Origin of the sequence: Colwellia sp. BRX9-1, from assembly GCF_014077195.1 — a bacterium.
Classification (GTDB): domain Bacteria; phylum Pseudomonadota; class Gammaproteobacteria; order Enterobacterales; family Alteromonadaceae; genus Colwellia_A.
In genome coordinates this window covers 115,343-173,013 of record NZ_JACGVM010000007.1, presented here as the reverse complement: position 1 = coordinate 173,013, position 57,671 = coordinate 115,343, and the positions used below count along the sequence as shown (strand labels likewise).

Genomic DNA, 57,671 nt, shown 5'->3' with positions numbered 1-57,671 from the left:
ACCACATCATAGCGCCCAAAATACAGTAACTTCACTTGTGTTAGTTGGTCGCTAACGCCATAAAACCTACTGTCTTCTTTTACTTTTTTTAGCCATTTAGGGTAGCGTTTATCTGCTCCTTGAAAAGAAACCACATTCAACGAATCTAAATCTTTAGGCCTTTCCAGTAAAATATTTTTATTCTTTAAAGTAATAAATACATTGTCATAGATTACAGCTGCCTTGGCATAAAAACCGCCTTGTGATTTTAAGTTTACCCCCATATCTCCCATGACTGCATTAACTAAATTATTGGTGAAAGCATAAGGAATTCGTCCTAATGGAAAGTACATTGGCTTTAACGTATGCCCTTTATGAGCTAAGGCGGCTTTAATAATATCTATTTCGATTCCACTATTATCATCTTCAAAAATATAAGGAGGAATTTCTTTACTAAAAGCCATTGATACTTCTGTAGCTTGGCTAATAATAGGCCATAGGAGACTACAGATAATCAAGCTATATGTGAGTGGTATTATTTTTATCATGTCATTAATTTGTTGTAATATTGTTAACAGACTACATAAGAATATAAAATAAACTATTGATAATGTCATTTTATTTTTCAGTGGGTGTATTTACTGATATTCGATTTTAATTAGCATAGTAAATAAAATACTTTCTGTTTATAGTGGCAATTAATGTAATGGTAAATGAATTATTATCTAAACAACAGATGAAGTTTTTGCTGTTTGTAAATCATTACTTTTTATTAGCTAACAATACAAAACAGGTACAAAATGAAATTTTTACACACAATGGTTCGCGTACATGATTTAGATAAGTCACTCAATTTTTATATTAATCAGCTAGGGCTCATTGAAACAAAACGCGTCGATGTACCCAAAGGGAAGTTTTCGTTGATTTTTCTTGCGACAGAAGTTGGCGGCCCTGAAATAGAACTGACCCATAACTGGGATTCTGAAGAAGAATATATCGTTGGCAGAAACTTTGGTCATTTAGCATTTGAGGTTGCTGACATATATAAAACTTGTGCGGCGCTTATGGCATCAGGTGTTGTTATTAATCGTCCGCCTCGTGACGGCCATATGGCTTTCGTAAAATCTCCAGATGGCATATCTATTGAGTTATTGCAAAAAGATGACGCATTAGCCCCTCAAGAGCCTTGGTTGAGTATGGAAAATCAAGGAAGCTGGTAAAGTAACGGCTTAATTATCTTGTCGATGACATATCACTCGACAAGATATTTAATGTTTACTTGAGTACTGATAATAAATCACTGTGATCATCGGTCCATATTATACGACTCTTTTCGCCAATATTTGGCATTGGCCAAGCACTCGCGTATATTTTAATGCGCGCATCATTAAGAAAAAACTCATTATTTGTTACTAGCACCCACTGAACATTATGTTCATTTTCTTTATCCGCTAGCGTTTCCACATAAACAATTTCTTTATCTAATACATCGGCTAAACCACGCACTAAAGGTGTTAAATTAAGGTGTGAATTAGAAATGTGTATCGCTAATACGCCATCTTTTTTTAGGTGCTTAAAATAAAGCAGCAATGCTTCTTTTGTTAATAAATGCTGTGGGATGGAATCACCCGAGAAGGCGTCAATGACTAATGCATCAAACTGTTTGCTTCCTGAATCTTCAAATTGTTGCTTTAAACTAACCCGACCATCACCTAAAACCACTTCAATGTTGGCAGCAGAATCTTTTAAGTAACTAAAATAGTTATTAGCGGCAAAAATAACCGCAGGGTTTAATTCATAAAATATATAGTGGTCAGTTTTATTACCATAAGCAGCTAAGGTACCTGCGCCCAAGCCCACAAATCCGGCATTTATATTTTGAGCACTCCCCTCTTGTACTCTTTGTTTGGTCAGTTGCTCAAGTGTAAGAGCAACACCGGTATTTTTTCTATAGTAACTTAATGGCGTTTTTTCATTGCCTTTCTCTAATGATTGCGTACCGTGTGATGTTGTTCCATCAATCAAACGACGTTGCACTTTATTATTAACTTCTACATCTTTAACACTTAAAATTCCATAAAAATTGCGTTCACTTGCCACATTAGTTTTAACAAAAAGCGTATTAAGATAAAACAATCCCACGGTAAAACTGACCGCTAAAATAAGATTAGATGCTACCAACCAAGTTTGTGTTTTTATTGCCGTATTTCTTTGTGAATAAATACTCAAAGCTAAAAGAACAAAGACACTAATAATGGCTAAAGGAAACTCTAAAAATTGATCAAAGATATTTTGCGCAATAAAAGCAACAAAGGCACTACCTAAAAAGCCACCCAATGACATAAATAAGTAAAACAAAGTTAACTGCTGAACTTGCGGTTTTAAACGTGCTAATTCCCCATGACAAATCATACACGCACTAAATAATATACAAGCGTAAATAACTACTTGTGAAATAATGTCGAGTTGCGAGCCAATAAAGTACATCAACAAAGCTAAACAAGCCGTGAGTACAAATAGCGCAAACCAATATTCTCTGACATACCACTTAGAGCTATGAAAACTAATAATAAAAGTCAGTAGGTATAAACACAGCGGCACTATCCATAAAAAAGGCACAGGGGGAATATTTTGTGTCATCGCATTGGTGGACGCCACTAATAAAATAACACCAACCATGGCTAACGCTATCCATAAAACTTTATCCAATAATGTGGTTGTTACGACACTTTTATCCAACGCTTGCTGAGTACTTTGCTCAACAGAAGTAAAGCTTAATTTTGACATTTTTAATAATAACGTTACCAGTAGTAACGCATAACAACCATACCCGAACGTCCAATAATTTGATTGTTGAGTTGTGGTTAGCAGCGGTTCAAATAGAAAAGGAAAACTGATTAACGCCAGCAAAGAACCTACATTGGATAATGAATACAATTGATAAGGGAGTTTTCCTATTTCGATATAAGTTAACCATCGCTGTATTAACGGGCCCGTTGACGACAAAATAAAATAAGGTAACCCTATCGATACGGTTAATAACAGTAGGATATTTTGAAGTGGCGAACTTGTCTGTGATATATCACCCCAATCTTGAATGCCAATAGGAAGAAATAACACACTGACAAGTAGAAAGACCGAGTGAATAATTAATTGTTTTTTGACAGATTTAACTTGTGTTAAACAGTGAGCGTAAAAATATCCTAATAATAGAAAAGCTTGAAAAAACAATAAACATGCAGTCCAGACAGCTGAACCACCGCCAAAGTATGGCAAAATCAATTTAGCAATAAGGGGTTGTACTTGGAATAATAAAAAAGCACTTAAAAAAATAATCGCCAGATATAGCATTTAATATATTTCTCTTAATCGTCAATCTAACTAGCTAATTGCTGGTTACGCTTGTGTTACCTAATGTGGGCATTTTTTAATCCCCTTTATCATGAGCACGTCATTCTTTCACATCGAGATACATGGATGTATTAATGCCGCGATGTCAAAGAGCGGCCATGTGATCATGACATACTATTCATCCTGAACACGTCATTATTTCACCTCGACATACATGGATTTATTAATACTGTGATGACATGGCTGTCAAAAAGCGGCCATGTCATCATGCATACTGTTCATCCTGAACATAAAAAAAAGCGCTACATAGCGCTTTTTTTTATTTTAAGCTAAATATATATTATTCAGCTTTCGGTTTTGCCTTAGCTTTAGCTTTTGGCTTTGCTTTAGCCTTGGCTTTGGGTTTTACTTTTTTCTTTGCTTCTTCAACCCATTTACCCTCAACATACTTTGCATTCCAGCCCGTTGCTTTAGGTTTTGCGCCATCAGCTTCAGGTGCAAGTTCAGTCATGACATACTGTTCTTTGGTTTTACGACTATAGCGCACAACGGCTAAGTTTCCATCAGGATCCTTAATAGGCGCATCGGCTAAATAATAAAATTTACTCGATATTCTGTCTCTAAAACGCTGTAGCTCTTCAACTTTAGGTGCACGTGTTTCTCTTGAGCGCGGAAAAGTGTTCGCTGCCAAGAAAATACCCGCTGCGCCATCACGTAAAACAAAATGTGCTTCTGATTTTTCACAAAGCAATTCAGGTAGTTGCACAGGATCTTCTTTTGGAGGAGCCGCTTCACCACTTGCTAGTAACTTACGTGTGTTTTTACATTCTGCATTGGTACAATCAAAATATTTACCAAAACGGCCTGACTTAAGCTCCATTTCAGCCTCACAACGATCACATTCTAAAATGGGACCATCGTAACCTTTTATTTTAAACTCGCCGGTCTCAACTTCAATACCATCACAAACAGGGTTATTACCACAAACATGTAGCTTACGCGTTTCGTCAATTAAATAACTGTCCATCGCAGTACTACATTTATCACAGCGTCGCATGGCACGTAATGCATCAGTTTCTTGGTCTTCGACTAATACACTGACCGCTTCTTCGCCAGAAGTAAGGTTCATCGTTTGCGTACAGCGTTCTTTTGGCGGTAAAGCGTAACCAGAACAACCTAAGAAGACGCCAGTAGAAGCAGTACGAATACCCATTTTACGACCACAGGTCGGACAATCAATATCTGTTAATACCGGTTCATTATTACGCATGCCACCTTCTTCAGTAGGCATATCAGCTTGGCTTAACTGTTTAGTGAAATTTTTATAGAAACCGTTAAGGACATCTTTCCAATTAGCTTTACCCTCAGCAACTTCATCAAGCTCTTGCTCCATGTTGGCGGTAAAATCATAATTCATTAAGTCTTTAAAACTTTCAGATAAACTGTCAGTAACAATTTCGCCCATTTTCTCGGCGTAAAAACGTTTTTTATCTAAGCGAGCGTAACCACGGTCTTGAATAGTAGAAATAATTGACGCATACGTTGATGGGCGACCAATTGAACGCTTTTCTAATTCTTTTACTAGTGATGCTTCACCAAAACGAGCTGGTGGTTTAGTAAAGTGTTGCGCTGGATTTAACTGCTCTAGGGTTAATACTTCACCAACAGATAAATCAGGTAAATGCTTGTCATCACCTTTTGATAATTGCGGATGGACTCTTGTCCAACCGTCAAATTGCATGACGCGACCTTTGGCCTTTAAATCAAAGCCTGAAGCACCAACAGTAATGGTACTAACGGTATAGCGCGCAGCTGTCATTTGACAAGCAACAAACTGTCGCCAAATTAGGTCGTAAAGCTTCTTAGCATCGGCTTCAATGCCTTCCATAAATGCAGATTCTATTTTAACATTTGATGGACGAATCGCTTCATGGGCCTCTTGTGCACCCGACTTACTGCTGTAAATTTTCGCTTTTTCAGGTAAATAATTTTCACCAAAGTTTTTAGCAATATAACCACGACACATTTCAACCGCATCTTTACTTAGATTGGTTGAATCGGTACGCATATAAGTGATATGACCTGCTTCGTATAAACGCTGAGCTAAACCCATAGTACGCTTTACGCCAAAACCTAATTTAGTACTTGCTGCCTGTTGCAGTGTCGACGTAATAAAAGGAGCAGAGGGGGTACTTTTTGACGGTTTATCATCACGTTTATTTACGGTATAGGCTGATTTTTCTAAGCTTGCTAATGCTGTTTTCGCATCTTTTTCGTTGGTCGGCTTAAATGCTTTACCATTTTCGTGGGTAACATCTAATGGAAAATCTAAACCAGAAGCGGTTTTTGTGTCAGCGGTGATTTCCCAAAATTCTTTCGGGTCAAACGCTTTAATCTCACGTTCTTTTTCAACAACTAATTTAACAGCAACCGACTGTACGCGACCGGCAGATAAACCACGGGCAACTTTTTTCCACAATAATGGGCTAACCATAAAGCCAACAACACGGTCAAGAAAACGTCTTGCTTGTTGAGCATTAACACCTGGCATACTTAATTCACCGGGTGTAGAGAAAGCTTGCTGGATAGCGTTTTCAGTTATTTCATTAAAGACAACACGTTTAAATTTGCTGTCATCGCCGCCGATAATTTCTTTTAAGTGCCAAGCAATCGCCTCTCCCTCGCGATCCAAATCGGTTGCGAGATAGACAGTGTCGGCTGAACCGGCAAGTTTGATTAATTCAGCAACAACTTTTTCTTTGCCTTCGAGTATTTGATAATTTGCTTCCCAATCGTTTTCAGGATCAATACCCATGCGGTTAACAAGTGCTTGCTTATCTCGTTTAGCTTTATATTTAGCTTTTGCTGCAGGTGCCATTTTTCTGACTTCAGCAGGAGATTTCGCGGCAACTTTTTTACCAGTACTACTGTGAGGAAGATCACGTACATGACCGACACTAGATTTCACAATAAAGTCTTTACCAAGATATTTGTTAATTGTCTTCGCTTTGGCTGGTGATTCGACAATAACCAGAGATTTTGCCATATATATATACTTTCCTACGTCACTGGCTATTTTTTTTGCCAGTATAATTACATTTCGGTCAGAACTGTCTAAAAATTAGCCGAGCAACTCATTTTTAGCACAAAAAAACCATAAATCATTGAAATTAGAATTCCTATTAGATATATCGGTAAATAAGCAAGCTGACAAGTTATTATTTTTAATAACATCGCCTAATTGAGCTATTTTCGTTATAATGGCGTCAATATTTCGGTATGACTATTATAAAAACTTTCCTGCCAACGATAATTTAATTCTATCTTAAATTCAATTGTTGCCAGTCAAAAAGCCTATATCACCGTGTAAAACAATATTCATTTAATGCTTACTATCAATGTAAATTATTCGGATAAATAACAAGAGTACAAATATATGACAACATCATGGACTAACTTACAGGAAAAACTAACCAACTGTTTATGCCCAGCAGGTAACGGTGTTTTTACCGTCAATACCGCTAAAGAGCGTAAAGAGCAATTGCATCAAGCCTTGTTCGGTCAATCGACAGACATTGATAATATTTGGAAAGAGTCATTAAAAGGGCTTCCTGATGCGTCAAATGCCGTTATTTTAGGTGTTGCCTCTGATTGCGGTGGCGGAATTTTACGTGGAGCAAATTGGGGGCCATTATTTGTCCGTTCAACTTTACTTGAACAATACCCTGAGCTTGAAGCATTTGATATGGGAGATGTTCGCGTTATTCCACATTTACTTCATGATAAATATTTAAATGAAGCAACGCTTTCTAACTGTAGAAAAGCCCTTTATAAAGATGAAAACAGCCCTTATGCTGTTAGCCCATTAACCATTACTGAAGATGTATTACACGACTTTTATGCTGAGTTCCCACAAAAAGGTATTTTCGGCATTGGTGGCGATCACTCAGTAAGCTACCCGTTAACAAAAGCTTACTTGCAAGCAAAGAAAAAGCGCGGTATTCGTGCCGCTATTATTCATTTTGATGCTCACACTGATTTATTGGTTGAACGCCTTGGCATTGATTTATGCTTTGGCTCTTGGTGTACGCATATTTTAGATGATTTACATGAAAAACATCATTTGATTCAAGTGGGTATTCGCTCGAGCGGTCGTCCTAAGTCGCATTGGGAAAACACTTTTGGTGTAAGACAACATTGGGCTCATGAAGTGAAAGAGCTGGGCGTTGAAAAAATCATTGAAAATATTTTAGCGCAATTAAAAGATGAAAACATTGATGAATTGTATGTAAGCTTTGATATTGATGCACTTGATGAAACTGTCGCTGCTGCCACAGGCACACCAGAGCCAGATGGTTTATTTCAAAATGAAGCGATGGATATACTTCGCGCTTTAGCAGCAAAATACCGTATTACCGGTGCCGACATGATGGAAATTGCTCCTTTTACCGACAGTACAGGTTTAGGAAAAGAGAGTCGTGATAAAACGTTAGCGGCTGGCGCAGAGATCTCTGCCTTTTTAATAGCAGAGATGGCTAAATAAATTTTTAGTTTTATCTGTTTTCGATAAACAAAAATAAAAAAACCGCTTAACAAGCGGTTTTTTTTATAGGTGGAAAAGTTAATTATTATTGAATAATAATACTAACACCACTAAATACAGTTGTTACACCACCAGGGGTTTCAACTTTTATTTCTAATGGTCCACTGGTTGGTTCCGCTTCACCTTTAATCGCAACACTAAATTGACTACCGCCGTTACTAGAATCCCCTGGCCATGTATAACTAGGGGTACCAACGACAGATCCAACACTAGCTACAAATGACACAATAGTACCAGCCGGCATAGGTTGGTTATGTAAATCAGCGATAACAACACTGACTGTTCCGGTACTTTCGCCAGCAATATAGAGAGAAATATCGTTTCGGTCATAGTTTGGTGACGTATCGACAACGGCATCGTTTGTTGCTGTAACGGTTATATACGGTGATGTACCCGACATAATAATAACGGTAGAGCCACGTACATTGGTTGACACTTTTTGCGCTTTTTTGGTCGGATCAGGTTCATCATCTGGATTAGCACAATATTGATTGGCTACCTCAGTACCTGGATTTGTTATGTCATTTAAACCACATAAAATACCATTATATACACTGTTTTCTATATCGAAAACTCCATTGCTATTAAAGTCAACAAACTCTTCTAACTCGCCACCAGCTTGAGTGCTCACTTCTACTGGATTGTATAAATTGTCTTCATTATGGTCAACAAAGGCTTCTTTTAGGTCGTAAAGTCTATCGCCAACATCTTTTCCTTGAAACAAAGTGTACTCACTCTCATCAAAGCGACCATTACTATTTTTATCAGGAAATGACTCTTCGCCAATAGCAGTTGCTAATATTGTCACTCTTCCGCCATATTCCTGCCCAAGATAATTATTACCATTTGACAAAGGTTGACGAGCACAAAAGATCGTTGGATCATCATTTTCAGCCACTGTACAAAAACTACTGGTTAATACTTGTCCCGCTGGACGAGGGTTTTGACTGGTCCACGTAACAGAGCATGCACCATTAGTTGTTGTACATGAGGAACCTACAGAACCACCTTCAGTAGTAAAGTTAACAGCGGTTCCATCTGGTACTGGATTATTAAATGCATCAGCCATGCGAACAACAACAGGTACTTCTACACCATCAATGCCCCAAGCTTCAGGGTTTGCGACCCCCCGGGCCAAGCTAAAGCTATCTTGGTCCGGTAAACCCGTTGAAACGACGAGTTGACTAGATTGAGTAAATACAAAAGTGCCACCTAATGACTCTGTCGATGCTGTAACACGCACTGTAGTTGCAACAGAGCCTGAATTAACAACTGTTTGTACTAAACCTTGATCGTTAGTGGTCGCAAAATTTTGACTTAATTTTATACCACCCACATTGGTATTTAAGGAAAAATTCACTCGACGATTATTATAGGGGTTACCATCGGTATCTTTTACTTTGAACATCACCGTTGAACTTTCAGAGCCTCCAACAATACCAGCGCCTATTATACCAATATGCTCTGGCGATGCAGACACATACTCGATACTACCAATGTCAGCAGCTAAAACGCTAACAGATGCTGTTGCTGATAAATTAATGCCCCCAGCATTAGCAGTGACATTAATCGTGTCATCACCTACACACCCCTGTGCTAGATAAGTACTTGTCGCCGCACCATTAGAGGTAGTAATCGGTGTACTTAGTGTAGCGGTTGATTGTGCCGTACACCCAGATGAAAAATTAACATCTACAGGTTCAGTAAATAGATTACCTTGATCATCAACAATTGATACTGAAATAACACTCGTTCCGCCAGCAGAAATATTCGTTAAACTGACATCAGCAACACCTTCTATAAATGGGCTACCTGCTCCCATAATGACAGTTGAAGAACCAACAACAAAAATTGTTTGACCCGATTCTCCACTGGTAATTGATGCAGTAATAGTTCCTGCACCTAAGTTTTCACCCGCATATATATCAACAATCGCTTGATTATTTGCATTTGTGATAGCAGATGGAATAGGTATATCACCTACAGTAGAACTAAAAGTAACAATCAAAGGAGCACTAATACCATCAATTGTCGCAATTATTCTTGCCGGTTTTGATGACGTAACCGTGTCAGTGGCATTGCTATCACCATCTATGAGAGTGACGTTGATATTAATATCACCGACAACACCTATATCATCACCTTGTGTTTTAAAGCCTAATGGTACTAACGAGATCTCACCAGAAGAAAGAGAAGCGGATATCTCACCAGCACCACGAACACTACCTGCTGTGAGGGTAATCGTAGCGATACCATCTTCATTTGTTAAAGCAGAACCAGAAGATGGCGAAAGGGCTCCTAAATTTGTTGCGAAGGTTACCGCTCTGTTTGAAACAGGAGCACTGCCTTGCATTACTGTTGCTGTAACCGTTACCGGTGCAGCACCGGTCACCGTACTATCGGAAATATTGAGTGAAATAGTACTGGCAACAGATCCACCTGCAACCGGAGTTTCCACTCTAGATAAACCGCCATCACCACTACCACCACAACCACTTAGTGCGATAATTAAAATCCAAAAACTCAAACGTTGAAGCAGTGCCATACAAGCATCCCTTAGTATTTTTATTTACATCTCTATTTATAGTAACTTATATTCTAGAAATTTCATTAAAAATAGCGCTATAGTTGCTTTTTAATCAATAGCTTTTTTATCAATGAATTACCTGTTAATCTACTATTCATAATTTATAATAAAAAATAACGTTGCATTTCTTTATGACTGATAAAAAAAAAGCTAGTTTAACCGCTAGAATTGTTACTGGCATGCTTGCCGGTATCGCGGTAGGCGTATCCTTACAATTTCTTATGCCAGACAAATCAGACTTTGTTATCCCACTCTATTTCTTTGAACTTTCATTACGATCATTTTTGGTTGACGGGATTTTTGAAGTCATTGGACAAATTTTCATTTCAAGTTTAAAAATGTTGGTAGTACCACTGGTTTTTGTATCGCTGATTTGTGGGACTTGTTCCTTAAAAGATACCACAAAACTTGGACGTATTGGCGGTAAAGCCATTTCACTCTATTTAATTACAACAGCTATAGCGATTAGCTTTGCAATGTTTTTAGCGTTATTAATAAGCCCTGGCGAAGGGGTCAACATGGCCTCGGACACAACGTTCACTAGTCGTGAAGCGCCTTCTTTAGCGCAAGTCTTTATTCAAATGTTTCCGAGTAATCCGTTTGAAGCTTTTGCAAAAGGCAATATGCTTCAAGTCATTATATTTGCTTTGTTATTTGGTATTGCTATAGCGCTTTCAGGTAAAGCCGGCGAACGTATTGCTAGTTTATTTGAAGACATGAGTACCGTTATCATGCGCTTGGTAACTATATTAATGAACCTTGCTCCTTATGGTGTGTTTTGTTTATTAGCGAGTTTATTCACTGATATGTCACTTAAGGTATTCGGCAACCTAATTGTTTACTTCTTAGTCGTTTTCTTTGCACTAATTTTACATGCTACGGTAACTTATTCTACTATCTTAAAAGTAATGACGGGTTTAAACCCAATTACTTTTTTGAAAAAAATGCGTGATACCGTTATCTTTGCATTTTCAACAGCCAGCAGTAATGCAACCATCCCGGTAACACTTGAAACTGTTACCAAAAAAATGGGTGTTAAAAATTCAATCGCTTCGTTTACCGTACCTTTAGGTGCAACCATTAATATGGATGGCACGGCTATAATGCAAGGCGTAGCTACTGTATTTATTGCGCAAGTGTTTAATGTTGATTTAACATTTAGTCAATATTTAATGGTAATACTTACCGCGACCTTAGCTTCAATTGGCACAGCTGGTGTCCCAGGAGTAGGTTTAATTATGCTAGCCATGGTACTAGACCAAGTAGGTTTACCTGTAGAAGGCATAGGTTTAATTATAGGTGTTGACCGTTTACTTGATATGACACGAACCGCCGTTAATGTCACGGGTGACAGCATGGTCTCAATTGTTGTAGCTAAATCAGAAAATCAGTTTGATGAAGATATTTTTTATGATGAAAATGCAGGAAGTAAAATTGAGAATATTGATTTTCAAGACTTAGAAAAAAACCAAAGTGGCGATTAGCACTTACAAGACAGAATAATAAACAAAAAAAAGGTGCTTTAAAGCACCTTTTTTATGTTTTGGGTATTTAAAACATTAATACTTATAATACCTTGCTAAGCAAAAACAATATTGCAAGCGCCCTTATAAGCACTATCAAATTTGTACAGATATCACCTTATCAACGGATGTTTACCATACACTATTTGCAATGTCATAGTGGTAGTAAGCCGATCGCTGGTGCTAATATTCAAGTTAAATAATACTAATTTCTAGTAGCGTATCACGTTAAACTGAAGCTGGTTTTCGACAGAAAAATAGCTAAAGTTGATACCGACAGCTTAAAGTCGGCTCGATGTCGAGGTGATGTCACCGCCTTGTCGTCACGTATAATACAATGCGGCATTATCATAGAGAATAATCTTAACACATCAGTACAAGGAAAATTAATGGACATTAATAGTGTAAAACTCAGGGAGATGCGCCTTGAAAGGCATTGGTCACAAGAGCAACTCGCTACACTAAGCTCCTTAAACCTTCGGACAATCCAGCGACTTGAATCTGGTGCTAAAGTATCAACAGAGTCTTTGCGAGCGCTTGCCGCCGTATTTGAAGTACCTGCAGAGAGATTACTGCTAAACGCCGATAAACCCAGCGAATCTGCCCTCGCATCAATTCACGAAGGTATATTAAAAGGCCTAGAATTTAGTGGATTGACATCACGCGCAGATTTTTGGTGGCTCGCGCTCGCCATAACGATGCTACTCGCCTTCGCCAAATTGCTCGCCGAGGCGTTCGCTAGTCCGCTGCCAGTGCAAATTGCCTCATTACTAGTTTTACTGCCGTGGGTCGCTGCATGTACTCGACGTCTGCGTGACGCTGGGCTAAGTATTTGGTGGCAGCTCATAAGCTTAGCGCCAGTCGCCGGTATTATTATACTGCTCTACTTACTCACCTACAAAACTCAATCAAAAGAGCCCGATGAGGATCACCCTAAGTGATTTCAGCGCCATTTAGTATTGTTCCATACTCGTGCTAAGGACACCCCCGAATAACCACTATAAAAAAATACGACTAAGATGACTAAGCAAGATATTATATCAGCTATAAAAAAACCTGAGTAGCTACTCAGGTTTTTGTGTTTTAACGCCGCTTTTATTGTTACTAATCAGTCAATAATGGTTCAAATGATTTAACTAAATCGTCAATTGATTTCATTTGCTGTAAGTAAGGCTCAAGTTTATCAAGCGGCAACGCACAAGGGCCATCACATTTAGCGTTATCAGGATCAGGGTGTGATTCTATAAATAAACCTGCTAAACCTAATGCCATACCACTACGCGCTAATTGTGCAGCTTTAGCACGACGACCACCTGCAGAATCAGCTCGGCCGCCCGGCTGCTGTAAAGCATGAGTGGCATCGAATATGACTGGCGCATAATCTTTCATTTCATCCATGGCTAGCATATCAACAACAAGATTATTGTAACCATAACAACTTCCGCGCTCGCAAAGAATAACTTGCTCATTGCCTGCTTCGGCGAATTTATTAATAATATGGCGCATTTCATGTGCTGCTAAGAACTGTGGCTTTTTAACATTAATAATTGCATTGGTTTTTGCCATAGCAACCACTAGGTCTGTTTGGCGCGCTAAAAATGCGGGTAATTGAATAATATCAACCACCTCGGCTACAGGTTGCGCTTGATGTATTTCATGCACGTCGGTAATGATAGGTACGTTAAAGGTCGACTTTATTTCTTCAAATATTCTCAGACCTTCCTCTAAACCCGGTCCTCGGTATGAATGAACAGACGAACGGTTCGCTTTATCAAAAGATGCTTTGAATACGTAAGGAATATTGAGCTTTTGTGTCACTTCTACGTAGTGCTCTGCAATGCTCATCGCTAAATCACGTGACTCTAATACATTCATACCACCAAATAAAACAAACGGTTTATCGTTAGCGATTTCAATATCGTATTTAGTCAATTTAATTGAAGTTATTGTCATAATTTTTCCAAAATAAAGTCTGGAGCTAACAAACGATTAGCTACCAATAATTCTTAATAACTGGCCACATAACCAAGCCATATAAGTACCTAAAGCGTAACCTAACACCGCCAGTAGTACACCGACCGGCGCTAAAGAAGGATGAAATGCTGATGCGATAACGGGCGCAGAAGCAGCACCACCGATATTGGCTTTACTGCCAACAGCTAGATAGAAGATCGGTGCTTTAATCATTTTGCCAACAATAAGCAGTAAAGCAACGTGGACTAACATCCAGATAACTCCAATGGCTATGTATTTCGGTGACTCAACAATTTGAGTAACATCCATATGCAAACCTATTGTCGCGACTAATACATATAATAAGCTACTACCAACTTTCGAAGCTCCTACGGCTTCAAGTTTTCTTACTTTAGTAAACGACAATGCCAATCCTATCGTAGTCACTAAGACGATTATCCAGAATAGTTTTGAATGTAAGCTAAATTTTTCTAATTCAGGAAAGTTTGTCTGAAAATAAGGGACTAAAAAGTCAGCGGCAAAATGTGCTAAACCAGCAGCGCCAAAACCTACCGCTATAATCATCATAAAGTCTTTTAGTAACGGCAACTTGATATTTTCACGTTGAGCAGACTCTACTTTATCAATTAATCTATCAATTGCTGAAGTGTCAGCGCCACTCTTCGCATCAATACGCTTATGGTTTGCTGCTAAATAAAGTAATACCGCCATCCACAAGTTGGCTACAACAATATCAACAGTCACCATAATGGTGAATATTTTGCCATCAGCGCCATAAATTTCTTTCATCGCCAACATATTTGCGCCGCCACCAATCCAACTACCCGCAAGCGCAGCCATACCACGCCAAACAGCTTCAGGACCAGTTACACCAAGTAATTCAGGCCAAATAGCAGAAATAACTAAGAGCGCAATTGGGCCGCCAATAACCACACCAACCGTGCCGGTTAAAAACATAATAATCGCTTTATTACCAAGACCAACAATTGCTTTTATGTCGATGCTCAAAGTGAGTAAAACCAAACAAGCTGGCAATAAATAATACTTGGCGACTTCGTCTACTTGACTCAATTCTGCACTAACAATGCCAAAAGTGTTTAGCAAAGAGGGTAATAGGTAGCACATAAGTAATGCTGGCACGTATTTATAGAACTTCTTAAATGCGGGGTGTTCACTATTTGAAGTATAAAAAACGAATCCAAGTATTAGTGCGAGTAACCCCATAACCGTGGCGTCATTCGTGATAAAAGGTGTATTGTTGATAATTTGATCTTCCATTGATTAACCTTGTTATTTTTATTTGATTTATCGGTTTTATTTGTAAACTACAGCCTTATTTCTAAGGCTTATTAATGTAATACCGTATCAGCTATAGTGATTTTATCCAATTGCATTTTTAATAATTGCGCAGCAGGATCTTTTGGACATTTGTCGACAAAATATTGGTAATCATCGTAAGCGACTTTAAAACAATCGAGTTGATGTAACAAAAAACCTCGGTCGCGACGCTCAAACGGATCTTCTGGGCGTAACGCTATTAATATATCAACACACTTTAATGCTTGAGCAAACTGCCCTTCGCGGATCAAAGCATTTTTCAATGAGCTAACGTGCTTAACAATTAAGCTTAACCTTGAAATATCTTCAATTTGGTCGCTTTGTGGATCGCCATCAAGTTCATCCATACATAAATCAAGCTCCTGCCAATTTAAAGACTCTCCAGTAATGGGATCAAAAACAATCGCATAAACATCATCACAGACGACGCGAATCATATTTTTCTTTGGAACGTACACCACATCTGCTTCAAAACCACAAAGACGAAATATATGGCAAAGCACTATACTTTTTAGCGCCGGGGCCATTAACTTAAAATCGAGTCCACTTTGTAACTTATGAGCACTAACGGGCCAAAAGTCACGTTGATTATCAATAAAAAGTTGCCCAATGAAAAGTTCGTTGATTAATTGCTCAGCTTTTTCAAGATACTCTTCTGTATCAGAAATTAATTCTGAACATTGTTCAACTATTTGACTAAGGTTTGTTGGCTCAAAGTCACTATCACCAAAAACAACTTCTTCAATAAGTACAAAAGCTTCAATAAGTGATTTATCGTCATCATTGAGCTCGGAAAATAATAATTCATTCATGCTGTAATTTTTAATTGCTGACTCTATTTATAGTTATTGCTTATTTCAGGGTATATTTATTATAAAAATATCGTTTGTTTTGTTGTCGCTATTCGCACCACTAACATAATCCAGCCCATAGCTACTAAATAACCTATCACTTGCATCATTCGGTTACGAGCTAACTTCAACGTGTAATAGCCGGTAAAAATATAAAAAATAATGGCAAGTAACTTTTCGCCTAGCCATAAATATTCTATTGGATTTATCGCTAACTTAACAGCCAGACCAACACCTAATAGTAGTAAAAAAGTGTCAACGATATGAGGGCTGATTTTCAACCATTTTTTATCTAATTGTGCTGAATTCATCAAGGTTAATGCAAACCGGTAGGTGAACAATATAATGCTTATTGCCGCCAGAGTCATATGTAAATGTTTCATGCAAAAACCTTATATTTATCTTCATTCTTCTTTTTGTACATAAATACAGCAAGTAACTCGGTCATTTCCGCCGTAATCTTTAAATGTTTCAATCGACTGATAACCCAATTGCTTTAATATATCGCTAACGCCAGCCGCTTGTTCAAAGCCATGTTCAAAATAGAGTGCACCATTATTGGTTAAATAACCTTGTGCGTCTTTGGCAATTCGTTTGATATCTGCAAAACCATTATCCCGAGCAACCAGAGCAGATAGCGGTTCAAACCTGACATCGCCTGCAATTAAATGCTGATCGGCTTCATCGATATAAGGGGGGTTGCTAACGATAATATTAAACTTTTTATCTACAGCTACATTAGAGAACCAATCACTTTGATAAAGCTCTACCTGTGGTAACTGTAGCCGTTGAGCATTTTTTTTAGCTAAACTAATCGCAGCGTCACTAAAATCAATGCCGTGAACTTGCCACTGTTTTTGTTCTGAAGCAAGCGACAGAGCAATAGCTCCGGTACCCGTACCGAGATCCAAGCACGATAAATCACTTGCTAGATGGCGCGCTAAAATATGTTCGACCAGTAACTCTGTATCTGGACGAGGAATTAAGGTTGCTGGTGATACGTAAAAAGGCAGTGACCAGAATTCACGTTCTTGTGTAATATAAGCAATAGGCTCGCCTTGCAAACGGCGCTCAAACAAAGCTAAAAAAGCGTAGAATTCATGCTCTGCTAACTTTTTGTCAGGCCAAGTTAACAAATAACTTGTTTCTTTATTTAAAACAAAGGCAAGTAGGATTTTACAATCGAGTTTTGCGCTATCAGAAAAGGCAGCGAGTAACTGCTGCCCTTGATTAATTATTTCAGCAAAACTCTGCTGGCAATATGTTATTGACGGTTTTAAGGATTCGCTCAAACCAATAACTAGTTTTGCTCAGCAAGAGCCGCAAGTAAATCGGCTTGATTTTCTAACATAATAGGCTCTAGGACCAAATGCAAGTTACCTTCAAGAACTTCGTTCAAACGATATAAAGTCAAGTTAATACGGTGGTCCGTCATACGCCCTTGCGGATAGTTGTAAGTACGAATTCGTTCTGAACGATCACCACTTGCCACTAAATTACGACGCGAAGACTCTTCTTCACTGCGGCGTTTTTCATCTTCTGCTTGTTGTAAGCGAGCTTGTAATACCGACATCGCCTGCGCACGGTTTTTATGCTGAGAGCGTTGTTCTTGACACTCGACAACTACGCCTGTTGGAATATGGGTAATACGAATGGCAGAATCAGTTTTGTTAACGTGCTGTCCACCCGCACCTGATGCGCGAAAAGTGTCAACTTTTAAATCTGCTTTATTAATTTCAATCGCGTCAGCTTCTGGTATCTCAGGCATAACAACAACGGTACAAGCAGAAGTATGCACTCGACCTTGAGATTCAGTTTCAGGAACACGTTGCACACGATGACCACCAGACTCGAACTTCATTTGTCCGTAGACGCCTTCTCCAAGCACTTTGAAAATGACTTCTTTATAGCCACCTTGTTCACTTTCATTAGTGTTCATAACTTCAATACGCCAGCCTTTCTTTTCACAGTAACGGCTATACATGCGGTATAAGTCGCCAGCAAAAATTGCCGCTTCATCACCACCGGCTCCTGCACGTAATTCAACAAAACAGTTATTGTTGTCGTTTGGATCTTTAGGTAATAGTAAAATTTGTAATTGATCGGCTAATTCTTCAATGGTTTTCTTAGCTGATTTAAATTCTTCTTGCGCCATTTCACGCATTTCAGGGTCTTCATCTTTTAGCATTTCTTCAGCTAAAGCAAAGTCTTCTTCTGCGCTTTGGTAGTCATTAAACACACTAGTGACTGCTTCTAATTGAGAAAACTCTTTTGATAAGGCAATAAATTTTTCTTGATCTGAAAGTGTTCCAGGATCAGAAAGCAAGGCTTGAACTTCTTCAAAGCGCTCGACTAATATTTCAAGTTTTTGATAAACAGATTTATTCATTAAGAAATCTTATAATTAGGAAACAGCGGATAAAAATTGGTGATGTGCAGTTTAAAGGGTTAGTTGAGCACTTTCAATCAAAGGTGTAAAAAAGCTGTAAATACCCAGCTAAGCTCAAATGTTCATCAAAATACGGTTTGGGTGTGTTGTAAGGTCGAGACCGTTATTTAATGTTATAAATATCGCGTAAGTATACCAATTTATCTAATTCGCCACCTTGGGCCGCCGATTGAATAGCGCTAGTGGGTGCATGCATAAATTTATTGGTCAACTTAGTGGCTAACTCAGCCAAAATAGCTTCTGGTGACTTATTACCCTGCAGTTGTAACAATGCTTTATCAAGTAACAGATCGCGATGTTCTAAACACTGTTTACGGTAATCTATAACGGTATCTTGGGTATTTAAGCCACGAAGCCATGACATAAACACATCAGATTGAGTAGAAACTATTGCCTCAGCTTGAACAGCTTCTTTGCGACGATTAGCTAAATTTTTCGCGATAATGCCTTGTAAATCATCAACCGTATATAGAAAAACATCTTCTAGATCACCAACCTGTTCTTCGATATCACGAGGAACCGCTAAATCAACCATAAAAATAGGACGATGCTTACGCTTTCCTAATGCGTGTTCAACCATACCTTTACCTATAATGGGTAAAGTACTACCGGTTGAACTAATAACAATATCGGCGTCAGCCATTTTGTCAGGGATTTGCGCCAAGGTAATAACGTCAGCGCCAATAGCACCAGCCATTGCTTCTGCACGGGCAATTGTGCGGTTAGCAACAGTTATTTTACCCACTTTATTCTCGTATAAATGTTTAGCAACCAGTTCAATCGTTTCACCGGCCCCCACTAATAGTACTTTTACATTTTCAAGACTGGCAAAAATATGTTTTGCTAGATTTACCGATGCAAAAGCAACCGAAACCGCACTCGCGCCAATTTCAGTTTCAGTGCGAACTTGTTTAGCAACACCAAAAGTACGTTGAAATAAACGGTCCATGACTAAAGACATAGAACCAGCAGCTTTCGCTTGGCTATAGGCTTGCTTCATTTGACCTAAGATTTGCGGTTCGCCTAAAACTAAAGAGTCTAAGCCACAAGCAACCCGCATCATGTGGTTAACGGCCTGTTGATCAGTATGCCAATATAAACTTGGCGTAATAGTTGAAGCAGGAACATTGTGATGTTTTTCTAACCAGCGGACAACTTTTTCTTGGGTAACCCTTACATCGCCTTCTTGAACTAAATACAGCTCTGTACGATTACAAGTTGATAAAATAGCCGCTTCACGACATTCTACGTTTCCAAGTAATTCAGTTAATGCCACACTTAAATTGTCGGGATTAAAAGAGATTTTTTCTCTCACGGCAACAGGGGCAGTTTTGTGATTGATTCCAACAGCAACTATAGACATAACGGAACGATTCAGCCTTTTTAAGACGATTAATATAAGAAATAAAAATTATCGATAGCAATTTTTTTTCCATTAATCTTTTTATTAACGACATTATTAATCAAGTTTTATAAAAAACCTATGATCTATGATAAATAATGATGTTAATTTTACGAAAAATCGCAGAAAATTAAAAGCATCAAATACGCGATAACGCAATATTATGGCGATTAACTCAATAATAATGGTTTATATGAATAAAATTACCTTATCGCTGCCACTCTTTTTCAGTTTTTTACTGATATTTCTATCTGGTTGTAGTTCTTTAACGAATAACCATCAGCAAATTACTGAACATCAAAACATTACCGAGCGCACTAAAAAGCTCACAGCAATGTTGAATTGGAAAATAAAAGGGAAAATGGGCATAATCAGCCCTAAAGAGCGTCATAGCTTAACATTAAATTGGCATTACCAAGGAGATAAAAATCGCCAGATGCTAAATTTAACCACAGTGCTCGGTATTCAAGTTTTTACTTTAGAGTCGGTCAATAATATGCATGTTATTAATGTCGATGGTGAGCGCTACCAAAGCCCTGATTTAAACTCCCTGCTTGCTTCGTTAACAGGTTTTACATTACCGACACACGCGATGACTTTCTGGTTAAAAGGCTTACCTTATTTAGCTAGTGATAAAATAACCTATAACGAAACAACACAATTACCCCAAACATTGACCAGCTACTCTGGTGAAAAAAAATGGTTTATTAAGTATAGTGGCTATCAACAAGTAGACCAATATCAATTAGCAACGAAGTTCACCATAAAACAAGATAACATCACCATTAAAATTAATGTTCATCAATGGGACGTGACAAGTAATGACTAAGACTAACCAGCAATTTTATAGTTTTCCTGCACCGGCAAAGCTTAATTTATTCCTCCATATTATTGATCAACGCAACGACGGCTATCATCAGTTAGAAACTATTTTTCAATTTTTAGATCACAGCGACACCATAGAAATAAGAAAGACTCAGGGTAATAGTATTGAATTACTCACGCCGATTGATGGTGTATTACATGAAGATAACTTAATTGTAAAAGCAGCTCGGTTACTACAAAACTACCTATTAAAAAATCCGACTACTTTCAATAACGTATATTTAGGTGCACAAATAAAAATAACAAAAATTCTTCCTATGGGGGGTGGATTAGGTGGCGGGTCATCCAACGCCGCGACTATTTTATTGGCATTAAATACTTTGTGGCAGGCCAACTTGTCTACCACCGAGCTAGCAAAACTTGGCCTATCGCTAGGTGCTGACGTACCGATTTTTATTCATGGTTTTTCTGCTTTTGCTGAAGGTGTTGGTGAAGAACTCACTGCTGTTTATCCTCAAGAAAGCTGGTTTTTAGTCAGTAAACCTGATGTCAGTATTTCTACTGCCAGTATTTTTACTGATGCTGACTTAACTCGCAATACGGCAAAAGTTAATTTAAATGATGATATTAGTAAGTTAGACATAGACTTATGCCACAATGACTGCCAGACGTTAGTAATAAAAAAGTATCCCGAGGTTGCCAAGTTACTGGCTTGGTTGGTAGAATACGCCCCGTCTCGAATGACTGGTACCGGAGCGTGTATTTTTTCTCGTTTTGATACTGAGCAAGAGGCTTGTCGCATCCAGTCATTACTTCCTAATGGAATAATTTCTTTTGTGGCAAAAGGTGTCAATACATCTCCATTACGCAATGCCATTAACAACTTAGTAACATTGCAAGTAGAAAATGCAGAATATTAATACCATTGAGAATTTATTTTCATAAAAATGCCAAGAACCACTGGAAAAAATTTAATAATTTGCTGATAGTAAACTCAAGGTTTACTAATAGCGTAACTTAAAATGTCAATAGTTTCCGAGGAACTGACCGTGCCTGACATGAAAATATTTACGGGTAATGCCACCCCTGAACTGGCCAAGAAAGTAGCTGATCGTTTGTATATGACTTTAGGCGATGCCAAAGTCGGTAGTTTTAGCGACGGTGAAATCAGTGTTGAAATTAACGAAAACGTACGCGGTGCGGATGTTTTTATTATTCAATCAACTTGTGCGCCAACGAATAATAACCTAATGGAATTAATTGTGATGATTGACGCATTACGACGAGCATCTGCTGGTCGTATTACTGCAGTTATTCCATATTTTGGTTATGCTCGCCAAGATAGACGTGTACGTAGTGCTCGTGTACCAATTACTGCGAAAGTTGTCGCTGACTTTTTATCAAGTGTTGGTGTTGACCGAGTATTAACGGTTGACCTACACGCTGAGCAAATTCAGGGTTTCTTCGATGTACCGGTAGATAACGTATTTGGCACACCTATTTTACTTGAAGATATGCTTTCTCGTGATCTAGATAACCCGATTGTAGTTTCTCCTGATATTGGTGGTGTTGTTCGCGCTCGTGCCGTAGCTAAATTACTCAATGAAGCCGATCTTGCTATCATCGATAAGCGTCGTCCAAAAGCCAATGTTGCACAAGTTATGCACATCATTGGTGATGTTGCTGACCGCGACTGTATTATTGTCGACGACATGATAGATACTGGTGGCACATTAGCAAAAGCGGCTGAAGCATTAAAAGCACATGGCGCTAAACGCGTTATTGCTTATGCTACTCATCCAGTTCTTTCTGGTAATGCTGCGCAAAACCTAAGAGATTCTGTTATTGATGAGTTAGTGGTAACAGATTCAATACCACTTACCGACGAAATTAAAGCGCTTGGTATTGTTCGTCAACTTACTTTAAGCGGTATGTTGTCTGAAGCGATTCGCCGTGTGTGTAACGAAGAATCTATTTCAGCAATGTTTGACAGTTAAGCATTCCTGATAAAAGAACTTCATAAATAATAAAGCCCCGAGTCATATTTTGACTCGGGGCTTTTTTATTTAACACAACACTGGAGCTACGCTCGCTTAATTCTTTTGTCAGACGTTGACTATTTCTCTAAAACATCCGCTAAAGCCGCTAAACATAAAGTCACATTTTCAGTTCTTGCCGCATAGCCCATTAAACCAATGCGCCATGCTTTACCAGCAAAACCACCTAGGCCAGCGCCAATTTCTAAATTATATTCATTAAGTAAGGTTTGGCGAACAGCTGCATCATCAACGCCTTGAGGAATCAATACCGTATTTAATTGTGGTAAACGGTATTGCTCTTCAACAACAAACGCTATGCCTAGTTTTTCTAATCCCGTTTTTAATTTCAGGTGTTGGTTTTTATGGCGTTGCCACGCATTTTCTAAACCTTCATCTTGTAACATCACTAAAGATTCATGCAAAGCATAGAGAGAATTCACCGGTGCCGTATGATGATAACTACGTTTACCTGTACCGCCCCAATAGCCCATAACCAAAGATAAATCTAAAAACCAACTGGGCACTTTAGACTTTCTACTTGTTAATTTTTCAACGGCTTTAGTACTAAAGCTAATCGGTGATATGCCGGGCACACACGATAAACATTTTTGACTACCCGAATAAATAGCATCGATTCCCCAATCATCAACCTTTAGTTCAACACCACCTAATGAGGTCACGGCATCGACGATAGAAAGCGCTGAATTTTCTTGAGCTATGGCACATAAGGCTTTTGCATCAGACAATACACCAGTAGATGTTTCAGCATGAACAAAGGCTAAAAACTTAACATCACTATTGTCTTTAAAAGCTTGTTTTACTTTATTGACATCGACAGGCGTTCCCCACTCATCGTTTATAACGATGGCTTGAGCTCCTATGCGTTGAACATTTTCCACCATACGCGAACCAAAAACACCATTTACACAAACAATCACTTTTTCGCCTGGTTCAACTAAGTTAACAAAACAAGTTTCCATACCTGCCGAGCCTGGCGCTGAAACCGCCATCGTTAATTCATTCTTGGTTTGAAATGCGTATTGTAGTAATGATTTAATTTCGTCCATCATCTGCACAAACTCTGGATCTAAATGACCAATGGTCGGACGACCTAAAGCAGATAAAACACGGGGTGAAACATCACTAGGACCGGGGCCCATTAAAGTACGAGGAGTTGGATAGAAAGATGTAATTGTCATAGTTAATTCTCTTATCGACATTAGGCATTAGAAGTTATGAGGCACATATACCCGCTCAATTTCAGGACGCAGGTTGCTAGAGTGTATTTTGAATGGTAACGGGTCTAACACCTAAATTTCAATAAAAAATTATCTATAACGGTCATTTAGCCCAATGATACCCATAATAAGGAGCCATGATTAATAGTTTATTAATCATATTAACGTTGGATATGTTTAAGTTGAGGTGTTATTATGCCGCGCCTTTTATGATGATTGAATTATTTTTATTGTTGTAAAGGTTCATTGTTGTTTTTGGTCGCAAAAAACAACTCAACTAACTCTTTAATATTAGGTATTAAAAAATGACTGATTTATTTACTTTAGAAGCTGAAGTTCGTACTGACCTAGGGAAAGGTGCGAGCCGCCGCCTACGTCACGCAAACAAAGTTCCTGCAATTTTATACGGTGAAGGCCAAGAGCCGATTTCTTTAACGTTAGAGCACAAAAATGTTTACCGTGCACAACAAGAAGAAGCATTCTACTCTCACGTTTTAACTGTAAACATCGACGGTAAGCCAGTTGAGTGTCTTTTAAAAGACATGCAACGTCATCCGTTCAAGCAACTTGTAATGCATTTAGATTTTTTACGCATTGATGCATCTCATGCAGTTCACGTTAACGCTCCTATTCACTTCCTTAACGAAGAAGAAGCAGAGAAAAAAGGTGGCAACATTACTCACCAGATTAACGAAATTGCGATTAGCTGTTTACCTGCTGACATTCCAGAATTCATCGAAGTTGATGTTGCTGATTTAGAAGTTGGTCAAACATTGCATTTATCAGACGTTACTTTGCCTAAAGGCGTAACATCTGACGAATTAGCAAAAGGCGAAGATCATGATCAAGCTGTTGTTTCATTAAATGCACCGAAAGGCGTAACTGAAGAAACTGATGAAGCTGAAGAAACTGAAGCTACTGAATAATCATTAAGTATAAGCTTAAATGACTATTCAACTAGTTGTGGGCCTGGGTAATCCAGGCCCCGAATATACAAAAACTCGTCATAATGCCGGAGTTTGGTTCGTCGAAGAACTTGCTTCTCGCTACAACATCTCCCTCAGACCAGAAAAAAAATATTTCGGACTTTACGGCAAAGGCCTAATAGGTAACGAAGTTGTTCATTTGCTTGTTCCAACAACGTTTATGAATAGAAGTGGTCAGTCTGTAGCGCCTCTTGCAAATTTTTTCCGTATTCCCGTCGATAATATCCTTGTTGCTCATGATGAGTTAGACATGGAACCGGGCGTCTGTAAAATTAAAAAGGGTGGCGGGCACGGTGGACATAACGGCTTACGCGATATTATTTCGTGTCTGGCTAATAACAAAGAATTTTATCGGTTACGCATTGGTATAGGCCACCCAGGTCATAGAGATCGCGTTACCGGACATGTACTTGGCAAAGCACCAGCTATTGACCAAGACAAAATAGATCAAGCGATTGATGAAGCAAGCCGATGTATCGACATCTGGCAAACAGACGATTTAAAGAAAGCTCAAAATCGTTTGCATTCATTCAAACCGCTATAACTAAACTTTTAAAACAATTTTGCAAAACAATTAAGGTATTATCATGGGATTCAAATGCGGTATTGTTGGCTTGCCCAACGTAGGTAAATCAACACTTTTCAATGCATTAACAAAAGCAGGTATTGAAGCAGCTAATTTTCCATTTTGTACTATTGAGCCGAATACGGGTGTAGTACCCGTGCCCGACCCTCGTTTAGATGCATTAGCCAAAATTGTAAACCCTGAACGCGTTCTAGCAACTACTATGGAATTTGTTGATATTGCAGGTTTAGTGGCTGGCGCTTCAAAAGGTGAAGGTTTAGGAAATAAATTTCTTGCTAACATTCGTGAAACCGATGCAATTGGTCACGTTGTGCGTTGTTTTGATAATGACAACATTATTCATGTTGCCAATAAGGTTAGCCCTAGTGATGACATAGAAGTGATCAATACTGAGCTGGCTTTGTCTGATATGGACACAGCGGAACGAGCGATTTTCCGCTTAGCGAAGAAAGCCAAAGGTGGCGATGCAGACGCTAAATTTGAAATGCCGGTATTAGAAAAGATATTAAAGCATGTTGAAGAAGGACATATGATACGTTCTTTAACATTGTCTAAAGAAGAAAAAGCAGCGGTAGACTACTTAAACTTTTTAACACTAAAGCCGACCATGTATATCGCGAATGTGAATGATGATGGTTTTGAAAATAATCCTTACCTAGATCAAGTTCAAGCAATTGCTGATGCCGAAGGTGCTATCGTTGTTGCTGTTTGTGCTGAAATTGAAAGTGAATTGTCTGAAATGGATGATGAAGACCGTGTTGAATTTATGGCTGACCTTGGACTAGAAGAACCTGGGCTTAATCGTGTTATTAATGCTGGTTATTCTTTGCTTCACTTGCAAACTTATTTTACGGCAGGTGTAAAAGAAGTACGTGCATGGACAGTAAAGCAAAATGCTACTGCTCCACAAGCTGCGGGTGTTATTCATACCGATTTTGAAAAAGGCTTTATTCGCGCAGAAGTTATTGCCTATGATCACTTTATCGAATTTAATGGCGAGTCAGGGGCTAAAGAGGCCGGTAAATGGCGTTTAGAAGGTAAAGAGTACCGTGTTAAAGATGGTGATGTGGTTCACTTCAGATTTAACGTGTAATGTTTACGCTTTAACGCGAATAAATTAAATAGTAAAAGGAGCTTCGGCTCCTTTTTTGTCTCTAAAAATAAGTTATTACTCGTCATTAAAATTAAAAAAAATGACTGAAAAAGAAAAAGATATAAATAATAAACAATGAAAACAATAGACTACTTAATTTAAAAAATTTAAAAATATCTTGTTTTATTTCTAAAATATACCACAATTATCATAATACCAATCTGATATAAGTTAAAATCATCAACGTCAGACCAATAACCTATTACTTTAATAAACAATAAAAAGGCAGACCATGAAAAAAACACTCCTACTTGCTAGCTTAATTGCCGCTTCAGTAACTTTTGCCCCTGTGACTAAAGCCGATAATATATCTCTTCGTATTTGTGAATACGTTGCGGCTAATGATAAGAACCGCTTACGTTCATTTATGAAACAAAATAAATTAAAAATTCGTGCACTTTTTGGCAGTATCGAATGTAACGGCCAAAATTTATTAGTTTTTGCTGCATCTAATAGCGCTTTAGAAACAGGTGAATTTATTATTGGTAAAGTTCCTTCAAAAGAAGTTGCTAAACATATCGCCGATATTGGTAAATACTCAAAACATTTAGAAGAAGAAGCAAAAGAACGTGTAAAATAATCATAAGTTGATATCTACGCTTCTTTAAAATAAAGCAAGAACTTAGCGTTCTTGTTTTTATTTTAAAGAGATTGCGCTTTCCTAGAATATTAAACGCCCAATTTGTAGACTAAACAAGCAAACAGAAAGAAATTAGCATTTATTATAAAAAAACGGTTGACGTAGCCTAAGCAGATTTGCATAATACGCGCCACTTGCTGAGAGGCAATACGGAAAGGCTACATAGCTCAGCTGGTTAGAGCACATCACTCATAATGATGGGGTCCCAGGTTCAAATCCCGGTGTAGCCACCATTTAACTCTTAGTAGTGAAAGAAGTATTAGAAGAAATGCGGGTTTGGCGGAATTGGTAGACGCGCTGGATTTAGGTTCCAGTATCGAAAGATGTGAGAGTTCAAGTCTCTTGACCCGTACCATTCTAACTAACATTTATCATCATGATATTTGTTAGAAAGTAAGTAACATTGCAGGGGTATAGCCAAGCGGTAAGGCAGCTGGTTTTGATCCAGTCATTCAGAGGTTCAAATCCTCTTACCCCTGCCACTTTCTTGTTTAACATTCCTTTTTTAAAACTCAATCAGTCTTTATTAAAACTAATATTAAACATTATAAGTGTCATATTTACTTGTTATTTAGAATACCTACAGGGGTATAGCCAAGCGGTAAGGCAGCTGGTTTTGATCCAGTCATTCAGAGGTTCAAATCCTCTTACCCCTGCCACTTTATTGTTTAATATTCCTTTTTTAAAACGTAATTAGTTTTTATTAAAAAAATAGTAAACATTACTGAGTGACATAATAATTATTTGAAATATCTACAAGGCTATTAATGCTTAGTAGTATTAGAAGCAATGCGGGTTTGGCGGAATTGGTAGACGCGCTGGATTTAGGTTCCAGTATCGAAAGATGTGAGAGTTCAAGTCTCTTGACCCGTACCATTCTAACTAACAGTTATCATCATGATAGTTGTTAGAAAATAAGTAACATTACAGGGGTATAGCCAAGCGGTAAGGCAGCTGGTTTTGATCCAGTCATTCAGAGGTTCAAATCCTCTTACCCCTGCCATTCTTTTTGAATCTTACCTTAAACACCCAATAAATATTATCTTAAGACTTAATCTCTTACTGCATTGAAAAATTTCTTTTAAGATCCATTATCACTTCAACTTATACACCACAAGCGTAAGCTAAAGCCTTATTTTTCAAAAAAGGTATCTTATTTGCCATTGTCAGCCCTATGTTTCGAAAGAGTTTAATAGCTGGTGATGGGTGGCTAAACGTTGCATACAGTGAATCCATCGTTGTCATCATCAATAGATTGTCTATTCGTCGCTTAGATTCGTAACGTGATAAAACCTCAGGCAAGTGCCAACACTCATTATTACCAATGGCACTGGCTATGACGGTTTGTAAAGCCTTAACATCTTTAAAGCCAAGATTTACTCCCTGCCCTGCCATGGGGTTAATGGTGTGCGCTGCATCACCTAATAATAATACTCGACCTTTTTGATAAGTATTAGCATGTCGACGAGTCAGTGGAAATTCCCCTTTATTAATAACCTTTATTTGACCTATTCGTTGTGGAAATTTTTCAATGATTTCACTTTGCAGTTGTTCATTAGATAAAGCTGACAACCTTTTTATCTCGTTTTTTTGATGATACCAAACCAAGGAAGCATAACCACCTAATTGACTTTCTCCTGGCAGCGGTAAGAAAGCAATTGGGCCAGTCTGAAAAAATTGTTGCCAGGTAATATCTTGTTGTAAATGTTGAGTTTCAACATTAATAAGCATTGCTGATTGCTGATAATCCCAACCCGTTATACCTATATGAGCTAGTTTTCTTACCTGTGAATGAGCGCCATCAGCCGCAATTAATATTTGAGTGGTAATTTTTTCTATTTCACTACACTCTTTTTCAGCCGGTTTAATTGCCAAGCTTACTGCGATTTCATTTTGATGTTCAGTAAAGCTTTCTAAACTCGCTGGTGCAAATAAAGTCACCTTACTGTGAGTTTTAATTTGCTGCCATAAGGCAAGCTGAACTAAGCGATTTTCAATAATATGGCCAAGATGAGATTGCCCAATGTCATCGGCGTTAAACTCGGTATAACTTGTCTGATTTTCCCAAACACCTAATCGTTTATAAGGACACATTCGCCATTGTTTTAATTGTGGCCAAGCCCCCAATTGTGTTAACAAATGCTCAGAAGCAAGCGATATAGCTGAAACACGTAAATCTAGTGCTTGTGTTTCATTAAAACAGACGGGTTGCTTTGGTTCGACAATAGCCACAGTTAACCCTAAGTTTGCCAAAGATAACGCACTAGCAGCGCCGACCATACCACCACCGACCACGACACAATCAAAATTGCTCATAAAATTTACACTTTTTATTTAATGATTTTTCAAAGTTATTCTAACCAACCTATATCAGTTATACGAATATTATTAATGGTTGCGGTCAATAATTGAGATCAGATAGACCCGCGCCACTTAAAGTTGAATCGGGTACTGGCGTCAAGCGTCAAGAAGGAGTAAAATATGCATCCTTAAATTGAACTAACTGCGAAGCAATAAATTTCATGTTAGTTTGTCTAAATTTTTAAATATTTAATGAGTGGAAAGTTAATGAGTAAAAAGCTATATATCAAAACTTGGGGTTGCCAAATGAACGAGTATGACTCGCAGAAAATGGCCGAATTATTAGATTCAACGCATGGTTTTGTATTGGCTGACGAAGCTGAAGATGCTGATGTCATCTTATTAAACACTTGTTCTATACGCGAAAAGGCACAAGAAAAGGTTTTTCATCAGCTAGGGCGTTGGAAACATCTAAAAGACAATAAACCCGGTTTATTAATTGGTGTTGGTGGCTGTGTTGCTTCTCAAGAAGGTGATGCTATTCGCCAGCGTGCGCCTTATGTTGATATGGTTTTTGGCCCACAAACATTGCACCGCCTACCTGAAATGATCCAACAAGTTACTGGTGATCATAATCCTGTTGTTGATGTTAGCTTTCCTGAAATTGAAAAGTTTGATCGTCTTCCTGAACCTAAAGCTGATGGCGCTAGCGCTTTTGTGTCGATTATGGAAGGCTGTAGTAAATACTGTACCTTCTGTGTTGTACCTTACACTCGTGGTGAAGAAGTCAGTCGTCCACTTGACGATGTATTATATGAAATAGCTCAACTTGCTGCACAAGGTGTACGTGAAGTTAATTTATTAGGACAAAACGTTAATGGCTATCGTGGTATTACGCACGATGATGAAATTTGTCGCTTTTCAGAATTATTGCGTTTGGTTGCTACGGTTGACGGCATTGACCGTATTCGCTATACAACATCACATCCGATTGAATTTACCGATGATATCATTGAGGTCTACAAAGACGTTCCTGAATTAGTGAGTCACCTACATTTACCGGTACAAAGTGGCTCAGATAGAATTTTAACGCAAATGAAACGTGGTCATACTGCATTAGAATATAAATCACAAATTCGAAAATTAAAGAAAGCACGTCCAGATATTTGCATGAGTTCAGACTTCATTATTGGTTTTCCTGGTGAGTCGGATGCTGACTTCCAAGCAACAATGGATTTAATTAAAGCGGTAGATTTCGATTTAAGCTTTAGTTTTATTTACAGTGCGCGCCCTGGTACACCGGCAGCAGATATGATTGATGATATTTCTGATATCACTAAAAAAGAACGTTTAAAAGTGCTTCAAGACCAAATTACCCATCAAGCATTACGTATTGCACGTCAAATGTTGAATACAGAACAACGTATTCTTGTTGAAGGTCCTTCAAAGAAAAATCCGATGGAATTACGCGGTAAAACAGAAAATAACCGCACGGTTAATTTTGTTGCTCCTCACACGGTTATTGGTCAATTTGTTGATATTAAAATTACTGATGTTTATGCTAACTCGCTGCGCGGTGAATTAGTGCGCGAAGAAAGTGAAATGGGCTTGCGCATTGCGTATTCTCCACAAGACATCCTAGCGAACAGTCATCATACTAGCAAAAGTAGTAACATCGACGAGTTAGGTGTTGGTAGTTTTACGCCTTAATAATTAAAACCTTAGCCTATAAAAACGGATATAAATTTGACTACAAGTATTAGCAAACAATTTGACTTAACACCGCTTGATAATAATCGCCTAGCGAATTTATGTGGTTCAATGGACGATAACTTAAAAACCATTGAACGTCGCCTTGGTGTTAAAATAAGTTACAGCAGCAATGAATTTAAAGTGATGGGTGAACCCGCAAATTGTGAAGCCGTCATTGTCTTGCTTAAGAATTTATATATTGAAACAGCAACCGTAAAAAATGAACTAAAAGAAATCACAGAAAAAATGGTCCATCTTGCTATTTTAGACGCAAAAGTGCTTGAGCAAGAGCCCACTAAAGTTGATGTTGATTTCGACAAGTTAGTGACTATAAAAACCAAACGTGGTGTAGTCAAACCTCGTAATCCAAACCAGCAAAGTTATGTGCATAACATTATGAGTAATGACATTAGCTTTGGCGTTGGTGTTGCGGGTACAGGTAAAACCTATTTAGCCGTTGCTTGTGCTGTTGAAGCTTTAGAAAAACAAGAAGTTAGACGAATTCTGTTAACACGCCCAGCCGTTGAAGCGGGTGAAAAATTGGGATTCCTTCCAGGTGATTTATCACAAAAAGTGGATCCTTACCTGCGCCCATTATACGACGCACTCTTTGAAATGCTGGGTTTTGAAAAAGTTGAAAAGCTTATCGAGCGCAATGTCATTGAGATTGCTCCTCTTGCTTATATGCGTGGCAGAACATTAAATGATGCTTTTATAATTCTTGATGAAAGTCAAAATACGACCGTAGAACAAATGAAAATGTTTTTAACCCGTATTGGCTTTAATGCCCGTGCTGTTATCACCGGCGATATTACCCAAGTAGATTTACCACGTGGTGCTAAATCAGGCTTACGTCACGCGATTGAAGTACTTGACGATATTCCTGGCATTAGTTTCAACTACTTTGAATCAAAAGATATTGTCCGCCACCCGGTTGTGGCTAGAATTGTTGATGCATATGATGCTTTTGAACAAAAAGAAAAACGTTTAAAAGATGAAAAAAGAAATAAAGCGGCACTTGATGCTATGGATAATCAATAGTGGCAACACTACTCGATCTTCAACATGCTTGTGATGCCAAAAATTTACCCAGCAATGAACAGTTTCAATCTTGGGTAAATATCGCTTTAAATAATGATAAAACGGATTTTGAACTTACCATTCGTCTCGTTGACGTTAAAGAAAGCCAGTCTCTGAACTTACAGTATCGTGGAAAAGATAAACCGACCAATGTTTTATCATTTCCTTTTGAGGTACCAGCAGAAATTGAACTAGACTTACTCGGTGATTTAGTGATTTGTGCTGACATCGTCGCCCAAGAAGCCAATGAACAGCACAAAGACCTGCATAATCACTGGGCTCATATGGTGATTCATGGCTGCTTACACTTATTAGGTTACGATCATATTGATGAAGTTGAAGCCACAGAAATGGAAGCACTGGAAACAAAATTACTTAAAGCACTCGATATATCCGATCCTTATATTATAAATGAATAAATTTATCCTTTAGAATTCATAGATAAATAACCACTTACTACTTGAATTTACTTTCGATTGATTAGAAAATAAGCAACAAGTTAACCTTACAGGAAATAAATAAGCTCTATGAGCGATGACCACCCCCACTCTAGCAACGGCTCTGCAAATCGATCGATACTTGATAAAATAGTACAGGTCTTTACCGGAGAGCCCAAAAGTAAAGACGAATTGGTTGATGTATTAAATGACGCTGAAGACCGCGACTTAATTAAGCCAGAAACCAAGTTAATGATCCAAGGTGTATTAGAAGTTTCTGATATGCGAGTGCGTGATATTATGATCCCAAGATCGCAAATGGTCACGCTTGATATCAACGATCCGATTGAACATTCTTTACCGATCATCTTAGAGTCTGGTCACTCTAGATTTCCTGTTATTAACGACGACATTGATCACATTGAGGGAATTTTACTCGCTAAAGATCTGCTCGCTTACGGCTTTGGTCAACAAGAAGAATGCATCATAGCCAAAATAATTCGTCCATCGATTATTGTTCCAGAAAGTAAAAGAGTTGAACCGTTATTACAAGAGTTTCGTTCTCAGCGTTATCATATGGCAATTGTTGTTGATGAATATGGTGGCGTTTCTGGTGTTGTCACCATTGAAGATATTCTTGAATTAATTGTTGGTGAAATTGAAGATGAAACAGATGATGAAATTGAACTAGATATTAAGTATCTTGCCGGTAATGTTTATCAAGTTAAGGCATTAACAGAGCTCGATGACTTCAATGAATATTTTAATACTGAGTTTGATGGCAACGATGCCGATACTATTGGTGGCGTAGTTTTACATCAATTTGGCCATATGCCTAAAAAAGGTGAAATAATGACGATTGGTGATTTTGAATTTAAAGTCACCGCCGGCGATAATCGCCGTATCCAAAGCTTACATATTACGATTCCAAAAGACCATAAAATCAATGGAAAGATAGTCGACTAACCTCAATGGCGATCAAGACACTAGGCGCTCGCCTACTAAAACGACTACACGATAACTTATTTAATAAGCGTAACTGGCTCAGCTTCCTTGCTGGGCTCAGCTTAGTGCTCGCCTACGCTCCTTTTTCGCTATGGTGGCTGATGATTATTGTACTGCCGTTATTTCTCCATTCTATTAATGGTACTGATGTAAAGACAGCCACTAAACAAGGTTTCATCTTTGCTCTTGGTTGGTTTGGTAGCGGTATTAGTTGGGTGCATGTCAGTATTGATCAATTTGGTGGTTTACCACTATTTTTCTCACTGTTATTGATGGTGTTATTGTGTTGTTATTTGGCACTTTATCCAGCACTTGCTTGTTATTTATCAACGAAGTTTGCGCCAAAGAAAAAATTCTCTCTGTGGTTACTGCCACCCTGCTGGCTTATTTCAGAATATTTGCGTGCTAACGTCTTGACTGGTTTTCCCTGGCTTTCAATTGGCTATAGCCAAATCGATGGTCCACTAGCTAGTTTTGCACCACTGATTGGTGAAATAGGAATAAGTGCTTTGCTGCTGGTAATCAGTATTGCGGTTATTAATGTTGTAAATAACTGCTATCGCAAGACACATATAATCTTATTGATTGCTGTGTCTATCTCCGCTTATTTATTAACGCATGTTGCTTGGGTAACACCGACCAGCAAAACAATAACCGCTGCTTTAGTACAAGGTAATGTTGAACAATCAATGAAATGGCAGCCCGAAAAAGAGTGGCCCATCCAATTAAAATACCTAGATCACAGCCGAGAAAATTATGATGCTGACATTATTGTTTGGCCGGAGTCAGCAGTAACAGCATTAGAACCCGCTGCACAAGACTTTCTCAGCATGGCCGATAGATCTGCCGCACTCAATGATAGTGCTATTATTACCGGTATTTTAGATTACAAATATCAATCAAAAACCTATTTCAATTCACTGATTGTCATCGGTAAAAAAGAAAGTAACGACGATACTGGGCATTACCGTTATAACCATAGTAACCGCTATTATAAAAACCACCTGCTACCCATAGGTGAATTTGTGCCTTTTGGTGACATATTAAGAAAAATTGCGCCAATATTTAATTTACAATATTCTTCTTTCACCCGAGGTGACTATATTCAACCCAACCTTGTTGCTAAAGGCGTTCATCTATTACCGCTTATTTGTTTTGAAATTGCCTTTCCTGAGCAATTAGCCGCTAACTTTACCAACGAAACCGACATTTTACTCACGGTTAGTAATGATTCTTGGTTTGGCGATTCACATGGTCCACATCAACATTTAGACATTGCTCGCATGCGCGCTTTGGAATTTGGTCGACCACTGCTACGTGCCACCAACAATGGTGTAACCGCTATCGTTGATCACCAAGGAAATATTCAAGCCACACTGCCACAGTTTACTGACGCTGTGCTTAAAGCTGACCTTGAACTCGTCCAAGGAAAGACTTTTTATAGTCAATATTGGCAACTTATTCATTGGTTATTACCATTAATACTATTAATTTTATTTTTCTGCCTTTATCCTATGCTCAATAAAAAAACATAAAAAACAATAATACATAGGATTTATTTATGAAAGTATTGACTAAACACCTGTCCACTTTAACCTTATTTTTACTGACCTCTACCAGTTTAGCCTTCGCACAAACAACCATTATCACCAATGTTCAGGGCTATACTTTAGCTGACCAACAATTAAAGCAGTTTACGGCTATTCAATTTACCGATGATAAAATTGATAAACTTTTTATCGATGGTGAAGTATTACCTAAATCCGGTCAGATGACGGTTATCGATGGCCAGGGTAAAACACTACTTCCGGGCTTAATTGATGCTCATGGTCATATATTAAGTTACGGCTTAAGTTTGATGCAAGCAAATTTACTTGGCTCACTTTCAGAAGAATCAGCGGTAAAGAAAGCCGTAAATTATGCAAAGGCAAACCCAGATATTACTTGGGTACAAGGACAAGGCTGGAACCAAACTCAATGGGAAAACACCCAATTTCCAACAGCAAAATCGCTAGATAAACACTTTCCTAACAAACCAGTATTCTTACGACGTGTTGATGGACATGCGGGCTGGGCCAATACTAAAGCGATGGAGCTTGCTGGTATAACATCAGCGACACAAAGTCCAACGGGTGGCGATATAATTCGTGATGACTCTGGTCAGCCAACAGGAATTTTTATTGATAATGCCATGGATTTGATTACTAAAAGCATTGCCCCTTTGACCAAGCAAGAACAAAAATTAGTCTTAAAAAAAGCGCTTAATAAATTGGTCTCTTTTGGTTTAACCAGTGTTCATGATGCTGGTATTTTTACTGATAACCTTGAACTATTCAAAGAATTGAGCAATGAAAACGCCCTCCCTATGCGTGTCAACGCTATGTTGTATTTACCCTCTGAAAATTGGCAGGAAACACTCAAGCAAGGACCATTCACTAGCCGTGATAACATGCTTAATTTTAATAGTGTGAAAATTCAAGCCGATGGTGCTTTGGGTAGTCGTGGCGCCTCTTTAATTGCTGATTATTCAGACCATGCTGGTCATAAAGGTTTAATGTTACATGACAAAGAAAAGTTAACCTTGTATATGAATACTGCGATGAAGGCAGGTTTTCAGGTGAATACTCATGCCATTGGTGATAATGCTAATAAAGTGGTTCTAGATTTATATCAACACCAAATAAAAGCAACAAATACCGAAGCGCTTCGTCATAGAGTTGAACATGCGCAAATATTACAATTAAGTGATATTCCTCGCTTCGCTGAGCTCAACATTATCGCTTCAATGCAAGCTACACACGCAACTAGTGATAAAAACATGGCTGTTGACCGAATTGGTAAAGAACGTATTTTAGGTGCTTATGCATGGCGTAAATTGATGAATGCCAAGGCTATAATCGCTGCAGGCTCAGATTTCCCAGTGGAATCCCCTAATCCATTTTTTGGTTTACACTCTTCAGTCACCCGTCAAGATCATCAGAACCAACCGAAAAATGGCTGGTTCAGTGAAGAAAGTATGACACGCTTAGAAGCCTTACGAACTTTTACTATTGACGCGGCTTATGCAGCACACCAAGAAAATACTTTAGGTAGCTTAGAAAAAGGTAAAAAAGCTGACTTTATTTTATTAGAAGATAATTACTTTACAGAAAACCAACAAGATATCTGGAAGAATAAAGTCATAGCGACTTGGGTAAATGGAAAAAAAGTTTACGCTCATTAAAGTAAATATTTTATATAAAAAAAGCCCATAAGGGCTTTTTTTATGACTTATTTGTAACGAACTAAACTAGTTGCTTAGGGTGCAAGGCTATTTGATTACGGCCATTATCTTTTGCTCGGTACATAGCGGCATCAGCACACTCAATCCAAGCTTCATAACTTTCAATACTAATGTCTATTTCAGCAATCCCCATACTTACCGTATATTTAACATCAATGTCATTATATTTCACCACAGATTTTTCAATCTCTTCTCTTAATCGTTCAGCAAATACTTTACCATTATCTAATGATGTGTCCGCTAATAATATAACAAATTCCTCACCACCGTAGCGCCCCGAAACATCTGTTTCACGCACATGATGGCGAATAAGTCCTGAGATATGGCGAATAACTTCGTCACCAACGACATGGCCATAGGTATCGTTAACCACTTTAAAATGATCAATATCAATCATCACTAAGCAACTAGGGTTTTGACTACGGATCCAACGCTTGTATTCCGCTTGCAAGCAATGCTCCCAGTGCGTGTGATTAAACAGTTTTGTTAGGCCATCAGTTTGACTCAAAATAGCTAATTCTTTATTCGCCTTAACTAAGTCTTTTTTATGAGAAGCATTATCAGTCACATCATAAATAATGAGGCATAAATGAGTCACTATTCCTGTCGCTGACATCAAAGGAATAAAAGTAGTATTTTGATACATATAATCAGCCGCCCCTGTGATAGGACGATAATTTTGAAACTTAAACAAATAAGGACGTTGTTCCCAAATTGTAAAGGCTTTATTTTTTAGTAAAAAGACTGATTCAGCTTTGCGCTTAAACCATGCTTCAGGTATTTCATCAAACAAAGGGAATAGCACTTTATCTTTCACTTCACGGGGTAACAGACCGCTATGATTCTCCATAAAACCATTCCATATTTGCACTTTATAATCTCTATCTAGTACAACCAATCCTACATCGATGGTGTGTAACATTTCCATTAACCAATGTAATTCATTTATTTGTGATGTTTCTAATGACATAGTTAATCCAGTAAGTAAGAGATTTTATTATTGAGTGTACGCATAGACTCTTCGGTAAAGAGTAAGAGTAAATCACATTTGATTGAATAGTCTTCAATGCTATAACTAATTTCGATAGCTAAGGTACGCTTCCATTTTTTAGAGTTGGTCGCTATCAACTCAGATATTTTTTTATGTTGTCCTAAAACAACGGGGTGGCCTTGGCTAAAAGGCATATCTAATTGGGCAGAAACACCATTTAAACAAGCACCAATAAGTACATTGGCTAGATCCATTAATAATTCAAGCTCAGTACTTTCATCAACTTCATACTTATAATTCATTAATGAAGCAACATCTTTAAAACTTGAGTCATTTAAAATAAGTAGTGCTTCACCAGAAATACCTGCGCCAATAAATCCTTGGCAAATTCCCGAAGTACTTTCTTGTTCTTCTACATCAGAGAGCGCCATGCTCAGTTCACTAACTTCAATTAAATTGACATTAGGAATGGGGAGAACAACAAAAACATCAAGTAAACGCGCTAATAAATCTCCTGCTTGTCCCATAGCGACGTTGGCTATTTCTTGGTAACAGTCTCGTAGTTCAGGGTCTAAGAAAAACGCTTCATCTGATTGTTCTCTTTCAATACTAACTGTCTCTGCCGCTTGTGTCAGTGGTGCCAACTCGCTATGTTTAGGAGCTGGGGCTATCACCGGCGGTTTTTCGATTTCAACGGGTAAAGGCTTTTCTTCTTCGCTGTCTTGGGTAAAAATACCGTAAGCCAATAATATTTCTGTTAGTTTGGTTTTATTGACTGGCTTTTGAATAAAGTCTAGAGCACCTAAGCTCGTAACACGTTGGTGTGCTTCTGGCTGTATATCGCCAGAAATTACAATCACCATAGTATTTAAGTCTTCTTTAATAATAGTTTCAAGGACTTGGTAACCGTCCATCACTGGCATATTTAAATCAAGTAAAAGTACATCACCTTTACCAGCTTTTATTGCTTGAATGCCTTCTTCGCCGTTGGTAGCAAAGCTTATCTCGACATCCCAATCATCAGGTAAAGAACGTGCTACCTGCTTACGCGCCATATTTGAGTCATCACAAATTAACAAGGGTATTGACATATTTTCGTTATTCCTATTTTCAGATAATAGTTGTGGTGATGATTTTTCAACATTTTACTGTTTATCTATAAATAACAATAGATAATATTTGAAATAAAGCACTAAATAATGGCTATTTTTTATCGTCAAAGTTAACATCTCTTTATCCAAAATTTTTAAGCGCGCTTAACATTATGAAATTTTCAACCGTATTTCTTACTTTTTCACTGATTTTAACTTTAAATAGCCTGAGCATTTTTGTGGCATCTGCAAAGCCACTTGATGAAGATAATTTACAACAAACAACTGACTTAGTTAAGGCAAATAACAAATTCATCACGCTATTAGGTACACAAGTTGATGTTGGTCAAAAAGCCCCTAATTTTAAAGTGGTTAATGCCAGCTTTGTGCCGGTAACTCTCGAAGCATTCTCAGGAAAAAACATTCTTATCTCTGTGGTACCAAGTTTAGACACCGGCGTCTGTGCCTTACAAACAAAACGTTTCAACGAAGAAATGGCTAAATTACCCCAAGACATTGTTGTGTTAACGATTAGCAATGATTTACCTTTTGCGCAAAAACGTTTTTGTGAAGCAGAAAGTATCGATAAAATAACGGTCTTATCTGATTCAGTGTGGCGCAACTTTGGTAGTAATTACGGCTTACTCATTAAAGATATGGGCTTATTAACACGAGCGATATTTATTATTGATTCATCAGGAATGATCGCTTACAAGGAAATTGTTGCTGATATTTCAAAGCACCCTAATTATGAATTAGCCCTTTCGACCATAAAAGCATTAAGCCCAAGTGAAACACTGGATATGGAAACGGTTCAAGAGAATAACGACAAATAATAAATCACAATATTTCAAAGACTTAAATTAAAATCAATTTTAATTTAAATTTAAAACTTGAAAAATAAAACATCGCGCCCATCTTTATTAATGTAGTCGCCACAAGCTAAACGGGACTACATTAACCGCCTGTTCAATATTGAAAGGCACCTTAAATCTCTGAGAATAATAATTTCAGCCTAGCTATATCGCGACTTTATGTTGGTTATAGTAAGCACAGAAATATTCAAAAGAGATCCCATATTGCTAATACCCTTACATCTCAATTATGGGTATAACTAATAGGATATGAATTATGCGTATACAAACAGATATCAGCCCACTTTACCGTTCATTTATTGGCTTTGAACACTTAGCGGGTTTAATTGAAAAAGCGTCTCGTACAGACAAGCAATCATCTTACCCCCCTTACAATGTAGAATTACTTGCCGAAGACCAATATCGTATTACTATGGCTATTGCTGGCTTTGCCGATGAAGATCTTGAAATTGAATCAAAAGAGAACACCTTAATCGTTACCGGTACCAAACCTGTCAACGATAATGGTTCACCAAGAAACTTTGTACATCAAGGTATTGCTGAGCGTAACTTCGAACGTAAATTTCAACTCGGTGAACATGTCAAAGTCATCGGTGCTTTTATGGAGCATGGTTTGCTGCATATAGATTTAGAGAGAGAAATACCTGAAGCGTTAAAACCAAGAAAAATTGCGATAAATGGTAAAAGTTTACTGCAAAAACGTCCCGTCTCTACGGTTAATAAATCAATATCAGGCAACGAAAGTTAACCTTTTTTGATTGATTGTGTTTATCCCTTATATTTTTTGCCCAGTCAATGACTGGGCTTTTTTTAATCAATTAAATATTGGCTTACTTTACTTAACCTCGAAGATAAGTGGTCCTTACCATTAATACTCGCGTTAGTTATTCATAGCGTAGTGCGTCAATAGGGTCTAGGTTAGCGGCTTTCGCAGCAGGTATAATACCAAATAACAGCCCAACGCCTGCACTAAAACCAAACGACAGCATCACCGCCCACAACGGAACTTCTGCAGAGGGTAAGTCGATTAAATTACTCACTAATGCGCCAATACCATAGCCAATAGCTAAGCCAATTAGTCCTCCTAATAAACACAAGAACACCGCTTCAATTAGAAATTGTAGCAGTATGTCAACTCGCGTTGCGCCAAGCGCTTTTTGAATACCTATTTCGCGGGTGCGTTCAGTCACTGAAACCAGCATAATATTCATAATACCAATACCGCCTACCAATAATGAAATACCAACAACACCACTGAGCACCATAGTCGTACTTGAGGTAATACTATTGACGGTTTCAAGCATTTGCTCTGCGGTACTAATTTTAAAATCATCCGCTGTTTCTTTAGATATATTATGATTTCGACGCAGTAGATTTTGAATATGCTGCTTAATACTTTCAAGTTGATTTGCATCGTCCACTTGCAGCGAAATACTGATATCGGGTTCTTCAGCACCACCTAACAAAGCTCTTGTTGTTGTATAAGGCAACAGTATAAAGTCATCTTGATCAAAGCCAAAAAGTTTACCACGCTTTTCTAGCACGCCAATCACTTTAAACCACTCACCGCCAATCATAATATACTGACCAACAGCAGAACCTTTGATTTCAAGTTTGTCTATAATCGAGTCCCCTAACACGGCTACGCGGCGTCGAGACTTATCATCATTTATATTAAAAAAGCGCCCCGTTTCAGGAAAGATGCCATATAGAGATTGATAACTAGAGCCTGTACCGACAACGCGTGTTGCCGTTGACTCCCCTTTATACTGAACTACGCCATTTGGGCCTGTTGCGGCAACCGTTGGAGTGATATGGCTAATGCCTGAAACTTTATACTGTATTTCTAAAAAGTCACGGTAAGTTAATTTGGCAACTTTGCCTTGAAGACGTTCTTTTAGCGGCGTAAAAGCATTAATACTGACAACATTAGTGCCCATATCGTCGAACTGCGAAGTAATACTGCTGCTTAATCCTTGTACGACAGAGACAACAGCAATCACTGAGGCAACGCCAATAATAATACCTAAGGTTGTTAAAAAACTTCGAAAACCGTGAGCACGCACCGAATGTGCCGCTGAACGAGTACTCTCAACAATTTTAAAGAAAACACTAGACATTAGCACTCTCCTTTATCAGTTGCTGCTCTTTATAGTGCTGTTCAATATTTGGGTTTAATGAATCAGCAACTAAGCAGCCATCAGTTAAGCGTATAACTCGCTGACAACGATCGGCTATTTCCTGTTCATGGGTTACAATAATTAGGGTTTGGCCATCTTGGTGAAGCTCATCAAACAGTGCCATAATTTCCATTGTGGTTGCTGAATCTAAGTTCCCGGTAGGTTCATCTGCTAACAATATCGCAGGTTCAGTGACTAATGCCCGAGCGATAGCGACACGCTGACGTTGTCCACCAGACAACTGATTCGGTAAATGGTCAATGCGGTCCTTTAAACCGACCCGGGTTAAGGCTAGCTTAGCCTTTATACGGCGTTCTTTGATTGGCATGCCTCGATATATCAATGGTTGCATGACATTTTGTAAAGCACTTGATCTGGGTAATAAATTAAAACTTTGAAAAATAAAGCCGATTTCTAAATTTCTAATACCCGCCAGAGTTGTTTCATCAAGCTTAGCTACATCTCTGTCTTTAAGTTTATATTCACCACTTGTTGGATAATCTAAGCAGCCAAGAATATTCATCAAGGTCGATTTACCTGACCCCGACTGTCCGGTTATAGCAATAAAGTCATTATATTGAATATCCAAATCAAAATTATTGAGTGCATAAAACGCTTGATTACCCATTTTATAAAGGCGAGCGATATTTCTTAATGAAATAATTGGCGCTATCACTTTTTTTTCTTGAGAAATGTTAGACATCATTTATGCCTCTTTATCGATCACTTTCACCGACTGAGCATCTTTTAATTTACCAAGTGCTCTTGCGGGTCCAATGATCACTTTATCACCTACTTTTAGGCCTGAAGTAATTTCTTGTAAGCGATCATTTGAGATACCTAGCTCAACATTCTGCTTTACAGCCTTACCATCAATAAGCACAAATACGTGGTCAACATTATCTGCAAGCGCTTCGTTATCGCTTTCATCGTCTACTTGAACGTTCTTGCCCTGTGTAGCAAAAATGACTGACTCACTGGGTACCGCTATCGTTTTACTTTTACTCTGGGTATATATTTCGGCGCGACAACTCATACCAGGTCGAACGGCGATAGTATTTGAGTCAGACAATAATATTTTAACTTTGAAGCTTAAACCTTGTCGTCCTTGTGCGCGCTTAGCTGTGGTGGCAATGCTCTGAACTTGCCCCTTAAGCGCTTTATCAGGAAAGGCGACCGCAAAGATATCGGCTTGCTGTCCAACAAGAATATTTGCAATATCTGCTTCGTCGACCTCTACTTCAATGAGAATAGAAGAGGGATCAGCTAAAGTAATTAAATTTGATCCTGAAATATTTGTGCTGCCACTAATGGCTGTTTCGCCTTGTTTAATATCAACTGACGTCGCAATACCCTTTATAGGAGAACGAAAAACGGTTTTATCTAAACGCTCTTGTGCTTTATCAAGTGTAGCTTGCGCTTGCAGTAAAGATTCTTGACGAGAACGTAAATCAATTTTTGCTAATGCGTATTGATTGTCGATAAGTTCATAAGCGTCACGGTCAAGAATTTTTCGTTGATATAAGTCATGTTTGCGCTGCCATTGAGATTTTAAGTTTTCAATTTTCTTGCTTTGATGCTCGATGGCAATCTTTTGAATACGAACAAAAGCCGCTTGTTGCTCGACATCAGCACGGAAAGTGCGAGGTTCAAGGCGCATTAATACTTGCCCCTTAGTCACCTCATCACCTTCTTCTATTAACATTTCACTGACTTGGCCAATAACTTCAGAGCGTAACTGAACCTGCTCTTTATAAACTAAAGTGCCTGAGGCCAAAATTGAACGTTTAATGTTTTCAGCAGCCACTTGCTGAACCTTAACTTCAAGCGTCTGGGATTGACCCGTTTTTTTAAAGTAAGCTAAACTGACTAGCCCAATAATAACCACAATAATAATCAGTATTTTTTTCATAAAATCGTGCTCTTTTTAAGCGATAAACATTATGTATAAAGCCCAAGAAATAAAGATAAGTATTTGCGGAGCAGCAGCAATAAAAAATGCTTTTTGAGTGTTAATATTCAACCAAGAGCGCAGACCGATAGTGGTCACTGCAATCAGCCAAAATGAAAATAAGTTAATCGCTTCAAGCAGGCCAAACCAAGCATTGTTTGCCTCAACAGAAAATAATAAGCTATTAAAACTTGTTGGCTGCAAATCTTGCATTGACACCCTACCATCGCCAGCAAATACAATAACAAGTGCACTTAGCACGACAGAAATAATAGCAGGAAAACTTGCCCACCAAGTAAACGCAAACCATTGAGTAAATTTATACTCACTTGCCGCGCTGACTTTCGTCACTATGTGGTAATAGACGGCTGTCAGCATGTTAATAACCACAAAACCTAAAGAGCCACCAATAGCGGTTGTCCAAATCATGGTATCCTTTTGATAAAAACTTGCTACGGCTTTAAGCTCATCATCGGTCATCGGTTTTGACGCCGCAATTTGGTTAATCATTTGCTCTTTTAACCAAGTAAAATCAACAACACTAAAGTAATAGATAAATAACACAAAAGTAGAACTAGTCAGCAGAATAAAAGGTAACCATGACCAGCCTTTTTTTTCTTTAACCGTATCAAAAGCAACAAGGGGTGAAAGTATAGTATCCAAGCAAGCTTGAAAAGGGTTTGCAGACAATTTCATAATCTTCTCTTTTTAGTTTTTTTAGTTTTTTTATATACAGCAATAACTTGTTGAGTTCTATTGCCAACACTGTACAGCTAATTAAATATAGAGCTAACCTATCATTACGAAGTATTACGTCAACTCTTTTTGTAAACTATTTGTAAATTATTAATGATAACTTTGATAAGAAATAACTAAAATAAAAATGATTAATGCCATTTTTATTTTTTATTAACAATAAAATATAAATATCACAAAGATTTTTAGTGGCTAAAAAGGTATTATCATGACATCAGTTTTATCAAATTTACGGTATAGAATAAAGTGAACATAGGATCAGAATTAAGAGCTCGCTATAACGATAATACACGCGGCGTCTATTTTATTGGCACAACACCTCCTAAAAGTGATACACCCGCAGAGCAAATTGAAATTATTGCTAATAAGCTGCTTGAACGTGTCAGTGATATCGATTTTGATGGTTTGATTGTTTATGATATACAAGACGAAAATTCGCGTACCAATGTACCGCGTCCTTTTCCTTTTAAATCAACATTAGATCCCCGTTATTATTCATCATTACTGCAGAATCAATCTCAACGACCCGTGATCACTTATAAAAGTGTTATTCAGTCAAATAACGATGATTTTGATCAATGGGCAAATGAAGCTTGGCACACATATGGCATTCGTGACGTTGTTCTTGTTGGTAGCCCTTCGCAAAAAAACACGATTTCATTGCCACTTGCCAGTGCTTATAAAACCTTAGTTGATAATAAAAATGATTTCTTTATCGGTGGGATCACCATTGCAGAACGTCATGCAAATAAAGGTAATGAACATACTCGGTTGATAGAAAAACATCAACAGGGCTGCAATTTCTTTATTTCTCAAGCTATCTATAATCCACAAGCCACTATAGATATGTTGACGCGCTATGCGATTGAATGTCAGCAGCAAGGATTAAAGCCTCAGCGGATAATTTTAACATTTTCACCTTGTGGCAGTAAAAAAACACTCGAATTTATTGAATGGTTAGGTGTTAGTGTTCCTGAAGCGACTAGTCTACGTATTCTTAATGCGGAAAAACCACTATATGAATCTATTCGCATCTGTTTAAATACTTTACAACAAATACTCGATGCTGTTTTACCCTACGATTTACCATTAGGGTTAAATATTGAGAGTTTAACCAACCGTAAAGAAGAAATTGATGGCTCTATTTTATTATACAAATTACTGCGTTCAACCATGGAAAACTACTTGTCCAAACAAGAGCTCGAGCGATTAATTCATCAGAAGTAATAATTTAAGCACAAGCTATTATTTTTGTTATAATTGAGAGAGAAGAAAACCGAAACAACGAGTCTTTTATAGCATGAAGTGGATTTGTATTTTATTGTTTATCAGCTTAAGCGCTCAAGCAGAAACGATAAGGGTGGCACTTTCCTTCGATGGAAAGCCTCCTTATTCATTTGGTGAACAAGAGCATCGCGGTATTTATGTCGAAGTGTTTCAAGAGATATTTAAACTAACCCCTTATCAATTAGAGTTTGTTTATCTCTCTTCTGCACGAGTACGTTCTAGCTTTACCGACGGTAAAGTCGATATCGAATGTTGTCCTATTGGCGCGTGGCGAGCAAACGAAACGGCCATTTCTATCTATAGCCAACCGCTATTTAAAACTGAAGACGTTTATGTATTTCCGCAAGGAAAATTAAGAAATATAGGTCCGTTAGCAGATGAAACCATTGCAACGATCAACGGATTTGGCTACGCTTTTGATACCGTTTTCACCCGTTATGATGTTGAAAGTGAACTGAAATTATTAAAACTTATTGAAGGCAATAGGTTACCAGTCGGCATTGTCGATAGAACCATAGTTAACTACCTGAGTAGAAGTCATCAGTTAACCGTTGTCATAGGTCAAGTTCATGAACATTCCCTACGCCCGTTACGTATACATAAATCTAAAGCGCATATCGTGCCGATCATAAACCAAGCTATTAATAGCTTAATAAATAATGGAAAAATAAGTGCTATAGTCAGTAAATATACCAGCACGTTAAAAGAAGAAAATTAAGCCATTGAAATTAATTATGAAAACAGCGTTTGATAATTTAAGAAACAATCCGCTCCATCAATACCAAAGCGACACTAATGGCGAAAAACAAGTCGTGAAAGTTTATTTTGGTGAGTCACTTATCGCCAAAATGATCAAACTAAAAAAATCTGTTCGATATTTTGGCGTAAAAGGTTACGAACAATACCTAATAGAAGAGGCATAATTACGAAAGCGCAACACCAAAAAAATTAATACCTTGCCAGCCCTGCTTAATGAAGTTTCTAATATTTCCGTGATCTGTCCCCGCAGAATTCAACATAACATCCTCGCGGTAATAATGACCAAAACACGCCAATGTTGCTTCTTTAGATAGCCCCTGTAATTGTGCAAAAGCAAAAATTTTACATGAACCTTCATTCGTGCCTGACAGATTAGTTAATTCACCATTTTCAAATGCACATGGCTGATAATGGTAATTAGCAGAAATAACCGCCATCACTTCATTAAATTCAATCAGTTCTGGGGTAGCATTTACCTTTTCAAGTAACTCATTTAATTGCATAGTGTTCCTATTTAAATCTATATTTTTTATTACCAAAAAGTCGCAAAACGGCCGCTATTGTATAAACCAACAAGTAAACCTGAACCACCCCCCAAGAAGCCCATTATCAAGCCGAACTGGCACCATAACTTATCTTTTTTTGATTGCTTAATCAAATCAGTGTCACTTAATTCTGTTGTAGCAATCGAAAGCCCCACGAGTGTGTTCACTTGTTGAGTTGAACGATAAATAAAATAAAATAATGTTATAAAACATAAACAAGGCATACCCCAACCTTCTGTGAATTCATAACTTAACGTGAAAAAAATACCACTGAGGAACAATTGAAAAGCTGTTTTATTACGTAACACCTTAAGCTGAGCTTTTTGTTTTTCATCTACCATCTTTTCAATGACTTTGGACATACCAATATAACTTGCCACCATACCGAGTAAAGCGCCTATCATTGCGCCTCCTAAAGCCAATAGTACTTTTACTAACCAATGGCTTTGACTACTCACAATACTTTTCGTGACAACAGCTGCAGCAACAGGTGAACTCACTGAAAGTCCTGATAAAACTAACGCCGTTAAACCTAACGGGCTCGTTGATAAAATAACTTTGCCATAACGTGCTAAGACTTGTTCTTTTATTAATGCTCGTACGCGGCTTAAACGTTTTCTAACCGTCGCTTCGTTTAAACCTAATAGCAGAGCTACACACTGGCTACTTTGCTGCTCTCTGTAATATAACAAAACAATTTCTCGACTCTCGTCGGGTAGCTCTGCTAATAGCGTTTGAATTAAAGTATTTTGTTCTTCGCGCAGTAAACTTGCATCGCCCGAATGACTTGGGTCAACAAGTGTGGCAAGTAAAATATCGGTTTCATCACCTTTTACGTTACGGTTAACCTTTTCGTCTCTTATATGATTTAACGCGGTGTAACGGGTGATTTGTCGAACCCAAGGTAAAAAGCTTATATTCTCTTTAAGTTGGTTGATTTCTCGCCATACTTTAATGAAAACTTTTTGGCTCACATCTTCACTGCTATCGAGATCTTTGGTAATAGCTAAAGCAATAGCGCCTACGGTATTTGTTAGTTGTTCAATTAAACGGGTAAAGGCGAGTTGATCCCCCGATTTTGCTAGTGCGATATCAGGAAGTAATTGTTGCTCATCAGTAAATAGCATTTTATAACACCCCCTGTAAGAATATATCTGTTTGTGCCATTAACCATTTATTATCATCCCACATAATAAAATGTCGAGCATCAATGTTGGTAATTAAATGGGCATTAGGCACATTTTCTATTTGTTGTTGATATAACACGGTAGCAAATCGTCGAGATTCTTCATCGGTAAATGCACCTTGCGCAGCAATAAGCAGTAAGGGCGTTTTCACTTGCTTTAATGGCTCTCGTAAATCATTGAGTAATAAAAAATGCAAAGCTGAAGCCACTGTTTTTTGATCAGACACTTTTGCCATAGCAATAACCGCTTGCTGATTTTCTATTGATGTGGCTTGAATAGCAATGGTTTGTTTAGTCATATCAGCCATTTGCTGAGCCGTTGCTTGTTGATACATACTTCGAATGTAGTCAGCTTGTCGTTGCATATCTTTTGGTATAGTCGCAGGTGTTTTTGTAAATATTGGCGCAATATAAGGTAAGCCGTCCACCGCAATAATGGCAGAAAATAGTGCCTCATTTTTTATCGCTAAACTATAAGATAAAAAAGCCCCTAAGCTATGCCCTATTAATACTGATTTTTGTAATTGATGTTTTTGTATGTAGCTCAATAATTCAGATTTTACCGCGGGTATAATATTATCTGCACTAGGGCATGGGGCTGTCGTTGCAAATCCTGCAATACTCACCGTATGCACCTGATAATTTTTTGCTAGATATTCTTCACTTTTCTGCCAAACCTCGCCGTTACTCATTAGTCCTGGAATTAAAATTATCGGTTGTCCTTCACCGTGCACCTCAACACTAATGCAACTTTCAGCTTTGGTATTCAGGCTTATCGAAATCACGAGTACGGTTAATATTATATGTACTATATTCATCATTTTTCCTTGTTGTAATCGATAGGAAGACAGAAACTTCCTATTTCATTACCAAGACACCATCACTTTTTATTTCGTGACATTTTTTTAAATTAACTTTCGAAACCTCATGTAACATTTGTAATTAATTTGGCTATAGAGTGAATAAGATAACTTTGCTAAGCTAATTCATATTGAACAAAGAAGAGAAATAAAGCATGAAGATATTTCAAAATAAAGAAGTGCAAGGTTTGTGCTTATGTCTTGCCGTAATGGGGTTAACCTATACACTGTTATTAATGGTTTTAATTTTATTTACGGGTATAAAGTTATATAAAACAGTGATTATTGTTATCACGCTTTCAAGTATACTTTTTACACTAGGGCTCAATAAGCAGGTTAAAAATCGCTTAAAGCTACAAGTTGAAGGTTTTTTTGCAAAAATAGTTACCGCTTAATTTATCTTTATCACGCTATAGTATCAACTATAGCGTATCTAGTTTTCAGCAAGAATAACCGACTCCTTACCTGTTCACACATTAATAATTTATTCTGCTACATTTAGAATAGAACTGCCTCAAGTATATTTAACAACAAATAATAACTCATCTTTATTCTGGTTAATTAATTTAAACCATAAAAAAACTGCATCACCAATATATTGAATATGTTGGTGATGCAGATTTAAATAATAAAGATTAATGTTCTGTAATTGAGTTACACCTCAGCTTTATTCTTTCTTAACCAATATGTGCCATAAAGTAATGAAATACCCACTAATACACTTCCTATATTTAATTTAGTAATAAGTGCTTGCAATGGTACCGTTCTGGCAAAATTTTCTTGCCCTTGCACAGATTCAACAAATTGTGATGAAAGTGAGAAATACTCTAGTAATAAGCCACCTATATAGAATTGCGATAAATGGAAGTAGTGCACGACAAAACCTTCCACTAATAAAACAACGGCGACAGGTAATATTGCCCATAAAAATGGGGCTTTCTTCGCATACATAGACGCTAACATTAACCATGCAAACAAAGGTAACATCCAAATAGCAAGAGGAATAAGGTGTAACCAAATAAGTGATACTCCACTTAAAATATCAGCATCAACCCACAATGCCCATAAGCTAGCATCGTAACCAACCGACAATATAATGCAAACTAAAAACGCTAACAAAAGAATCAAGCACAAAGTAGCGGTTGCGGCGCCTAAAAATATAGCTGGAATTGCCAAGGCTCCGGTAATTAATTTGGCAATAATTGCTGTGACATCAGAAACAGGTAACGAGCGCCAAAACATAATAGATAAATCTCTGCGTTCATCAAATAGACAGACAGTAAAGTAATAAAGCTGAATGATTAACGCCACCACTAAAAAGGGTGCAAATAAAGAAAGAGCCATTACAAAGAATAACTTAGGAATCATCGGCGCATGCTCAGCAGAAAAAAACTGTTCAGGGAATGTCGTTAAAAACTGAAATAAGTCACTAAAACTTTCATTACTTTGCATAAAAATAGCGAGAGGCATCACGATGACCAAAGCAGCGATAACCATGGGCACCCATTTTAGAATATTGCTAAATTCCCATAATTCTTTTTTAATTGAGGTTGTTAATACTTTCGTGTTCATGAACATATCTCCTTGGTCATCACGCCAACAAAAATGTCAGCTAAACTCGGTACACTTATTTTACCCAACGCTTGTAAGTCCTCATTTTTTTGATTGTCAAAAAGCATGGTCGTTAACCCCATTAAACTATTTGAAAAGAGCGGTTTAAATTGCTTTGCTTGCTCGATATTGTCCTGAGTTACGGTTAACAATGTAAAACGTTCACGAATATTTTCAGTGCTTTCAGCTATAACAATTTTACCTTCTTGAATAAAGGCAACATCTGTTAAAATATGCTCAATTTCTTCAATCTGATGCGTAGTTATAAGAATACATTTATCTTCCGTATAAAAGTCCTCTAATAAGTGCGTATAAAACTGTCTACGGGTTAAAATATCTAACCCCAACGTTGGTTCATCTAAAACAAGCACTTTAGCGTCTATAGCTAACACTAAAGATAAATGTAACTGAGTAACCATTCCTTTAGACAAAGCCTTCACTTTATCATTCATATCGATATTAGTTTTTGCCAGAAATGTACGTGCCTTTTCAATATCGAAATTAGGATGAACATCATTCATGTAGCTTAATGCTTGAGTAACTTTTAACCATTTGGGCAATATAGCGACATCTGAAATATAGGCGACATCGTTAAGCATCTTTTCACGGTCTTTTCTTGGATGATGGCCAAGAACATTAATGTCACCTTCAAAATCAATTAAACCTAGCATCGATTGAAGACATGTGGTTTTACCCGCACCATTAGGACCAACTAAACCAACAATTTGTCCTTTATGAATACTTAAGCTCACATCAGACACAACATGTTTCTTACCGTAAGATTTGTTTAAGCCTGTTATAGAAATCAATTCATTCATAACTTATCTCCTGTTAGCAACTGCTCAGCAGAAAGTTTTAATCGCGTTATTTGTTTTAATATTTCTGGCCATTGCTGAACCAAGAAAGTTTCGCGCTCTCGATCAAGCATTAGCTCTTGCGCTCCTGATTTAACAAATAAACCTTTTCCACGCTGTTTTTCTACAACTTGTTCATCCTGTAACATTTGATACGCCTTAGAAATAGTAATTGGATTCACTTGATATTCTGCAGCCACTTTTCGGACTGATGGCAATGCTTCGCCTTCTTTGATATAACCATCGAGAATACGAGCAACAACTTGCTGGTATAACTGTAGGTATATCGGTTTTTCATTATCCCACTGAGGTGTCATAATATTTCCTAACGGTAGTTATGCTTAAGTTCTGTTATTTATGTTTAAATAAAAACAATACATGTGTTATACACCACCAACACACTAACACACAAGAAAAATATCTAGATAAAATAATCTACATATGTAAATAAATATTTCAAAATGATTCTTTAGCGGAGTAAAATCAATAAAAAAACTAAAAAAATCAACAGGAAATGTTGATTTTTTATGACAGGGATATTTTTGATGAGAATCTAAACTGGCGTGATTTATTCGGCTTCTTGAGCTTGTAAAGCTAGTAAGGTTTTTCCATGTGGGATAGGTGCTTTAGTTTCAGGGTCGACTTGTACAAAGACAATATCATCAGCTAAACAGATGGTCTTTTTAGTAATTTTATTACGCATTAAACAAGTGATTGTTATTGACGTTTTCCCCACACTTTTGGTTGATAATCCAAACTCAACTACATCACCCTGCACGGCTGGTGATTCAAAATTTATCGCACCAATATGTTTAGTCACTAAACAGTTAGTCTCTAATTGACAAATAGCAAAAATAGCAGCCTCTTCATCAATCCAGGCTAATGCGCGGCCACCAAAAAGTGAGTTTGCATAGTTTAAATCATTAGGAAGAACCAATCTACGGGATAAAAAGCGCATAATGTGACCTTAAAAATTGTCATGATGTTATTCATAGCACCATGACATTGCTAAAAAAGAGGGAAGGCTTTTGATTTGCTTGCAGCAAAGAACATCGGCATTCACCCGTGATAGTATAGCGAACTTTAGTGTTAATTAACTCGCTGATAACCATAATGTCAGTTTATTTTCGCCCACTTCTTTCTCTTCATCTTCATCATAGTGGGTGCCATATAAAAAGAGGATGTCTGCTTTACCATCATTATTAAAATCTTTAATTTCAGTGCGGACACTTTTAGGTAAGGAAATTTCATAATCAGCGCCACGTTTAGCAAATAAACGTTTGCCTTTAGCCCCCGAGTAGATGGTAAATTCTTTATCATCAGTTTTAAGGATCAAGTCATTAATGCCATCACCATTAAAGTCGCTAACATCGGTTAGTGCCTCACCGTCACTGCCAGAATTAATTGCTATTTCAACTTCATTTTCATAAACAGGCTTTTTTACATACTTACCGTTTTTTTCCAACTTATAGAAGCGTAAATCCATATCTATAGCACCAGACATTGCCGACATCATAGTACCTATGCCCATTTCAACACTTAAGGTGTAATAATCTTTCAAGCCATCACCATCAACATCTTTAAACTTTATCATACCTTCACCATCAAAAGTCGCATGACCATCAGCTTCCTTTTTGTACTGCATCAGACCATTTTCTATGAACCCATAACGTATCATCAGGTGATTAGTTCTAGACATCATGCCTTCTCGTACTGACTCTTTGGTGACAATATCAACGAGCCCATCACCATTTATATCTTCAATGGTTTCAAGCTTTACAGAAGCACTTTTTTCACCTTGCTGTTTTTTTATCTTAGAATTCTTATTTTCTAAATGTGCATTTAAGTTAATAACCATGGGATTATGATCAAATAACTGAGCAGGTGTTTGAGCAAAGACCATCAATTGATCATCAATTTGGAAGGCGATATCTTTTTTGTCATCGTGATTAAAGTCAGCATGGTAAAAATTTTGTGGGGTAAATGACAGACCACGCCCTGACTTTTCAATACGAGGTGATATAGCAAAGGATTGCTGAGTAAATGCTCCCGTAGCGTTTTGCAAATATATATGAGTTGTATCTAAACTATGAGTAATAAAATCGCTTAGGCCATCCTGATTAAAATCGTGGACAAAATCACCAAAGTTTACGTCAAAAGTTCCTTGGTATTTGTATAAGGTATCAACGTCTATCAATTTACTGATGGTTTTATCTTCTAGATTGTAAGACATCACCGCATTAGTTGTTAAGTAAACAATCACTTCGCCTACTTGCTTCGCCAATGTTGCTTGATTAAAGAACTGTGCGTTTTCTGGAATATCAATAATCTGTGCTTGTTCAACTAATCCACTCTCACTGATACGGGGATAATAACTAAAGCGGTTATCATCATGAATAAGTAGATCAACATCACCATCTTTCTCATTTAGATACAGCAACTTCCCTGTTATTTTGTGCTGCGAGCTTTGCTGAGATTTATTAAAATTTAATTTATTAGCTTTTGCTAGAAGTAGAGGAGAAGCTAAAGTCGTTAATAATAAAACCATCGTTATTGTTGCTATCTTTGACATAATAATCCTTTGGTGTCTGATTTATTGCTAGCCTTTATCCCCACCTAAGTGAACACAAAGATATTGAACTAATATTGATTACAAATAATTAACATAGTTCAAATTTAATAGCATTATCCTCTAATACCAAGTAATAAATGGTAACAATGGCTGTTTTTACAAAGTTGAGCTGCCTGACCTATCATTTAATAAGGATGAGTTGTGCTTGTCGTTATGTTGATTTTATCTTTTACTAGGGTTATTAAACAAAGTATTTATCTAGGATTAATCCTAGATAAATACCTTCCACAAGGTTATTCATTGATAACACCTTCATGTTTACGCATCACATCATTTTATGTTGTCGGTAGGAAGGTTAGAGGAATAGCTTTTACCCTTACAGCATTCAGTAAAGGCGATTGCAGCAACTTTTTAAGTACTAAAGTATAGGCTAAATATCTACACTGAATTAATAACATTATTGACTTAATAAGGTATCGGATAAAAGGTTATCTGTATAACCACTTAAAAAACGACCTAACGGTTCGGTAAGTCAGTGAGATTTTAACCATTTTACTAACTGTGGATAGTGATCAATTCTAGCATTAGGATGAGTGAGGATATTAATGTGATCGTAATTTTGCATATTCCCTGAAGATTTTGACAACAAAGTAAATTTCGCTTTCGGATTATATTCTTGAATGAAAATATTTACATCGCTAGCATGTCCTAACACTTTATCTTTACTACCAGTAAAGTGCCATGTTGGGGGCCAATCAATTGACTTAGCTGCTTGAAAGTAATCAAAACCATCTGTCGTATCATGCCAAGCACTTTTTTTAACCCAAGCGACGCTATCGGCTAACGATTGTTCGGTTTCATTATCAGAGCCAATACCATGCTTTTTAGCATCTAAAAATCCTTTGTTCCTTGCCAATTTAGGGGCGACATTATTCCAAACAATATCCACTTTAAACATTTTTTCTAAACTTTTTACCGTCACCATGCGCTTGGTACCAAAACAAGTTTTACTACGAATACGTTCAATTATTTTAGGAAATCTGGCCAACGTACTCGCCAATAAAACCCCTCCCCAGGAATGTGCAACGAGATGAATTTTTTGTTGTGTGACTTGAAAAATGTAATTTATAAAATGTGGAATATCTTCAGTGATCGCTTCAAATTGACCATGTACAGCATGTTTATCAATACGAGGCGTGCTTTCACCACGGCCACGTAAATCGGCGACATAAACATCAAAGCCCTGCTCTGCTAAGTAGCATGCTAGACCTTTACCTTTTTTAGTATAAAAAATAAGGCCATTTTCAATAGCACCATGTAACATAAAAATAGGCGTACCGCCCTTTTGTTGCCAAATATGCCTTAAATGAAGTTGATGATCTCCATGAGATAAAAATAAAGATTCTTGATTTGTCATAGGATTATTAAAATGTTCGTGAATAGAAGAAAACAAAGGTCAGACCAGTTAACAATCAGCATACGGTGTTGGATACTGTTGAGCAACAAAAATAACTTAACACTTGGATTACTGGTAAGATCCCAACCATAAGACTAGACAGTCGATAAAAAAGTCAATAACCTACTCACATTTACAATATTATTGCCGTTAAGCATCATTTGTGTAACAAGAACATGATGCAAAAGTATTAAACATCCGCTTCATTTAATGAATAATAATTTTAATAACAACAGCTCCCTAAATTAGGAAAACTATGTCTTCTTCGATAAAAACCTTAGCTAAGGTAATTAAGTTTGTCGGCTTATTTATTATTGCTCTTTTGCTAATTATCTGGCTCTCTTCACCATTTGTTAGTCGACATTACCTAACTAAATACCTAAATGAGCAGCAGCTCACCCTAGCTGATAAAACAGCCATACGTTATAACCCTTTTTGGTCGAATTTAAATATACGAGAACTAGAAATAGTCAGCGTAGAAAATATCGATAAGCCCCTTATATCGTTAAAGTCTTTAAACGTTACGGTGAGTTTATTTAAACTATTAACTGATACTTTGTATGTTTCAGAGTTTGCTATTGATGGCTTATATCTAGATGTTAATTTAAATGGTGAGGCACCGGTTATTGGTGGCTTTGTTATTGCCAATAATTCAAACGAGACTAAAACATCCATCGAAACACCTACAGCACAAACAACAGATTTAGCAAAAAATTCAAATAATGAGGTCGCCAATAATTATCAAGTTTCATTACCCTATTTTAGCCTTTCCAATGCTATTTTTAATCTAGGTATTGAACAAAGCCAACAAGAATTTATCATTAATTCACTTGTTATAAAAAATGTACTTGCCTCGACAAAAACACAACAAGCAGAGCTTGTACTTAATGCTTTAATTAATAAGGCCCCTTTGTTTTTAAAATTAAATGCCGATTTGACTTCAGAGCAGCGTAAAATAAGCTCTGAAATAACCTTGTCTGAATTAGCACTCACCCCATTACAGCCGCTGTTAACCGCTAATAGCCCCGAGCAAGAACCACTAACAATGCAGGGTTCTATCAGTCTTAATAGCAAGCAGTCAATTTCTATGTCGACTGCTGTCACCGACATTAACGTTGAAACCTTTGAGTTAAAAACAACTGACTTTAAAGCGACACAAAAAAACAAAACGCTTGCACTTAATATTTTTCCGCTAACTTTAGAAAACTTTTCTATTGCGCTTGTTAATGAACAAGCGCCTAAAATAACCGGCACCGCTTCATTAAACATTAAAGATTTAAAGGCCTATGAAGGTGAAGGCGCGCAACTATTAGCT

Annotated in this window: 52 protein-coding genes and 6 tRNA genes (2 of these 58 running past the window's edge); 30 read left to right on the top strand and 28 right to left on the bottom strand. The window is 37.6% G+C overall.

From position 1 onward, the window contains the following. Positions 1-443: the 5' portion of an ABC transporter substrate-binding protein gene (locus H4J76_RS09290; protein WP_182215456.1), read on the bottom strand. Its footprint begins 226 nt before the window's first position; only the first 443 of its 669 coding nucleotides appear in the window; its start codon is at positions 441-443; the stop codon falls past the left edge of the window. A gap of 336 nt (positions 444-779) precedes the next feature. Here H4J76_RS09290 and H4J76_RS09285 point away from each other — a divergent pair, with 336 nt between their 5' ends. Next, entirely contained in the window at positions 780-1,199 is a 420-nt protein-coding gene (locus H4J76_RS09285) for a VOC family protein (RefSeq protein WP_182230479.1), read from the top strand. 55 nt (positions 1,200-1,254) lie between these two features. On the opposite strand, the gene H4J76_RS09280 is transcribed toward H4J76_RS09285, so the two are convergent. Further along, positions 1,255-3,330, bottom strand: coding sequence for a fused MFS/spermidine synthase (locus H4J76_RS09280; protein ID WP_182230478.1), 2,076 nt, complete (start codon positions 3,328-3,330; stop codon positions 1,255-1,257). 340 nt (positions 3,331-3,670) lie between these two features. Beyond that, positions 3,671-6,376, bottom strand: coding sequence for a type I DNA topoisomerase (topA, locus tag H4J76_RS09275; RefSeq protein ID WP_182215461.1), 2,706 nt, complete (start codon positions 6,374-6,376; stop codon positions 3,671-3,673). Positions 6,377-6,766: 390 nt separating this feature from the next. On the opposite strand from topA, the gene H4J76_RS09270 reads away from it, so the two are divergent. Next, positions 6,767-7,873: an arginase family protein gene (locus H4J76_RS09270; protein WP_070376168.1), complete on the top strand. Its 1,107-nt coding sequence runs from the start codon at positions 6,767-6,769 to the stop codon at positions 7,871-7,873. 85 nt (positions 7,874-7,958) lie between these two features. Here the strand turns inward: H4J76_RS09270 and H4J76_RS09265 are convergent, their stop codons facing one another. Beyond that, on the bottom strand, positions 7,959-10,478 hold the full coding sequence (locus H4J76_RS09265) for an Ig-like domain-containing protein (protein ID WP_182230477.1): 2,520 nt from the start codon (positions 10,476-10,478) through the stop codon (positions 7,959-7,961). A gap of 173 nt (positions 10,479-10,651) precedes the next feature. Here H4J76_RS09265 and H4J76_RS09260 point away from each other — a divergent pair, with 173 nt between their 5' ends. Next, complete coding sequence (locus H4J76_RS09260; RefSeq protein WP_070376166.1) at positions 10,652-12,004, top strand: dicarboxylate/amino acid:cation symporter; 1,353 nt, start codon at positions 10,652-10,654, stop codon at positions 12,002-12,004. 428 nt (positions 12,005-12,432) lie between these two features. Beyond that, positions 12,433-12,984, top strand: coding sequence for a DUF805 domain-containing protein (locus tag H4J76_RS09255; RefSeq protein ID WP_182230476.1), 552 nt, complete (start codon positions 12,433-12,435; stop codon positions 12,982-12,984). 163 nt (positions 12,985-13,147) lie between these two features. Here the strand turns inward: H4J76_RS09255 and kdsA are convergent, their stop codons facing one another. The 7 genes from kdsA to hemA form a co-directional block, all read right to left on the bottom strand. Next, positions 13,148-13,996 carry a 3-deoxy-8-phosphooctulonate synthase gene (gene kdsA, locus H4J76_RS09250; RefSeq protein ID WP_182171330.1) on the bottom strand — a complete coding sequence of 283 codons (849 nt, stop codon included), beginning with the start codon at positions 13,994-13,996 and terminating at the stop codon, positions 13,148-13,150. Positions 13,997-14,032: 36 nt separating this feature from the next. After that, positions 14,033-15,295 carry a DUF819 domain-containing protein gene (locus tag H4J76_RS09245; protein ID WP_070376163.1) on the bottom strand — a complete coding sequence of 421 codons (1,263 nt, stop codon included), beginning with the start codon at positions 15,293-15,295 and terminating at the stop codon, positions 14,033-14,035. A 71-nt stretch (positions 15,296-15,366) separates the two neighbouring features. Then, complete coding sequence (locus H4J76_RS09240; protein ID WP_070376162.1) at positions 15,367-16,167, bottom strand: SirB1 family protein; 801 nt, start codon at positions 16,165-16,167, stop codon at positions 15,367-15,369. A 59-nt stretch (positions 16,168-16,226) separates the two neighbouring features. After that, positions 16,227-16,589 (bottom strand): SirB2 family protein, encoded by a 363-nt coding sequence (locus H4J76_RS09235; RefSeq protein ID WP_182215468.1) that lies wholly within the window; start codon positions 16,587-16,589, stop codon positions 16,227-16,229. Between the two features lie 21 nt (positions 16,590-16,610). Next, entirely contained in the window at positions 16,611-17,498 is an 888-nt protein-coding gene (gene prmC / locus H4J76_RS09230; RefSeq protein ID WP_220466013.1) for a peptide chain release factor N(5)-glutamine methyltransferase, read from the bottom strand. An 8-nt stretch (positions 17,499-17,506) separates the two neighbouring features. Further along, positions 17,507-18,595 (bottom strand): peptide chain release factor 1, encoded by a 1,089-nt coding sequence (gene prfA, locus H4J76_RS09225; protein ID WP_070376160.1) that lies wholly within the window; start codon positions 18,593-18,595, stop codon positions 17,507-17,509. A 163-nt stretch (positions 18,596-18,758) separates the two neighbouring features. Further along, positions 18,759-20,018, bottom strand: coding sequence for a glutamyl-tRNA reductase (hemA, locus tag H4J76_RS09220; RefSeq protein ID WP_070376159.1), 1,260 nt, complete (start codon positions 20,016-20,018; stop codon positions 18,759-18,761). A gap of 232 nt (positions 20,019-20,250) precedes the next feature. Here hemA and lolB point away from each other — a divergent pair, with 232 nt between their 5' ends. The 3 genes from lolB (at position 20,251) to H4J76_RS09205 (ending at position 22,879) form a co-directional block, all read left to right on the top strand. Then, positions 20,251-20,886 (top strand): lipoprotein insertase outer membrane protein LolB, encoded by a 636-nt coding sequence (gene lolB, locus H4J76_RS09215; protein ID WP_182230475.1) that lies wholly within the window; start codon positions 20,251-20,253, stop codon positions 20,884-20,886. Then, positions 20,879-21,802, top strand: a complete 924-nt coding sequence (ispE, locus tag H4J76_RS09210; protein ID WP_182230474.1) for a 4-(cytidine 5'-diphospho)-2-C-methyl-D-erythritol kinase — start codon at positions 20,879-20,881, stop codon at positions 21,800-21,802. The genes lolB and ispE overlap by 8 nt, the downstream gene beginning before the upstream one ends. Positions 21,803-21,931: 129 nt before the next feature. Next, positions 21,932-22,879: a ribose-phosphate pyrophosphokinase gene (locus H4J76_RS09205; RefSeq protein ID WP_070376156.1), complete on the top strand. Its 948-nt coding sequence runs from the start codon at positions 21,932-21,934 to the stop codon at positions 22,877-22,879. Between the two features lie 119 nt (positions 22,880-22,998). Here the strand turns inward: H4J76_RS09205 and H4J76_RS09200 are convergent, their stop codons facing one another. Beyond that, positions 22,999-24,120 (bottom strand): alanine--glyoxylate aminotransferase family protein, encoded by a 1,122-nt coding sequence (locus H4J76_RS09200; RefSeq protein ID WP_182215473.1) that lies wholly within the window; start codon positions 24,118-24,120, stop codon positions 22,999-23,001. A 344-nt stretch (positions 24,121-24,464) separates the two neighbouring features. On the opposite strand from H4J76_RS09200, the gene H4J76_RS09195 reads away from it, so the two are divergent. The 10 genes from H4J76_RS09195 (at position 24,465) to H4J76_RS09150 (ending at position 28,527) form a co-directional block, all read left to right on the top strand. After that, complete coding sequence (locus H4J76_RS09195; RefSeq protein WP_182215475.1) at positions 24,465-25,085, top strand: 50S ribosomal protein L25/general stress protein Ctc; 621 nt, start codon at positions 24,465-24,467, stop codon at positions 25,083-25,085. A 19-nt stretch (positions 25,086-25,104) separates the two neighbouring features. Continuing rightward, entirely contained in the window at positions 25,105-25,689 is a 585-nt protein-coding gene (gene pth, locus H4J76_RS09190; protein ID WP_182215476.1) for an aminoacyl-tRNA hydrolase, read from the top strand. A gap of 43 nt (positions 25,690-25,732) precedes the next feature. After that, on the top strand, positions 25,733-26,824 hold the full coding sequence (gene ychF, locus H4J76_RS09185; protein WP_070376152.1) for a redox-regulated ATPase YchF: 1,092 nt from the start codon (positions 25,733-25,735) through the stop codon (positions 26,822-26,824). Positions 26,825-27,116: 292 nt separating this feature from the next. Next, complete coding sequence (locus H4J76_RS09180; protein ID WP_182222688.1) at positions 27,117-27,464, top strand: DUF3718 domain-containing protein; 348 nt, start codon at positions 27,117-27,119, stop codon at positions 27,462-27,464. A 216-nt stretch (positions 27,465-27,680) separates the two neighbouring features. Further along, a tRNA-Met gene (locus H4J76_RS09175) sits at positions 27,681-27,757 on the top strand. Positions 27,758-27,794: 37 nt separating this feature from the next. Then, positions 27,795-27,879 (top strand) — tRNA-Leu (locus tag H4J76_RS09170). Between the two features lie 52 nt (positions 27,880-27,931). Then, positions 27,932-28,006, top strand: a tRNA-Gln gene (locus H4J76_RS09165). 102 nt (positions 28,007-28,108) lie between these two features. Next, a tRNA-Gln gene (locus tag H4J76_RS09160) sits at positions 28,109-28,183 on the top strand. A 132-nt stretch (positions 28,184-28,315) separates the two neighbouring features. Continuing rightward, a tRNA-Leu gene (locus H4J76_RS09155) sits at positions 28,316-28,400 on the top strand. Between the two features lie 52 nt (positions 28,401-28,452). Next, positions 28,453-28,527 (top strand) — tRNA-Gln (locus tag H4J76_RS09150). Positions 28,528-28,628: 101 nt separating this feature from the next. Here the strand turns inward: H4J76_RS09150 and H4J76_RS09145 are convergent. Beyond that, positions 28,629-29,840 carry an FAD-dependent monooxygenase gene (locus tag H4J76_RS09145; protein ID WP_182230473.1) on the bottom strand — a complete coding sequence of 404 codons (1,212 nt, stop codon included), beginning with the start codon at positions 29,838-29,840 and terminating at the stop codon, positions 28,629-28,631. 252 nt (positions 29,841-30,092) lie between these two features. Between H4J76_RS09145 and miaB the strand changes: the two genes are divergently transcribed. The 6 genes from miaB (at position 30,093) to H4J76_RS09115 (ending at position 37,322) form a co-directional block, all read left to right on the top strand. Next, a complete protein-coding gene (miaB, locus tag H4J76_RS09140; protein ID WP_182215480.1) occupies positions 30,093-31,535 on the top strand; it encodes a tRNA (N6-isopentenyl adenosine(37)-C2)-methylthiotransferase MiaB in 1,443 nt (480 codons plus the stop codon). Between the two features lie 36 nt (positions 31,536-31,571). Next, positions 31,572-32,618, top strand: coding sequence for a PhoH family protein (locus H4J76_RS09135; RefSeq protein WP_182215481.1), 1,047 nt, complete (start codon positions 31,572-31,574; stop codon positions 32,616-32,618). After that, positions 32,618-33,076 carry an rRNA maturation RNase YbeY gene (gene ybeY / locus H4J76_RS09130; protein WP_182215483.1) on the top strand — a complete coding sequence of 153 codons (459 nt, stop codon included), beginning with the start codon at positions 32,618-32,620 and terminating at the stop codon, positions 33,074-33,076. Before H4J76_RS09135 ends, ybeY begins: the two co-directional genes overlap by 1 nt. Positions 33,077-33,184: 108 nt before the next feature. Beyond that, a complete protein-coding gene (locus H4J76_RS09125; RefSeq protein ID WP_070376146.1) occupies positions 33,185-34,060 on the top strand; it encodes an HlyC/CorC family transporter in 876 nt (291 codons plus the stop codon). 5 nt (positions 34,061-34,065) lie between these two features. After that, positions 34,066-35,634, top strand: coding sequence for an apolipoprotein N-acyltransferase (lnt, locus tag H4J76_RS09120; protein WP_182230472.1), 1,569 nt, complete (start codon positions 34,066-34,068; stop codon positions 35,632-35,634). A 26-nt stretch (positions 35,635-35,660) separates the two neighbouring features. Next, positions 35,661-37,322, top strand: coding sequence for an amidohydrolase (locus H4J76_RS09115; RefSeq protein ID WP_182230471.1), 1,662 nt, complete (start codon positions 35,661-35,663; stop codon positions 37,320-37,322). A 61-nt stretch (positions 37,323-37,383) separates the two neighbouring features. On the opposite strand, the gene H4J76_RS09110 is transcribed toward H4J76_RS09115, so the two are convergent. Beyond that, positions 37,384-38,352: a diguanylate cyclase gene (locus H4J76_RS09110; RefSeq protein ID WP_182215488.1), complete on the bottom strand. Its 969-nt coding sequence runs from the start codon at positions 38,350-38,352 to the stop codon at positions 37,384-37,386. A 2-nt stretch (positions 38,353-38,354) separates the two neighbouring features. Then, entirely contained in the window at positions 38,355-39,464 is a 1,110-nt protein-coding gene (locus tag H4J76_RS09105; RefSeq protein ID WP_182215489.1) for a response regulator, read from the bottom strand. Positions 39,465-39,637: 173 nt separating this feature from the next. Here H4J76_RS09105 and tpx point away from each other — a divergent pair, with 173 nt between their 5' ends. Beyond that, positions 39,638-40,300: a thiol peroxidase gene (gene tpx / locus H4J76_RS09100; protein WP_182230470.1), complete on the top strand. Its 663-nt coding sequence runs from the start codon at positions 39,638-39,640 to the stop codon at positions 40,298-40,300. 295 nt (positions 40,301-40,595) lie between these two features. After that, complete coding sequence (locus H4J76_RS09095) at positions 40,596-41,087, top strand: Hsp20 family protein (protein WP_182230469.1); 492 nt, start codon at positions 40,596-40,598, stop codon at positions 41,085-41,087. 136 nt (positions 41,088-41,223) lie between these two features. On the opposite strand, the gene H4J76_RS09090 is transcribed toward H4J76_RS09095, so the two are convergent. Genes H4J76_RS09090 through H4J76_RS09075 form a run of 4 tightly spaced genes read right to left on the bottom strand, consistent with a single transcriptional unit; the run spans position 41,224 to position 45,166 of the window. Further along, positions 41,224-42,459, bottom strand: a complete 1,236-nt coding sequence (locus H4J76_RS09090; protein WP_182230468.1) for an ABC transporter permease — start codon at positions 42,457-42,459, stop codon at positions 41,224-41,226. Next, positions 42,452-43,192 (bottom strand): ABC transporter ATP-binding protein, encoded by a 741-nt coding sequence (locus H4J76_RS09085; RefSeq protein ID WP_310733593.1) that lies wholly within the window; start codon positions 43,190-43,192, stop codon positions 42,452-42,454. Before H4J76_RS09085 ends, H4J76_RS09090 begins: the two co-directional genes overlap by 8 nt. A gap of 33 nt (positions 43,193-43,225) precedes the next feature. Then, positions 43,226-44,431, bottom strand: a complete 1,206-nt coding sequence (locus H4J76_RS09080) for an efflux RND transporter periplasmic adaptor subunit (RefSeq protein ID WP_182215497.1) — start codon at positions 44,429-44,431, stop codon at positions 43,226-43,228. 15 nt (positions 44,432-44,446) lie between these two features. Next, positions 44,447-45,166: a YIP1 family protein gene (locus tag H4J76_RS09075; protein WP_182215500.1), complete on the bottom strand. Its 720-nt coding sequence runs from the start codon at positions 45,164-45,166 to the stop codon at positions 44,447-44,449. 312 nt (positions 45,167-45,478) lie between these two features. On the opposite strand from H4J76_RS09075, the gene H4J76_RS09070 reads away from it, so the two are divergent. From H4J76_RS09070 to H4J76_RS09060, 3 genes are all read left to right on the top strand, one after another. Beyond that, entirely contained in the window at positions 45,479-46,453 is a 975-nt protein-coding gene (locus H4J76_RS09070; protein ID WP_404842436.1) for a methylenetetrahydrofolate reductase, read from the top strand. Between the two features lie 73 nt (positions 46,454-46,526). Then, positions 46,527-47,231, top strand: coding sequence for an ABC transporter substrate-binding protein (locus H4J76_RS09065; protein ID WP_182218589.1), 705 nt, complete (start codon positions 46,527-46,529; stop codon positions 47,229-47,231). A gap of 16 nt (positions 47,232-47,247) precedes the next feature. Next, positions 47,248-47,436, top strand: a complete 189-nt coding sequence (locus tag H4J76_RS09060; protein ID WP_259366450.1) for a hypothetical protein — start codon at positions 47,248-47,250, stop codon at positions 47,434-47,436. On the opposite strand, the gene H4J76_RS09055 is transcribed toward H4J76_RS09060, so the two are convergent. Genes H4J76_RS09055 through H4J76_RS09045 form a run of 3 tightly spaced genes read right to left on the bottom strand, consistent with a single transcriptional unit; the run spans position 47,437 to position 49,821 of the window. Beyond that, entirely contained in the window at positions 47,437-47,775 is a 339-nt protein-coding gene (locus tag H4J76_RS09055) for a HopJ type III effector protein (protein ID WP_182222109.1), read from the bottom strand. A 29-nt stretch (positions 47,776-47,804) separates the two neighbouring features. Then, positions 47,805-48,944 (bottom strand): RNA polymerase sigma factor, encoded by a 1,140-nt coding sequence (locus H4J76_RS09050; RefSeq protein WP_182222108.1) that lies wholly within the window; start codon positions 48,942-48,944, stop codon positions 47,805-47,807. A gap of 1 nt (position 48,945) precedes the next feature. After that, positions 48,946-49,821, bottom strand: a complete 876-nt coding sequence (locus H4J76_RS09045; RefSeq protein WP_182230467.1) for an alpha/beta fold hydrolase — start codon at positions 49,819-49,821, stop codon at positions 48,946-48,948. A gap of 197 nt (positions 49,822-50,018) precedes the next feature. Here H4J76_RS09045 and H4J76_RS09040 point away from each other — a divergent pair, with 197 nt between their 5' ends. After that, a complete protein-coding gene (locus H4J76_RS09040; protein WP_182222105.1) occupies positions 50,019-50,258 on the top strand; it encodes a hypothetical protein in 240 nt (79 codons plus the stop codon). A 259-nt stretch (positions 50,259-50,517) separates the two neighbouring features. Here the strand turns inward: H4J76_RS09040 and H4J76_RS09035 are convergent, their stop codons facing one another. The 6 genes from H4J76_RS09035 to H4J76_RS09010 all read right to left on the bottom strand — a co-directional run bounded on the left by H4J76_RS09035 (position 50,518) and on the right by H4J76_RS09010 (position 56,317). After that, positions 50,518-51,435: an ABC transporter permease gene (locus H4J76_RS09035; RefSeq protein ID WP_182222104.1), complete on the bottom strand. Its 918-nt coding sequence runs from the start codon at positions 51,433-51,435 to the stop codon at positions 50,518-50,520. After that, positions 51,432-52,292 carry an ABC transporter ATP-binding protein gene (locus tag H4J76_RS09030; RefSeq protein WP_182218584.1) on the bottom strand — a complete coding sequence of 287 codons (861 nt, stop codon included), beginning with the start codon at positions 52,290-52,292 and terminating at the stop codon, positions 51,432-51,434. The genes H4J76_RS09035 and H4J76_RS09030 overlap by 4 nt, the downstream gene beginning before the upstream one ends. After that, on the bottom strand, positions 52,289-52,645 hold the full coding sequence (locus tag H4J76_RS09025) for a GntR family transcriptional regulator (protein ID WP_182218583.1): 357 nt from the start codon (positions 52,643-52,645) through the stop codon (positions 52,289-52,291). The genes H4J76_RS09030 and H4J76_RS09025 overlap by 4 nt, the downstream gene beginning before the upstream one ends. Positions 52,646-52,896: 251 nt before the next feature. Beyond that, positions 52,897-53,286: an acyl-CoA thioesterase gene (locus tag H4J76_RS09020; protein ID WP_070376128.1), complete on the bottom strand. Its 390-nt coding sequence runs from the start codon at positions 53,284-53,286 to the stop codon at positions 52,897-52,899. Positions 53,287-53,421: 135 nt separating this feature from the next. Then, on the bottom strand, positions 53,422-54,900 hold the full coding sequence (locus H4J76_RS09015) for a VCBS repeat-containing protein (RefSeq protein ID WP_182230466.1): 1,479 nt from the start codon (positions 54,898-54,900) through the stop codon (positions 53,422-53,424). Positions 54,901-55,432: 532 nt separating this feature from the next. After that, complete coding sequence (locus H4J76_RS09010) at positions 55,433-56,317, bottom strand: alpha/beta hydrolase (RefSeq protein WP_182222102.1); 885 nt, start codon at positions 56,315-56,317, stop codon at positions 55,433-55,435. Positions 56,318-56,612: 295 nt separating this feature from the next. On the opposite strand from H4J76_RS09010, the gene H4J76_RS09005 reads away from it, so the two are divergent. After that, positions 56,613-57,671, top strand: the start of a protein-coding gene (locus tag H4J76_RS09005; RefSeq protein WP_182230465.1) for a DUF748 domain-containing protein. It continues 1,392 nt past the right edge of the window; 1,059 of the gene's 2,451 nt are visible here — the first part of the coding sequence; the start codon lies at positions 56,613-56,615; its stop codon lies off the right edge, out of view.

Excerpts from the sequence above, each read along its gene's own strand:
- H4J76_RS09285 (WP_182230479.1), top strand. The coding sequence starts at position 780 with ATGAAATTTTTACACACAATGGTTCGCGTACATGATTTAGATAAGTCA.
- H4J76_RS09280 (WP_182230478.1), bottom strand. The coding sequence starts at position 3,330 with ATGCTATATCTGGCGATTATTTTTTTAAGTGCTTTTTTATTATTCCAA.
- topA (WP_182215461.1), bottom strand. The coding sequence starts at position 6,376 with ATGGCAAAATCTCTGGTTATTGTCGAATCACCAGCCAAAGCGAAGACA.
- H4J76_RS09270 (WP_070376168.1), top strand. The coding sequence starts at position 6,767 with ATGACAACATCATGGACTAACTTACAGGAAAAACTAACCAACTGTTTA.
- H4J76_RS09265 (WP_182230477.1), bottom strand. The coding sequence starts at position 10,478 with ATGGCACTGCTTCAACGTTTGAGTTTTTGGATTTTAATTATCGCACTA.
- H4J76_RS09260 (WP_070376166.1), top strand. The coding sequence starts at position 10,652 with ATGACTGATAAAAAAAAAGCTAGTTTAACCGCTAGAATTGTTACTGGC.
- H4J76_RS09255 (WP_182230476.1), top strand. The coding sequence starts at position 12,433 with ATGGACATTAATAGTGTAAAACTCAGGGAGATGCGCCTTGAAAGGCAT.
- kdsA (WP_182171330.1), bottom strand. The coding sequence starts at position 13,996 with ATGACAATAACTTCAATTAAATTGACTAAATACGATATTGAAATCGCT.
- H4J76_RS09245 (WP_070376163.1), bottom strand. The coding sequence starts at position 15,295 with ATGGAAGATCAAATTATCAACAATACACCTTTTATCACGAATGACGCC.
- H4J76_RS09240 (WP_070376162.1), bottom strand. The coding sequence starts at position 16,167 with ATGAATGAATTATTATTTTCCGAGCTCAATGATGACGATAAATCACTT.
- H4J76_RS09235 (WP_182215468.1), bottom strand. The coding sequence starts at position 16,589 with ATGAAACATTTACATATGACTCTGGCGGCAATAAGCATTATATTGTTC.
- prfA (WP_070376160.1), bottom strand. The coding sequence starts at position 18,595 with ATGAATAAATCTGTTTATCAAAAACTTGAAATATTAGTCGAGCGCTTT.
- hemA (WP_070376159.1), bottom strand. The coding sequence starts at position 20,018 with ATGTCTATAGTTGCTGTTGGAATCAATCACAAAACTGCCCCTGTTGCC.
- lolB (WP_182230475.1), top strand. The coding sequence starts at position 20,251 with ATGAATAAAATTACCTTATCGCTGCCACTCTTTTTCAGTTTTTTACTG.
- ispE (WP_182230474.1), top strand. The coding sequence starts at position 20,879 with ATGACTAAGACTAACCAGCAATTTTATAGTTTTCCTGCACCGGCAAAG.
- H4J76_RS09200 (WP_182215473.1), bottom strand. The coding sequence starts at position 24,120 with ATGACAATTACATCTTTCTATCCAACTCCTCGTACTTTAATGGGCCCC.
- H4J76_RS09195 (WP_182215475.1), top strand. The coding sequence starts at position 24,465 with ATGACTGATTTATTTACTTTAGAAGCTGAAGTTCGTACTGACCTAGGG.
- pth (WP_182215476.1), top strand. The coding sequence starts at position 25,105 with ATGACTATTCAACTAGTTGTGGGCCTGGGTAATCCAGGCCCCGAATAT.
- ychF (WP_070376152.1), top strand. The coding sequence starts at position 25,733 with ATGGGATTCAAATGCGGTATTGTTGGCTTGCCCAACGTAGGTAAATCA.
- H4J76_RS09180 (WP_182222688.1), top strand. The coding sequence starts at position 27,117 with ATGAAAAAAACACTCCTACTTGCTAGCTTAATTGCCGCTTCAGTAACT.
- H4J76_RS09145 (WP_182230473.1), bottom strand. The coding sequence starts at position 29,840 with ATGAGCAATTTTGATTGTGTCGTGGTCGGTGGTGGTATGGTCGGCGCT.
- miaB (WP_182215480.1), top strand. The coding sequence starts at position 30,093 with ATGAGTAAAAAGCTATATATCAAAACTTGGGGTTGCCAAATGAACGAG.
- H4J76_RS09125 (WP_070376146.1), top strand. The coding sequence starts at position 33,185 with ATGAGCGATGACCACCCCCACTCTAGCAACGGCTCTGCAAATCGATCG.
- lnt (WP_182230472.1), top strand. The coding sequence starts at position 34,066 with ATGGCGATCAAGACACTAGGCGCTCGCCTACTAAAACGACTACACGAT.
- H4J76_RS09115 (WP_182230471.1), top strand. The coding sequence starts at position 35,661 with ATGAAAGTATTGACTAAACACCTGTCCACTTTAACCTTATTTTTACTG.
- H4J76_RS09110 (WP_182215488.1), bottom strand. The coding sequence starts at position 38,352 with ATGTCATTAGAAACATCACAAATAAATGAATTACATTGGTTAATGGAA.
- H4J76_RS09105 (WP_182215489.1), bottom strand. The coding sequence starts at position 39,464 with ATGTCAATACCCTTGTTAATTTGTGATGACTCAAATATGGCGCGTAAG.
- tpx (WP_182230470.1), top strand. The coding sequence starts at position 39,638 with ATGAAATTTTCAACCGTATTTCTTACTTTTTCACTGATTTTAACTTTA.
- H4J76_RS09095 (WP_182230469.1), top strand. The coding sequence starts at position 40,596 with ATGCGTATACAAACAGATATCAGCCCACTTTACCGTTCATTTATTGGC.
- H4J76_RS09090 (WP_182230468.1), bottom strand. The coding sequence starts at position 42,459 with ATGTCTAGTGTTTTCTTTAAAATTGTTGAGAGTACTCGTTCAGCGGCA.
- H4J76_RS09080 (WP_182215497.1), bottom strand. The coding sequence starts at position 44,431 with ATGAAAAAAATACTGATTATTATTGTGGTTATTATTGGGCTAGTCAGT.
- H4J76_RS09075 (WP_182215500.1), bottom strand. The coding sequence starts at position 45,166 with ATGAAATTGTCTGCAAACCCTTTTCAAGCTTGCTTGGATACTATACTT.
- H4J76_RS09065 (WP_182218589.1), top strand. The coding sequence starts at position 46,527 with ATGAAGTGGATTTGTATTTTATTGTTTATCAGCTTAAGCGCTCAAGCA.
- H4J76_RS09060 (WP_259366450.1), top strand. The coding sequence starts at position 47,248 with ATGAAAACAGCGTTTGATAATTTAAGAAACAATCCGCTCCATCAATAC.
- H4J76_RS09055 (WP_182222109.1), bottom strand. The coding sequence starts at position 47,775 with ATGCAATTAAATGAGTTACTTGAAAAGGTAAATGCTACCCCAGAACTG.
- H4J76_RS09050 (WP_182222108.1), bottom strand. The coding sequence starts at position 48,944 with ATGCTATTTACTGATGAGCAACAATTACTTCCTGATATCGCACTAGCA.
- H4J76_RS09045 (WP_182230467.1), bottom strand. The coding sequence starts at position 49,821 with ATGAATATAGTACATATAATATTAACCGTACTCGTGATTTCGATAAGC.
- H4J76_RS09040 (WP_182222105.1), top strand. The coding sequence starts at position 50,019 with ATGAAGATATTTCAAAATAAAGAAGTGCAAGGTTTGTGCTTATGTCTT.
- H4J76_RS09035 (WP_182222104.1), bottom strand. The coding sequence starts at position 51,435 with ATGAACACGAAAGTATTAACAACCTCAATTAAAAAAGAATTATGGGAA.
- H4J76_RS09030 (WP_182218584.1), bottom strand. The coding sequence starts at position 52,292 with ATGAATGAATTGATTTCTATAACAGGCTTAAACAAATCTTACGGTAAG.
- H4J76_RS09025 (WP_182218583.1), bottom strand. The coding sequence starts at position 52,645 with ATGACACCTCAGTGGGATAATGAAAAACCGATATACCTACAGTTATAC.
- H4J76_RS09020 (WP_070376128.1), bottom strand. The coding sequence starts at position 53,286 with ATGCGCTTTTTATCCCGTAGATTGGTTCTTCCTAATGATTTAAACTAT.
- H4J76_RS09015 (WP_182230466.1), bottom strand. The coding sequence starts at position 54,900 with ATGTCAAAGATAGCAACAATAACGATGGTTTTATTATTAACGACTTTA.
- H4J76_RS09010 (WP_182222102.1), bottom strand. The coding sequence starts at position 56,317 with ATGACAAATCAAGAATCTTTATTTTTATCTCATGGAGATCATCAACTT.